Source organism: Streptomyces sp. NPDC057682, from assembly GCF_042799575.1.
In the GTDB taxonomy this organism is placed as follows: domain Bacteria; phylum Actinomycetota; class Actinomycetes; order Streptomycetales; family Streptomycetaceae; genus Streptomyces.
This window is the reverse complement of record NZ_JBHVIN010000027.1, coordinates 1-57,671: the sequence shown is the minus strand read 5'-3', so window position 1 is coordinate 57,671 and position 57,671 is coordinate 1. Positions and strand designations below refer to the sequence as shown.

General features: G+C 73.0%; 33 protein-coding genes and 1 pseudogene (1 of these 34 running past the window's edge). 23 read left to right on the top strand and 11 right to left on the bottom strand.

From position 1 onward, the window contains the following. A protein-coding gene (locus ACFVDM_RS36190; protein ID WP_383650903.1) for a hypothetical protein crosses the window boundary here: on the bottom strand, window positions 1-69 show its start. Its footprint begins 156 nt before the window's first position; only the first 69 of its 225 coding nucleotides appear in the window; the start codon lies at window positions 67-69; its stop codon lies off the left edge, out of view. Window positions 70-371: 302 nt separating this feature from the next. Here ACFVDM_RS36190 and ACFVDM_RS36185 point away from each other — a divergent pair, with 302 nt between their 5' ends. Together ACFVDM_RS36185 and ACFVDM_RS36180 are read left to right on the top strand one after the other, a co-directional pair. Next, window positions 372-956: a hypothetical protein gene (locus tag ACFVDM_RS36185; RefSeq protein WP_383650901.1), complete on the top strand. Its 585-nt coding sequence runs from the start codon at window positions 372-374 to the stop codon at window positions 954-956. 170 nt (window positions 957-1,126) lie between these two features. Beyond that, a complete protein-coding gene (locus ACFVDM_RS36180) occupies window positions 1,127-5,242 on the top strand; it encodes a S8 family serine peptidase (protein ID WP_383650899.1) in 4,116 nt (1,371 codons plus the stop codon). Window positions 5,243-5,266: 24 nt separating this feature from the next. Here ACFVDM_RS36180 and ACFVDM_RS36175 read toward each other — a convergent pair whose 3' ends face one another. Beyond that, on the bottom strand, window positions 5,267-6,118 hold the full coding sequence (locus ACFVDM_RS36175; RefSeq protein WP_383650897.1) for a helix-turn-helix transcriptional regulator: 852 nt from the start codon (window positions 6,116-6,118) through the stop codon (window positions 5,267-5,269). A gap of 182 nt (window positions 6,119-6,300) precedes the next feature. Here ACFVDM_RS36175 and ACFVDM_RS36170 point away from each other — a divergent pair, with 182 nt between their 5' ends. The 5 genes from ACFVDM_RS36170 to ACFVDM_RS36150 all read left to right on the top strand — a co-directional run bounded on the left by ACFVDM_RS36170 (window position 6,301) and on the right by ACFVDM_RS36150 (window position 22,079). After that, window positions 6,301-10,053, top strand: coding sequence for a S8 family peptidase (locus ACFVDM_RS36170; protein ID WP_383650894.1), 3,753 nt, complete (start codon window positions 6,301-6,303; stop codon window positions 10,051-10,053). A gap of 185 nt (window positions 10,054-10,238) precedes the next feature. Then, the gene (locus tag ACFVDM_RS36165; RefSeq protein WP_383650890.1) at window positions 10,239-13,538 is read left to right on the top strand and encodes a S8 family serine peptidase; all 3,300 of its coding nucleotides are present in this window, start codon (window positions 10,239-10,241) and stop codon (window positions 13,536-13,538) included. 221 nt (window positions 13,539-13,759) lie between these two features. Beyond that, the gene (locus ACFVDM_RS36160; protein ID WP_383650886.1) at window positions 13,760-14,617 is read left to right on the top strand and encodes a sigma factor-like helix-turn-helix DNA-binding protein; all 858 of its coding nucleotides are present in this window, start codon (window positions 13,760-13,762) and stop codon (window positions 14,615-14,617) included. A 321-nt stretch (window positions 14,618-14,938) separates the two neighbouring features. Next, window positions 14,939-18,469 carry a S8 family serine peptidase gene (locus ACFVDM_RS36155; protein WP_383650882.1) on the top strand — a complete coding sequence of 1,177 codons (3,531 nt, stop codon included), beginning with the start codon at window positions 14,939-14,941 and terminating at the stop codon, window positions 18,467-18,469. 19 nt (window positions 18,470-18,488) lie between these two features. Further along, complete coding sequence (locus tag ACFVDM_RS36150; RefSeq protein WP_383650878.1) at window positions 18,489-22,079, top strand: S8 family serine peptidase; 3,591 nt, start codon at window positions 18,489-18,491, stop codon at window positions 22,077-22,079. A 63-nt stretch (window positions 22,080-22,142) separates the two neighbouring features. Here ACFVDM_RS36150 and ACFVDM_RS36145 read toward each other — a convergent pair whose 3' ends face one another. Beyond that, a complete protein-coding gene (locus tag ACFVDM_RS36145; protein ID WP_383650875.1) occupies window positions 22,143-23,207 on the bottom strand; it encodes a DUF917 family protein in 1,065 nt (354 codons plus the stop codon). A gap of 58 nt (window positions 23,208-23,265) precedes the next feature. After that, on the bottom strand, window positions 23,266-24,897 hold the full coding sequence (locus tag ACFVDM_RS36140) for an OPT/YSL family transporter (RefSeq protein WP_383650872.1): 1,632 nt from the start codon (window positions 24,895-24,897) through the stop codon (window positions 23,266-23,268). A gap of 262 nt (window positions 24,898-25,159) precedes the next feature. On the opposite strand from ACFVDM_RS36140, the gene ACFVDM_RS36135 reads away from it, so the two are divergent. Together ACFVDM_RS36135 and ACFVDM_RS36130 are read left to right on the top strand one after the other, a co-directional pair. Continuing rightward, on the top strand, window positions 25,160-25,942 hold the full coding sequence (locus ACFVDM_RS36135) for an IclR family transcriptional regulator (protein WP_383650869.1): 783 nt from the start codon (window positions 25,160-25,162) through the stop codon (window positions 25,940-25,942). Window positions 25,943-26,078: 136 nt separating this feature from the next. Next, window positions 26,079-26,627 carry a GNAT family N-acetyltransferase gene (locus tag ACFVDM_RS36130; protein ID WP_383650866.1) on the top strand — a complete coding sequence of 183 codons (549 nt, stop codon included), beginning with the start codon at window positions 26,079-26,081 and terminating at the stop codon, window positions 26,625-26,627. Window positions 26,628-26,677: 50 nt separating this feature from the next. Here ACFVDM_RS36130 and ACFVDM_RS36125 read toward each other — a convergent pair whose 3' ends face one another. Further along, window positions 26,678-27,361, bottom strand: coding sequence for an alpha/beta fold hydrolase (locus tag ACFVDM_RS36125; RefSeq protein WP_383650864.1), 684 nt, complete (start codon window positions 27,359-27,361; stop codon window positions 26,678-26,680). A 185-nt stretch (window positions 27,362-27,546) separates the two neighbouring features. Here ACFVDM_RS36125 and ACFVDM_RS36120 point away from each other — a divergent pair, with 185 nt between their 5' ends. After that, on the top strand, window positions 27,547-28,059 hold the full coding sequence (locus ACFVDM_RS36120) for a SigE family RNA polymerase sigma factor (protein WP_383650861.1): 513 nt from the start codon (window positions 27,547-27,549) through the stop codon (window positions 28,057-28,059). Window positions 28,060-28,098: 39 nt separating this feature from the next. Further along, window positions 28,099-29,367 (top strand): hypothetical protein, encoded by a 1,269-nt coding sequence (locus tag ACFVDM_RS36115; protein ID WP_383650858.1) that lies wholly within the window; start codon window positions 28,099-28,101, stop codon window positions 29,365-29,367. 13 nt (window positions 29,368-29,380) lie between these two features. Here the strand turns inward: ACFVDM_RS36115 and ACFVDM_RS36110 are convergent, their stop codons facing one another. Then, complete coding sequence (locus ACFVDM_RS36110) at window positions 29,381-31,111, bottom strand: PP2C family protein-serine/threonine phosphatase (RefSeq protein WP_383650855.1); 1,731 nt, start codon at window positions 31,109-31,111, stop codon at window positions 29,381-29,383. A 522-nt stretch (window positions 31,112-31,633) separates the two neighbouring features. Here ACFVDM_RS36110 and ACFVDM_RS36105 point away from each other — a divergent pair. From ACFVDM_RS36105 to ACFVDM_RS36080, 6 genes are all read left to right on the top strand, one after another. Then, a complete protein-coding gene (locus tag ACFVDM_RS36105) occupies window positions 31,634-32,572 on the top strand; it encodes a sterol desaturase family protein (RefSeq protein WP_383650850.1) in 939 nt (312 codons plus the stop codon). A 65-nt stretch (window positions 32,573-32,637) separates the two neighbouring features. Next, window positions 32,638-42,060, top strand: a complete 9,423-nt coding sequence (locus tag ACFVDM_RS36100; RefSeq protein ID WP_383650846.1) for an amino acid adenylation domain-containing protein — start codon at window positions 32,638-32,640, stop codon at window positions 42,058-42,060. Then, a complete protein-coding gene (locus ACFVDM_RS36095) occupies window positions 42,050-43,732 on the top strand; it encodes a phytoene desaturase family protein (protein WP_383650843.1) in 1,683 nt (560 codons plus the stop codon). The genes ACFVDM_RS36100 and ACFVDM_RS36095 overlap by 11 nt, the downstream gene beginning before the upstream one ends. Further along, window positions 43,729-45,429 carry a phytoene desaturase family protein gene (locus ACFVDM_RS36090; RefSeq protein WP_383650840.1) on the top strand — a complete coding sequence of 567 codons (1,701 nt, stop codon included), beginning with the start codon at window positions 43,729-43,731 and terminating at the stop codon, window positions 45,427-45,429. Before ACFVDM_RS36095 ends, ACFVDM_RS36090 begins: the two co-directional genes overlap by 4 nt. After that, window positions 45,426-46,481 carry an MDR family NADP-dependent oxidoreductase gene (locus ACFVDM_RS36085; RefSeq protein WP_383650837.1) on the top strand — a complete coding sequence of 352 codons (1,056 nt, stop codon included), beginning with the start codon at window positions 45,426-45,428 and terminating at the stop codon, window positions 46,479-46,481. The genes ACFVDM_RS36090 and ACFVDM_RS36085 overlap by 4 nt, the downstream gene beginning before the upstream one ends. A 40-nt stretch (window positions 46,482-46,521) precedes the next feature. Further along, window positions 46,522-47,709, top strand: coding sequence for a cytochrome P450 (locus ACFVDM_RS36080; RefSeq protein WP_383650833.1), 1,188 nt, complete (start codon window positions 46,522-46,524; stop codon window positions 47,707-47,709). Window positions 47,710-47,736: 27 nt separating this feature from the next. Here ACFVDM_RS36080 and pyrB read toward each other — a convergent pair whose 3' ends face one another. From pyrB to ACFVDM_RS36065, 3 genes are all read right to left on the bottom strand, one after another. Then, a complete protein-coding gene (pyrB, locus tag ACFVDM_RS36075; protein WP_383650829.1) occupies window positions 47,737-48,813 on the bottom strand; it encodes an aspartate carbamoyltransferase in 1,077 nt (358 codons plus the stop codon). A gap of 123 nt (window positions 48,814-48,936) precedes the next feature. Next, a complete protein-coding gene (locus ACFVDM_RS36070) occupies window positions 48,937-49,611 on the bottom strand; it encodes an SDR family NAD(P)-dependent oxidoreductase (protein ID WP_383650827.1) in 675 nt (224 codons plus the stop codon). Window positions 49,612-49,697: 86 nt separating this feature from the next. Further along, window positions 49,698-50,168, bottom strand: coding sequence for a cupin domain-containing protein (locus ACFVDM_RS36065; protein ID WP_383650824.1), 471 nt, complete (start codon window positions 50,166-50,168; stop codon window positions 49,698-49,700). A gap of 114 nt (window positions 50,169-50,282) precedes the next feature. Between ACFVDM_RS36065 and ACFVDM_RS36060 the strand changes: the two genes are divergently transcribed. Beyond that, window positions 50,283-51,197, top strand: coding sequence for a DUF5937 family protein (locus tag ACFVDM_RS36060; protein WP_383650821.1), 915 nt, complete (start codon window positions 50,283-50,285; stop codon window positions 51,195-51,197). Between the two features lie 50 nt (window positions 51,198-51,247). Here the strand turns inward: ACFVDM_RS36060 and ACFVDM_RS36055 are convergent, their stop codons facing one another. Both ACFVDM_RS36055 and ACFVDM_RS36050 read right to left on the bottom strand, forming a co-directional pair. Then, window positions 51,248-51,565, bottom strand: a complete 318-nt coding sequence (locus ACFVDM_RS36055) for a hypothetical protein (protein ID WP_383650818.1) — start codon at window positions 51,563-51,565, stop codon at window positions 51,248-51,250. Further along, complete coding sequence (locus ACFVDM_RS36050) at window positions 51,531-52,205, bottom strand: alpha/beta fold hydrolase (RefSeq protein ID WP_383650816.1); 675 nt, start codon at window positions 52,203-52,205, stop codon at window positions 51,531-51,533. Before ACFVDM_RS36050 ends, ACFVDM_RS36055 begins: the two co-directional genes overlap by 35 nt. A 181-nt stretch (window positions 52,206-52,386) precedes the next feature. Between ACFVDM_RS36050 and ACFVDM_RS36045 the strand changes: the two genes are divergently transcribed. The 5 genes and pseudogenes from ACFVDM_RS36045 to ACFVDM_RS36025 form a co-directional block, all read left to right on the top strand. Continuing rightward, the gene (locus ACFVDM_RS36045; RefSeq protein WP_383650811.1) at window positions 52,387-53,292 is read left to right on the top strand and encodes a LysR family transcriptional regulator; all 906 of its coding nucleotides are present in this window, start codon (window positions 52,387-52,389) and stop codon (window positions 53,290-53,292) included. Between the two features lie 171 nt (window positions 53,293-53,463). Further along, window positions 53,464-55,614 carry a protein kinase gene (locus ACFVDM_RS36040; RefSeq protein ID WP_383650809.1) on the top strand — a complete coding sequence of 717 codons (2,151 nt, stop codon included), beginning with the start codon at window positions 53,464-53,466 and terminating at the stop codon, window positions 55,612-55,614. 328 nt (window positions 55,615-55,942) lie between these two features. After that, window positions 55,943-56,548: a TlpA family protein disulfide reductase gene (locus ACFVDM_RS36035; protein ID WP_383650807.1), complete on the top strand. Its 606-nt coding sequence runs from the start codon at window positions 55,943-55,945 to the stop codon at window positions 56,546-56,548. Window positions 56,549-56,724: 176 nt separating this feature from the next. Further along, window positions 56,725-57,165 (top strand): hypothetical protein, encoded by a 441-nt coding sequence (locus tag ACFVDM_RS36030; RefSeq protein ID WP_383650805.1) that lies wholly within the window; start codon window positions 56,725-56,727, stop codon window positions 57,163-57,165. Between the two features lie 417 nt (window positions 57,166-57,582). Further along, window positions 57,583-57,671 (top strand): annotated as a pseudogene (locus ACFVDM_RS36025) (IS5/IS1182 family transposase); the annotation flags it as partial.

The following is a 57,671-nucleotide window of genomic DNA, read 5'->3' as shown; positions in this document are numbered from 1 at the left end:
GATGTGCACGGTGACGAGCCGGGCCCCGGACGGGGTCGGCCGGTGGATCACGATCGGAGGAGTAGCCATACCTCCAGCGTGGCCCGGAGCGCCCGCGCGCGCATCCGGTCCCGCCACAACCGCCCGCCCGGCGCCGGAATCCGGTACGTTGCCGCCCCCGCACCGCCCGGCCCGGTTTCGCTCATGCCGGAGCCGGAGCCGGAGCCGGAGCCGGAGCCGGAGCCGGACCGCCGGCGTCCCGGCCGCGGCTTTCGGACCTCGGCCTTCCGGCTCCGGCGTGCGCGGCGCCCCCGGGAGGGCCACCCTGGGACGGAGGCAGGGGCCCCCGGGGCCGTCCCGCCCCTTTCCGGCCGGGCACGGAGGCGAGCGCCATGGACAGCGACGATCTCCCGGACCTCGGCCCCGGTGCGTTCGGACGGCGCCGCCCCGTGCACCGCTGGCTCGTCGTCGCCGCGCTCTTCGCCCTGCTCTGCGGTCTGCTCGGCGCGGCGGCCGCCTGGCGCGCCGACGCCCGGGACGACGCCGTGGCCGCCGCCCACCGCCACCGGGTCGTGGCCACCACCACCGACCGGTCCGTGATCGTCCCCGAGACCCGGTACGCCGCCGCGCCCACCGCCACCGCGCCCGCCCGCTGGGAGTACCCCGCGCACACCCCGAGGACCGGCACCGTCCATGTGCGGCCGGACACCGCGAAGGGGACCCCGGTGGAGATCTGGGTCGACGACGCGGGCGCCTACCGGGCCCGGCCCGCGTTCGGCCTCGCCCAGCGCGCGCTGACCTCCGCGGCCTTCGGGATCGTCGTCACCGGCCTCGTCGTCCTCGCCGAGGGCGGCGGCTTCCTCCTCGTCCGCAGACGCGCCCTGAACCGACGGCTCGACGCCTGGGAACGCGAATGGGAGGCGCTCGAACCCGTCTGGACGGGCCGGCGGCCACGCGACCACGGCCACGACGACTGACCCGGCGCGGCGACCCCGTGTCCCCGGCGCGCCCCCGCGCCGCGACGCCCCGATGGCGGTTTGACGACACGTCGTGATCCCGCCAGCGACCGGCCTTCCGCCCTGCTCCGCCCCGCACCGATGATCGTGCGACGATCCCCGGTCCCTCCCGAGCGGAAGCAAGGCAACCCATGACGCACGTCCCGGAACAACGACGCCTGTCCCTGGTGGTGGCGGCCACTCTGCTGGCCGCCGCCGCGGGTGCGGCGCCGGCGGCGGCCGCCGCGCCGAAACCGACCGCCCCGCCGAGCGCCGCCTCCGTGCTGGCCTCCCTCGACGGGCAGGAACGCCAGGCGCTGCACCGGATGGCGGGCCTGGAGCTGGGCGGGGTGCACCTCTCCGACCGGGCGCTCGCCTCCTCCGACCCCGTCGACGTCATCGTGCAGCTGCGCACCCCGCCCGCCCGCACCGCCCGGCTGCTGGCCGCCGCGCAGGGCCGCGAGCTGAGCGAGAGCGACGCGCGCGCCGCCGTGACCGAGGCCCAGGACTCCTTCCGCGACGCGCTGGCGACGATGTTCCCCGCGCCGGAAGCCGGGGCGAAGGGCACAGCCAGGGGCACGGCCAGGGGCGCGGTCGCGGTGCCGAAGCCGCGCCGCAGCTTCACCCGGAGCTTCGACGGGGTGAGCCTGCGGCTGCCCGGCGACCGTGTCGCCGAACTCCTCCGCCACGACGGGGTCGCCTCCGTCTGGCCCGACGCCGAGGTGAAGGCGCTCTCGGACCCGGAGGCCACCGGCTCCGGGGCGGACGGGCGGACCGGCGCGGAAGCCGGCGACGACGCGCTCACCCGGCTGCACGCCGAGGGCGTCACCGGCAAGGGCGTCAAGGTCGGGATCATCGACACCGGCATCGACTACCACCACCCCGACCTCAAGGACGTGTACGCGGGCGGCCACGACTTCGTCGACAACGACGAGGACCCGATGGAGACCACGTACGAGGACTGGAAGGCCTCCGGCCGCGCCGAGACCAACCAGGGCTCCACCTACTACACCGAGCACGGCACCCATGTCGCCGGCATCGTCGCCGGACGCGGGCCGGCCGGCCGGGAGCGGGCCGCGCACGGCGTGGCCCCCGACGCCTTCGTGTACGCGTACCGGGTCCTCGGTCCCTACGGCAGCGGCCGCACCAGCGACATCGTCGCCGCCATGGACCGGGCAGCGGCGGACGGCATGGACGTCGTCAACATGTCGCTGGGCGCCGCGATCAACGACCCGCTCAGCCCGCAGTCCATCGCCGCCGACAACCTCGTCCTGGCCGGCGTCACCACCGTCATAGCCGCCGGCAACAGCGGACCGAGGACGGGCACGGTGGCCACTCCGGCCGCCGCCGCGCTGCCAATGACCGTCGGCGCCCACTCCGCGCCGCTGACCCTGCCTTCGTACACCCTGACCGCCGGATCCGCCGCGGCCGAGGGGCGGCTGCTCGCCCAGCCCTACGGCGACGCCCTCGACCGGCTGACCGGCGGCCCGCTCGGCGTCGTCGACGTCTCCACCGGCACCGCGGCCGGATACACCGGCAAGGACGTCACCGGCCGGGCCGTCCTCGTCCGGCGCGGCGGCATCCCGCTCGACGAGAAGGTGCGGCGCGCCCACGACCAGGGCGCCGCCGCCGTGCTGCTCGTCAACGACAACGCCGCCGAGGGGCACATCCCGGTCTACCTCGGCGAGAACCCGCGCTACGTCCCCGCGTTCTCGGTGACGGCCGCCGACGGCGCGGCGCTCGGCACGGCGGGCGCCGAGGTCTCCTTCGCCGCCCGGGGCACCTTCCGGCTCGGCGACGGCGCGCTGGCCGACTTCAGCTCGCGCGGCCCGGTCTACGGCACCTCCGCCATCAAGCCCGAGGTCACCGCGCCCGGCGTCAGCGTCCTCTCGTCCGTGCCCGCCGACATCGTCGACCCCGAGGGCGACGACTACACCTACGCCTACGCCCGGCTCAGCGGCACCTCCATGGCCGCGCCGTACGTCGCGGGCACCGCGGCCCTGCTGCTCCAGCACGACCGCTCGCTGAGCCCCGACGCCGTGAAGGCGCGGCTGATGAACACGGCGACCGCGCTGCCCGGCGACGTCAGCGTCTTCGAGGCCGGCGCCGGCGCCGTCGACCCGTACGCGGCGGTCCACGCCACCACCTCCGTCCAGGTGCCCGAGACCACCCCGTACGTCACCGTCGAGGGCGAGCGGACCGAGATCGCCGCCGACACCGGCGCGCTGGACCTCGGCGTGCTGCCGGTGGGCCGCGCCACCGACATCCGGCGGACCCTGCGGGTGCGCAACGACAGCGGCCGGCCCGCCACGTACACCGTGCGGACGTCCTTCGGCACCGGCTCCGGCGTCTCCGCCGACGGCGACGCCGCCGGCCTCGCCCTGACCACCCCCGGCACGGTCACGCTCGGGGCCCACGGCCGGCGGAACCTCACCGCGGCCCTGCGCGTGCCCGCCGGCGCCCCGGCCGGCTACTACGAGGGCACGGTCACGCTGACCCCGGGCCGGGGGAGCGGACTGCCCGTCCTGCACGTGCCGTTCGGCCTGCGCGTCGCACCGTCCGGGTTCGAGAGGATCGAGATGACCAAGCCCGTCATGTCGACCGGCCTGGGCTCCGACCAGGGCGCGGTGGGCAAGGGCGCCGCGACCTTCAACCTGATGATGGCCGGTCAGCTGCGCAGCGTCGACGTCTTCCTGACCGACGCCGACGGCAAGGACATCGGTTACGTCGGCGGCATCAACACCACCGGACTCAGCGAGGGCGTGCTCTACGGTCCGGCGACCGTCGGCACCTGGTACTTCCCGCTGACCGGCGACGACGCCACCCCGGTGGACCCGCGCGGCCGGTACATGACCGACGGCCACTACAAGCTGCGCATCGTCGGCACGGACGCGGCGGGCGGCACGGACAGTGAACTGCGCGACGTCTACGTCGACACGAAGCTGCCCGACTACCAGGACGCCTACGGCGCCTGGGACCCCGCCCACCCCACCGTCGTCGAACGCCCCGCCGACGCCACGGCGTTCACCGTCGGCGGCACCCTGCGCGACGCCCAGACCGACGCCATCCGCGCGGCCGGTCTCGACATCGGCCAGGACGACAACCTCCTCTACTACTCCCAGTACAGCCCGAACGCCCCCGAGGGCCGGCTCACCGTCGGAGCCGACGGCACCGTGAACGGGCAGGTCAAGCTCTCCGCCGGTCCGCCCATCTCCATGCTCAAGCTGTGGCCCACGGACGCCGCGGGCAACATCGGCGACATCCGCATCCTGAACCTGATCAAGAAGGGCACTCCGTACGTGGTCGGCGACGCGAGCACGTCGACCGCCCGCGCCGGGGACCGCGTCACCTACACGCTGACCGCGCACCACCTGAAGGACTGGAAGACGTTCACCTCGCAGATCCGCTACGACGACCGGAACGTGCGGCTCGTCTCCGTCGACGCGACCGACGCGCTCACCGCGCACGGCCCGTCGGAGATCCGCCGCACCGACGTCTCCGCCGGCTCCTCCTCGTACAGCACCCTGTCGTTCGACGTCTCCGACCCCGAGGGGCTGACCGATGACGCGATGCCGCTGCTGAAGCTGACGTACGAGGTGACCGGCGGCACGATGACGAGCGTGGCGGGGTTCAGCACGGGCAGCACCTCCGCCGTCGACACCGCCGGTGCCAAGACCAATCTGAACGTCCAGTTCTACGGCGCGGTGCGGATGCTCAACCCGACGTCGACGTTCGGTTCCCGCCCCGCGGTCCAGGGCCTGCTCAACCGCGACGGCGGCTTCGACAGCGTCCGCGACCACACCGCCGACGGCATCGGGACGACGCTCACCGCACCCGACGGCACCCGCCGCACCCTCCCCGTGGACCGGGCGGGCAAGCTCTCCGTCGGCGGACTGGCCCCGTCCGACACGCCCTACCGCTTCGAGGTGAAGGTCCCCGGACACTTCACCTGGACCGAGGACATCGACCTCGGCCTGGACGGCCCGTGGGGGATCGCCGGCACCAACGGCACCTCGGGCGCCGCCCTCGTCGCCGGTGACGTCAACGGTGACGACGTCATCGACGTCCGGGACGCCGCCGCCGTGTACGCCGCGCGGGGCACCGCCGACCGGGCCGCCGACATCGACCACGACGGGACCGTCGGCCCCAAGGACCTGGACTGGGTGCGCCAGAACTACCTCGCGCACAACAGCATGAGCGACCGCGTGACCGACCCGGTCAGGACGCTGCGCGGCAGGACCCTGGAGGACTACCTGTCCCTGATGTAGACGGACGGCCGCCGCGGCCCCGGTTCACACCCAGTTGTTCCGGATCGCGTACCAGCCCAGCTGGACGCGCGAGGTCACGGCGGCCAGATCCATCAGCGCCCGCACCCGGCGCTGCACCGTACGCGGCGACGTGCCCAGCTGATGGGCCGTCGCCGCGTCCGTGAGGCCCGACAGCATCAGCTGGAGGATGCGGCGGTCGGTGGGGCTCAGATCGCCGTCCTCGCGCAGATACGGGCGCGAGCGGCGCCACACGGACTCGAACAGCTCCACCGCCAGCACCACCAGCGGCGGCCGCAGTTCCAGCGACCGCCCCGGCTCGACCTGCACCATGGCCGTCTCCTCGTCCGCGATCAGCAGCTTGATCAGCGGCTGGTCCACCACCCGCACCTGATGACCCCGCTCCACCCGCAGGTCCAGGGCGCGCAGCGCGGCCGGCTCCGACAGGAAGTCCCGGTCCACCACGATCCGGTACGAGGCGTCCGGGTTGCCGTCCTTGCGCATCGACGTTCCGCCCTCGTCCGGCCCCTCCGCCTCCGGACCACCCGGCGCACCGGGCCCGTCGGGGCCGCCGGGGATCGTCGTCGGCACCGGGGCCACGGTGTTCGCCCCCGACTGGAAGCCCCACAGCGAGGTCCGGGCCGCGTACTCCATCTCGTAGATGCGGCGCGCCTGTTCCTCCACGCGCTCCCAGACCCGCACCACGTGCTCGTCGGCCGCCCCGCCGCCCTCCGGCCCCCACTGCCCGAGCAGCCGGGCCAGCGCGGCGTCCGCGCCCCGCAGGTGCCCCCGCAGCTCGTCGAGGGAGGCGCGCAGGGCCGGACCGGACGGCGCGGCGCCTTCGGGCCGCTGCGAGGGTGTTCCTGGAACGGGCGACATGCCCCTAGTGTCGCCGCCCCCGCCGCCGCGCCCGCAGGGACCCCCTCGACGACCCGCGGCGGCCCGGCCCCCAGGGTGTCGTGAATACGTCATGGCGGTCACTCGCCAGCCCGAACCCGCCCACCGGGGGCGCGCATTGGCCACCCTTCTGGTCCATCACCCCTTCGATCAGGAGTTCCCCCGTGAGACGCAGCAGACCGTGGCGGACCACCGCCGCCGGGCTCGCGGCCGTGGCGCTGCTCGCCGTCGGCGTACCCGCCGCCCAGGCAGGACCCACCGCCACCACCACCCCGGTGACCGGCACCGGCACCGACACCGCCCGCACCGTGACCGTCACCCTGGTCACCGGTGACGTGGTCGACGCCCGGGTCGCCCACGACGGGCGGATCCTCTCGGCCTCGCCGCGCCCCGTGGACGGCACCGACCACCCCGCCGCCGTCTGGCAGGACGGCACCCGCACCTATGTGTTCCCGCAGGGCGTCGAGAAGCTGGTGGACGCCGGACTCGTGGACGCGCGCCTCTTCGACATCGGCCGGCTCGTCGCGGACGGCTACGACGACGCGCACTCCGCCACCGTGCCCGTGATCGTGCAGTACGCCGGGGGGCGCACCCCGCGCACCGCCCGGCCCGGCACCCGCACCACCGCCGCGCTCGCCTCCATCGGCGGCGCCGGACTGGCCGTCACCAAGAAGTCCGCCGCCGAGGCCTGGCGGCAGCTCGCCCCCGCCGAGAAGACCGCCCGCACCGCCGGAGCCGTCACCCGCGTCTGGCTCGACGCCAAGGTGCGGGGCACCGCCGCGCCCGTGCCCGACACCCCGACCGTGCCGCTCACCGGAGCCGGCGCCGCCCACCGCGCCGGCCTCGACGGCAGCGGCGTCAAGGTCGCCGTCCTGGACACCGGAATCGACGCGGACCACCCCGACCTCGCCGGCCGGATCACCGCCACCAAGGTCTTCGTCAACGGCCAGGACGACCACGACCGCACCGGCCACGGCACCCACACCGCGTCCACCGTCGCCGGCACCGGCGCGGCCTCCGGCGGCCGGTACGCCGGCATGGCCCCCGGCGCGGACCTCCTCGTCGGCAAGGTGCTCGGCGACGACGGATCCGGCTCGATCAGCGGCATCGTCCAGGGCATGGAATGGGCCGTCGCCCAGGGCGCCCGGGTCGTCTCCATGTCGCTCGGCGCCGACGGCGCCACCAGCTGCGCGGGACCGGACGTCGAAGCCGTCCAGCGCCTCGCGGACAAGGCCCTGTTCGTCATCGCGGCCGGCAACGCCTCGCTGCGCGGCACCGTCTCCACCCCGGGCTGTGCGCCCGGCGCGCTCACCGTCGGCGCCGTCGACCGCTCGAACGAGACGGCCTCCTTCTCCAGCCGCGGCCCCTCCGCCGACGGCGTCAACGCCAAGCCCGACATCGCCTCCCAGGGCGTCGGCGTCGTTGCCGCACGGGCCGGCGGCCGGGGTGATCTCGCCTACCGGGCGATGTCCGGGACCTCCATGGCCACCCCGCACGTCGCCGGCGGCGCCGCGCTCCTGCTCCAGCAGCACCCCGACCTGACCCCCGCCCGCCTCAAGGCGCTGCTCACCTCCTCCGCGAAGGACACCGGCGCCCCCGTCCTGGACCAGGGCGCCGGACCCATGGACGTCGCCCGCGCGCTCACCCAGCCGGTCGTCGCCGCGCCCAACACGCTCCTCGGCGACTTCGCCTACCCGCAGGCCGGACTCGACCCGGTCGACCGGGCGATCAGCCTGACCAACGTCACCGACCGGGACGTCACCCTGGACCTCGCCGTCCGCGAGGTGCGCGGCGACGACGGCAGCCGGGTGAAGGGGCTGGCCGCGCCCGCCCGCACCCGCGTCACCGTGCCCGCGAACGGCACCGCCGACGTGCCGGTCCGCATCGACCCGGCGGTGGAGCTCGCCGCCGGGGCGTACGGTACGCTCACCGGCCGCCTCCTGGGCACCGGCGCGCACGGGGTGCGGCTCGACGTGCCGTTCGCCGTGCACCTGGAGGTGCCGTCCGCCGATCTGACCGTCAAGGGCCTGGACCGGCACGGCGAGCCCGCGACGTCCCCCTCGGCCTTCCAACTGTTCGACGACCACCGCGACACCGCGCGGCGCTACACCATCGGCTACCCGGCCGCGGGCAGCACCACGATCCGGGTCCCGCTCGGCACCTACGACCTCAGCGGCATGATCATGACCCGGGACGAGCCCGGTGACCTCGGCAGCGTCGCGTCGGTCTCCCAGCTCTACCGGCCCGAACTCACCGTCTCCGGTGACACCACCGTCACCCTGGACGCCCGCGCCGCCGAACCGGTCACCTGGGACACCGACCGGCCGAGCCGTCCCAACGGATTCGCCATCGGGCTGACCCACGGCCTGGACGACACCGGCCGGCTGCTCGCCGGATACGCCACCTCCGTGCCCTCGTACACCAAGGCGATCTACGCCCAGCCGGTCCGCCGCGCCGAGCGGGTCACCTTCCTCGCGTCCGTGCGGCAGACCGCGCCGCTCGCCCGGTTCACCACCGGCGGCGGGCGGGTCCTGGACTCCCTTCCGGTGCAGAAGGCCACCGAGTTCGACGGGCGGGGCTCCGCCGAGGTAGTCGCGATCGGCAAGGGGACCGAGGAGAACTTCGTCGCGCACGACCTGAAGGGCAGGATCGCCCTGGTCGACGCCGGGACCGGGGGCGGCAACGCCTACATCTGGGCCTCCGCCGCGGCGAAGGCCGGTGCCGCCGGGGTGCTGGCCGCCGTCCCCGACAGCAGGGGCCGCATCCAGACCACCGGGCCCGAAGGCGTCCCGCAGGCCACCATCACCTGGGACGACGCGCTCGCCCTGAAGGCGGAGGCCGCGTCGTCCGGATCGGCGGACCTGAGCTGGTCGGGGACCGCGACCGCGAACAGCCCGTACGTGTACAACCTGGCGTACACCTCGAAGAACGCGATCCGCCCCGGCACCCACCGGGTCCGCGACCGCGAACTCGCCGTCACCGACGCCCGCTACCACGTGCAGCAGGCCACCGGCGACACCACCTACTGGTCCGACGTCAAGGTCGGCCTGCCCGGCATGGCCGCCGTCTGGGCGGGCGGCACGACGCTGCCCCTGCACGCCCCGCAGCGCCGCACCGAGTACTTCACCCCGTCCGGCACCGAGGGGCTGACCTGGACGACGCTGATGCGCCGCGACCTCGGCCCCAACAGCGGTACCGCCTACGACGGCCCCCGCGCGGTCCGGCAGGGCGCGTCCACGGCGTACTGGTACAAGTCGCCCTACGGCCCGGTCCGCAACACCTACAGCCCCGCGCTGATGAACCGGGACAGCGACCGGCTCACCTTCACCATCGCCCCGTTCGGCGACGCCGGCGGTCATGACTCCACCCTCGCCCGCTCCGACTACGGCACCCGCCAACTCCTCGTGAACGGCGCACCCGAGGCCCTGGTCTCCGGGATGTACGAGCTGCCCGGCGAACCGGCGGACCTCACGTTCCGCCAGACCTGGCAGCGGCCCGCCTCCGCCGCCGACCGTACGGGCCTGGCCTACGCCACGGAGTGGAACTTCCGCTCGGGCCCGGCCGACCAGGGCGCCCAGCGCCTGCTCGTCCCCGTCCTCGGCCTCCCCTCCGATCTGCGCAACACCCGCCCAGCGGGCGAGGCCACCACGATCGGCGTCGGCGCGGCCGTGGACGGCAGCGAGACTCCCGTCTCCCTGGAGACCGCCCGTGTCGAGTACGCCTACGGTGACCAGACCACCGCGGACGCCGTCACCGACTGGCGGCCCGCCGCGACGAAGCGGACGCACGGGACCTGGGAGGCGTCCGTCCCGGGCGACGCCCCCGCCGGAACCTTCGTCCATCTGCGCGTCACCCTGACCGACGGACAGGGCGCCCGTGTCGCCCAGACGATGGTCCGCGCGTACGAGGTGCGCTGAGCACGCCTCACAGCCGAGACACGCCTTACAGGGGCCGCCCGGAGACGGGCGGCCCCTTCGTCCGTCCGCGCGGTGGCGGAACTACGACGCGTCGTCAAGTCGCCACCTCAGTACCTCCGTTGAACCCCCTTCGCGCTGCGAGGATGCGTCGCGTCCTCGCTCCGTGAACCTTGGGGGTTCCCTTCATGCAGGTCAGATCCATAGCCGCGGCCGCCGGTCTGGTGGCGGCGGCTCTCGTCCCCGTCACCGCCGCACAGGCGGCCGGTCCGGGCACCGTGGGCACCACCGCCACCCGGCCCGCGGTGCCCACGACCTTCACCGTGCCGCTGCCCACCGGCGACACGGTCACCGTCGAGCGGACCGGTACCGCCGTCCGCGCGGCGACGGTCACCCCGGCCCCCGGCCGCGGTGACATCGCCTTCACCACCAGTTCCATCGGGTCCGACGACGTCAGCGTCGTGCCCGCGGACGCCGAACCGCTGCTGGCGGCGGGCCGGCTGGACCCGCGGCTCTTCGACGTGAAGGCCCTCCTGGACGCCGGCTACGGCACGAAGGGGACCCGGTCCTCCGCGGCCGTGGGCCTGATCGTCCAGCACGGCAAGGGCGCCGGGGCCGCGAAGAAGGCCCGTGCGGCGGCCGGCGGGGCGGCCCGGCCGGCGCGCGCGATCCCGCGTCTGGGACTGACCGCGCTCGACCCGCACGGCGGCGCGGACGCCGCCGCCACCTGGAAGCGCCTCACCTCCGGGAACGGCCGCGCGCTCGCCGGAGGGGCGAACAAGCTCTGGCTGGACGGCCGGATGCGCATCGCCCTGGACAGGAGCGTTCCGCAGATCAACGCCCCGCAGGCCTGGTCCGACGGGTACACCGGCAAGGGCGTGACCGTCGCCGTCCTGGACAGCGGCTACGACTCCGACCATCCGGACCTGGCCGGCCGGGTGACCACCTCCGCCACCTTCCTCGGCGGGGACAGCGCCGAGGACGACAACGGCCACGGCACCCATGTCGCCTCCACCATCGCCGGTGTCGACAGCACCTACCGGGGCGTCGCCCCCGAGGCCTCCCTGGCCGTCGGCAAGGTCTGCGACAACACCGGCCTCTGCCCCACCTCCGCGCTCCTCGCCGGGATCGACTGGGCCGTCAACACCGTCCACGCCAAGGTCGTCAACATGAGCCTGGGCGGACCCGCGGACGAGACGGACCCCGCCATCGCCGTCATCAACGACCTGTCGGCGCGCACCGGCACGCTCTTCGTGGTCGCCGCGGGCAACGACGGGGAGTTCGGCACGGGTACGGTCGGCGCCCCCGCCATCGCGAACGCCGCCCTGGCCGTGGGCGCGGTGAACGCCGACGACGAACTCGCCCCGTTCTCCAGCCGGGGCCCCCGCCCCAGCGACAACGCCGTCAAGCCCGACCTCACCGCCCCCGGAGTCTCCATCGTCGCCGCCAGGATGGGCGGCGGCCACACTTCCAAGAGCGGGACGTCGATGGCGACCCCGCACGTGGCCGGGGCCGCCGCGCTCGTCGCCCAGGCGCACCCCGACTGGACCGGCGAGCAGATCAAGACCGCACTGATGAACAGCGCCGAGCCGAACGCCAAGCGCTCCGCCTACCAGCAGGGCACCGGCCGCACGGACGCCGGCCGCGCCGTCCGGCAGACGGTCCTCGCCTCCCCGGCCAACCTGACGACCGTGGCCGGCTGGTCGGACGGCGCGGGCAAGGACACCACGCACACGGTCACCTTCACCAACACCGGGAACAGCGACACGACGCTCGACCTGGCCGTCGAGAAGCCGCTCTCGCCCACCGCGCAGCCCGGCAACCCCGAGCAGTTCTCCGTCGACCGCGACCGGGTCACCGTCCCCGCGCACGGCACCGCCACCGCGACCGTCACCACCCGCGCCGCCCTGCTGCCGCACGGCCCGTGGTCCGCGGTCCTCACCGCCTCGCAGGGCGGCACGCCCGTCACCCGGACGATCCTCGGCGTGGACAGCCCCGTGCCCAGCCACACCGTCACGCTCCACGCCGAGCAGCGCGACGGCTCCCCGGCGACCGGCTCCGCGATGATGGTCAACCGCTGGACCGGCGACCGCTACCCGGTCCGCATCACCGCCGGCACCGGCACGGTGACCGTTCCCGAGGCCCAGTACTGGGTCGGCATGACCATCACCAGCGGTGCCGGGACGGACCGCACCACCACGATGGCCGTCACCTCCGTCACCCCGCTGGACGACACCGGCGTCGACCTCGACGCCCGCACCGCCGCACCGGTCGGCGCCGACGTCCACGACCCGGCCGCCCGCGCCACCGCCGTACAGGCGGCCCTCGCCCTGCCCGCCGGCACCGGAACGTACACCCTGAGCGTCGTCACCACCGGCGAGCGCGCCGGGCAGTCGCTGTTCGCGACCCCGTTCGCGGACGAGGACGCCCGCTACCGCACCTTCGCCGTGTTCGCGGCCGAGGGCGCCTCCTCGCAGGCGCCCAGCCCGTTCTTCTACCACGTGGCCCGTTCCTGGGACGGAGAGGTGCCGGCCCGCCCGGCCTTCTCGGTCCAGCGCCGTGAACTGACGGACGTCCGCGTGCACTTCAACGCCCAGGGGACCCCGGCGGCCGGAACGAGCGCGGCGACCCCGGACGACGGGACGCTGCTGCCGCTCTTCATCGACCAGTCGGTCCGCTTCCCGTCGACCGTGACCGACTACCGCACGCCCGGCGAGTGGCTCGACCGCGCCACGATCGCCGGTCGGCAGTCCCTCGCGACGCAGACCGAGACCGTCCGCCCGCACGCCACGACCCGGCTGGACTTCGCCGCCGCGGTGATCGGCCCGGCCCTCCCGGCCGCGCCCGCCTACCGCCTGAAGGACTCCGTCGTCTGGGCCGGAACGCCGTGGTTCGCCGACGGCGACGGCACGCGGGGCGGCTCCGACTGGGGCGCGACCGGCACGCTCACGCTGGCCGAGGACGGGCAGAAGCTCGGTGAGTGGAACGCCGTCGGCAGCGGGAAGACCGTCCCGGCCCCCGCCGGGCCCGGCCGCTACACCCTGGACGCCGACCTCACCCGCGACCAGGCCTACACGGCCCTGTCCACCCGGGTGACCGCCCACTGGGCGTTCGACTCGGACACCGACGACGGATCGGGCACCATCCTCCCGCTCATGGCCGTCCGCTTCACCCCGCACGGTCTCGACGCCTCGGGCGGCGCCCCGCGCGGGGCGTCCACCCGGGTGGACGTCAAGGTCCAGCGGGCACCGGGCGCCGTCGCGGCCGGGACCGGACCGGTGCGGCTGGAGGTCAGCTGGGACGACGGCGCCACCTGGCACTCCGTCGGGCTCACCAACGGCGGGAACGGAACACCGCCGCACGCCGGTCTGACCGCCCCCGCCGGTGCCTCGTACGCGACCCTGCGCGCCACGGTCTCCGCGAGTGACGGCAGCTCGGTCGAGCAGACCGTCACCCGGGCCTTCGAGGTCAACAAGTCTCGCGGCTAGCCGTCCCGTTGTACGGTCCGGCCACCCGTCGCGGCGGCCGGACCGTACGCCCTGCCGGGGGTGGCGAGGACACGACATGACGTACTTTCGCCACACCCCCGTCCGGGAGGGGCCGATCCGCCCGCAGACCAGTAACCGCACGGCGAAACGGCCCTCCGGAACCCGCCGGGACCCCCTTCGGGGAGCGGGGGAGCGGCGCGGCCGTCGGTGAGACTGGGGCCATGTCAGTGCCCGCGCCCACACCCGACTCCGGACGCCCCGCGAGGACCGCCGACCGGGCGGACCCCACGGCGGTCCGGCCCGCCCCCGCTCCGGCCGCCGGCGGCGGACCGGCAGACCGGGAGGAGCGGCTGCACGCCGCGTTCCGGCGGCTGGGCGAGGACCTGCGGCGCGCCGAGGCCGCCGTGGCCGAGCTCGTCCGCGAACGGCCCGCCGACGACGGGCTGGTCCATGTGGAGACCGTCGAGGGACCGGCCGCGCAGGCGCGCCGGATCCTGGAGCTGGAGACCGGGGCCCGCCACACCTTCCAGGCCTTCCTCACCGGCCTCAACACCGTCACACCGGTCCCGAAGACCCTGGCCGCCGCATCCGACGGACCGCCCGACGGGATCGGCGCGCCCCCCGGGGTGACGTACCAGCTCCTGGTCGACCGGGAGTTCCTGGCCGAGCCGGCGGCGGTCGCCGCGCTGGAGGAGCGGGTGCGGCGCGGGGAGCAGGTCCGGGTGGTCGACAGTCCGCTGCTGAAGCTCGCCGTCGCCGACGGGGAGACCGCCATGGTGCAACTCGGTCCGGACCGCGCGGTGCTGCTGCGGCAGCCGCTGACCGTCCTGGTCACCGAACTGTTCGCCGCCGTGTGGCGCCACTCCCGCCCCTACCTGCGCGAGGTCGCCGAACTCGCCCCGATCGACCGCCAGATCCTCCAGCTGATGCTCTCCGGCCTGACGGACGCCGCCACGGCCAAGCAGCTCGGCACCTCGCCCCGCACCGTCCAGCGCAGGCTGCGGGCGCTCATGGACCTCGCCTCGGTGACCTCCCGGCTCCAACTGGGCTGGTACGCCATGCGGAACAACTGGATGTGATCCGCCGCCACCTGGAGCGCGGCCGGGGTGTCCGGCGGCACGGACGGCCGCTTCACCGTCGCCGTGCGCCGTCCGAGGGCACCCGGCGTACCGCGCGGTCTCCGGACCCCGTCCGGACGGTCGGTTGGCGAATGGGCGCCATGTCGCCAACTCGCCACTCCTGAGCCTCCGGTGACGCCGCGTGGCGCTCCCATACTGCGGTGTGGTCATCGCTCGCGATCACCTGCTGCCCCTGGGCGGGCTTCCTGTGAAGGAGAGTGTGTGTTGAGGCATGTCCCCGTACGACGGCGCGCCGCCGTCGCCTCCTTGCTCGTGACTGTCATGAGCCTGCCATTCCTCGGGGTGGTGCAGGCCTCGGCCGCCGCACCGCCCCAACCCGACCCGTACGCACGGAAGGCCGACGGCACGGTCCGCGAACGGCTCGACACCGCGGACCGGACCACCTTCTGGGTCCAGCTCGCCGAGCAGGCCGACACCTCGGCCGCGCGCAAGGAGCGGAAGAAGGCGGACCGGGGCCGCGCCGTCATCGCGGCCAAGAAGGCCGGGGCCCGCCGGAGCCAGGCCGCCGTCGCCGCCCTGATCAGCGAGGCCGGCGCGACCTCCACCTCGTACTGGATCAGCAACACGCTCAAGGTCACCGGTGACAAGGCCCTCGCGCGGAAGATCGCCGCCCGCCCCGAGGTCACCGCCCTCGCGGCCGACACGATGCTCGACCTCCCCGGCGAACTTCCCGCCGAGCAGGAGCCGAAGGTCGACGGCGTCGAGTGGAACCTCGACAGCATCGGCGCCCCCGAGGTCTGGAACGAGCTGGGCGTCCGGGGCGAGGGCACCGTCATCGGCTCCATCGACACCGGCGTCGACTACCAGCACCCGACGCTGATGGGCAGTTACCGTGGTCTGAAGGCCGACGGCACCTACGCCCACGACCACAACTGGTTCGACGCCACCCGGACCTGCGCGGGCGACGCGCCCTGCGACGACCACGGGCACGGCACCCACACCATGGGCACCATGGTCGGCGACGACCACGCCGGCAACGCGATCGGCGTCGCGCCCGGCGCCCGCTGGATCTCCGCCAAGGCCTGCACCCCGCTCGGCTGTCCGCAGGACGCGCTGCTGGCCGCCGGCCAGTGGATCCTGGCCCCCACCGACCGCAACGGCGGCGATCCGCGACCGGACCTCGCCCCCGACGTCGTCAACAACTCGTGGGGCGCCGACATCATCGACACCTGGTACAAGGACATGGTCCGGGCCTGGCGGGACGCGGGCATCTTCCCGGCGTTCTCCAACGGCAACGCCGGCCCCGACTGCGCCACCGCCGGATCCCCGGGCGCCTACACCAACAGCTACGCCACCGGCGCCTACGACAGCTCCGGCGACATCGCGTACTTCTCCTCCCGGGGCAGCGGTGAGGACGGTGCGGTCAAGCCGGACATCTCCGCCCCCGGCGTCGACATCAGGTCCGCCGCGCCCGGCGGCGGCTACGCCCTCATGTCCGGTACGTCGATGGCCTCGCCGCACACCGCGGCCACCGTCGCCCTGATGTGGGCGGCCTCCCCGGCGATCCGCGGTGACGTCGCGGCCACCGAACGCCTCCTGGACCGCTCGGCCCACGACGTGGACGACACCACGTGCGGCGGCACCGCCGAGAACAACAACGTCTACGGAGAGGGCCGGCTCGACGCCTACGCGGCCGTCGCCTCCGTACCGCGCGGCCCCCTCGGCGGCCTCACCGGCACCGTCACCACCGGCGGCGCACCGCTGGCCGGCGCCACCGTGGAACTCGACGGACCGATGTACGCCACCGCCACCACCTCGGACGCGGGCACCTACACCCTGCCCCGGCTGATGGTCGGCGACTACCGGATCACGGTCACCAAGTACGGCTACCGCACCGCCGAGGCCACCGCCACCGTCACCGAGGACACCACCGCCACCCGCGACCTGGGCCTCGCCGTCGCCCCCGTGGGCACGGTCACCGGTACCGTGCGCACCCTGTCCGGACCCGAGGCCGGCGCGACGGTCGTGGTGGCGGGCGCTCCCACGGACACCACCACGAAGACCGCGGCCGACGGCAGTTACACGCTCAGCCTTCCCGAAGGCGCGTACCGGCTGACCGTCACCCCGGTCTCCCGGTGCGCGACGCTCGGTACGTTCGCCGTCCAGGTGTCCGGGGACGCGAGCGGCAAGGACCTCGCGCTGCCCAGCCGCACCGACCGCTTCGGCACCGTCTGCACCACCACGCGGGACAGCGCGTTCCCCACGGGCACCACCCGGCTCAGCCTGTCCAGCGACTATCAGGGCTCGGCCACGGTCAAGTTCCCCTTCCCGGTCGCCCTCTACGGAAAGACGTACCGCCAGGCCGCCGCGAACGTTGAGGGATACCTCAGCTTCGAGACCTCGGTCAACTCCGGTACCAACCGCACCCTGCCGTACACCGGCTACCCCAACGGCTCGCTCTACCCCTTCTGGGACGATCTCCAGCTGTCCAACGCCGACGGAGACATCCTCTGGACCGTCCGAGGCGCCGCCCCGCACCGCGAAGTCGTCGTGGAATGGCGCAACATGGTGACGTCCGCCGCCCGCACCCAGAAGCTCGGCTTCTCCGTGGTGATCGGTGAGGACGGCACGTACTCCTTCCACTACCGCAACCCGACCGGTGGCTCCTACGCCCTCGGCTCCGGCGCCACCATCGGCGCCGAGAACGCGGACGGCACGGACGCCCTGACGTACGCGTACAACGAGGCGTCCGTGAGCGACGGCCTGGCGGTGACCTTCCGGCCCACCCGCAGCGCCGCCCTGACCGGTACCGTCACCGACGGCAACGACGGGAAGGCACTCGCCGGCGCCACCGTCACCGTGTCCCGGGACGGCGAACCCGTCGCCACCGGCACCACCGCGTCCGACGGCACCTACCTCGTGCAGACGCCGGTGACCGAAGACACGGCCGACTACGACGTGGCCGTCACCGCCGCGCACTACACGGCCGCCTCCCGCACCGTCGCGCTGGCGACCGGGGCCACCGAGCAGTACTCCACCGCCCTGGCCACCGGAAAGGTCACCGCCACCCCCGCCACCGCGACCACCGTCGTCGTCCCCGCGGGGGAGAGCCGGCAGCGCACCCTCACCCTCGCCGACTCCGGCGCGGACACCGGCTACACGGTCACGGAGGCCGACGGCGCCGACTGGTTCAGCGCCACGCCCGCGCAGGGACGGATGACCACGGGCGGTGAGCAGAAGGTCGTCCTGACCTTCGACACGCACGGCGTCGCACCCGGCACCGCCCTCAAGGGCACCGTCGTCGTCGCCTCGGACAGCGGCCGGGCCCCCGAGATCAGGATCCCGGTCACGGTGTCCGTCCCCGCCTACCGCACGGCGATCGACGCGGGAAGCGCCAAGGCGTACACCGACACCGCCACCGACGTCTGGTCACCGGACCGGAAGTACACCGCGGGCTCGTACGGCTATCTCGGCCAGTCCACGAAGGTGAGCACCACCAGGGCCATCGAGGACACCGCCGACGACAGGCTGCTGCGCACCGCCCGCGAAGGCGCCCTGGAGTACCGCTTCGACCAGGTGCCGGACGGCACGTACGAAGTGGAGCTGGACCTCGCCGAACTCGGCGGAGCGACGGCCGGACAGCGGCTCACCGACGTCCTCGCCGAGGGCTCCCTGCACCTGGCCGACGTCGACATCGCGGGCGAGACCGGCGGCAGCTACCGCGCACTGGCCAGGTCCTTCACGGTCACCGTCACGGACGGGCAGCTGAACCTCCGGCTGGTCGCCACCGGCGCCGCGAAGACGCTCGTCAACGCCGTCCGCGTCACCCAGCGTCCCGACCTGAGCAGCTGACCCCATGAGGAGGACGGACATGAACAGACACAGACTCCGGTGGCGGGGACTGCTCGCCACCGCACTGGCCACGACGCTCGGCGCACCCTTCCTGGGCGCGCTCCCGGCCGTCGCCGCCGACACCGAACCGGTCCCGCCGACCACTCTGCGGAGCAAGGCGGACGGCGCCCTGCTCCAGGGCTTCGCCCGGCACGACAAGGTCTCCTTCTGGGTGCAGCTCGACTCCCAGGCCGACACCTCGGCGGCGAAGAGGGCCATCACCAAGACCGATCGGGGCCGTGCCGTCCTGAAGGCCAAGACCGCGTACGCCGCGAAGTCCCAACAGGGACTCACCACGCTGCTGCGGCAGGCCGGTGCCCCCTACGAGACGTTCTGGATCAGCAACACCGTCAAGGTCACCGGCAGCAAGGCCCTCGCCACGAAGATCGCCGCCCGATCCGACGTCTTGTCGGTCGAGGCCGACGACACGATCCCGCTCCCGCCCGCGGCCAACGGCACCGACGAGGCCACGGTCCACGGCATCGAGTGGAACGTCGACCGGATCAACGCGCCCAAGGTGTGGAACGAGTACGGCGACCGGGGCGAGGGCACCGTCATCGGCAGCATCGACACCGGCGTCGACTACCAGCACCCCGCCCTCGCCGCCTCCTACCGGGGGCTGAAGGCCGACGGCACGTACGCCCACGCGTACAACTGGTTCGACGCGACGCGCACCTGCGGCACCGCGAAGCCCTGCGACGACCAGGGACACGGCACCCACACCATGGGCACGATGGTCGGCGAGGACGGCACGGCCAACGCCATCGGCGTCGCCCCCGGCGCCCGCTGGATCGCGGCCAAGGGCTGCACCACGCAGAACTGCACGCGCGAGGCGCTGCTGGCCGCCGGGCAGTGGATGCTCGCGCCGACCGACGCCGACGGCGAGAACCCGCGCCCCGACCTCGCCCCCGACGTCATCAACAACTCCTGGGGCTCCGACAGCCTGGACACCTGGTACCAGGCGATGGTGCAGTCGTGGCGCGACGCCGGGATCTTCCCCGCGTTCTCCAACGGCAACAACGGGCCGTACTGCGACACGGCCGGCTCCCCGGGCGCCTACACGAACACCTACGCCTCGGGCGCCTTCGACAACAACAACCGGATCGCCTCGTTCTCCTCGCGCGGCCCCGGCGTGGACGGCACCGTCAAGCCGAACATCTCGGCTCCCGGTGTGAACGTCCGGTCGGCGGTTCCCGGCGGCGGCTACGCGGCCAAGTCCGGTACGTCGATGGCTTCTCCGCACACGGCGGCGACCGTCGCCCTGCTCTGGTCGGCCGCCCCGGCCCTGCGCGGTGACATCACCGCCACCGAGGCCGTGCTGAACACGTCCGCGACCGATGTGGACGACACCAGCTGCGGCGGCACCGTGGACTTCAACAACGTGTACGGCGAAGGCCGGCTCGACGCCTACGCCGCCGTGAACGCGGCCCCGCGCGACCACATCGGCGCCCTCACCGGCACCGTGACCGCCGCAGGCGCACCGGCCGCCGACGCCGAGGTCTCCGTGGCCGGACCGACGCACGCCACCCTGACCACGCGGAGGGACGGCACGTACGCCTTCCCGCGTCTGGTCTCCGGCACGTACGAGGTCACCGTCACCGCCTTCGGCTACGTCACCGACACCGCCGAACTCACCGTCACCGACGGCGGATCCGCCACGCACGACGCCGCGCTCGCCACCGCCCCCACCGGCACCCTGACCGGCACCGTGCGCAGCGACTCCGGCGCCGAGGCCGATGTCGCGATCAAGGTGCAGGGCACCCCGGTCCGCACCACCACGGCCGCCGACGGCACCTACCGGCTGACGCTGCCCGTGGGCAGCTACCGGATCGGTCTGACCCCGCTCAACCACTGTGCCGCCGCCCTCGGCATCGTGGCGGACGTCGCCACCGGCTCCGCCACCCGGGACCTCTCGCTCGCCACCCGCACCGACGCCTTCGGCACCACATGCCGCCAGGCGTCCGAGGAGTACCCGACGGGCGAAACCAGGCTCGGCATCGCGGCGCCGTCCCCGGCGTACACCGCGATCACCCCGCCGTTCCCGATCGCCCTGTACGGTCACACGTACGACAAGGGCTGGGTCTCCCGGGACGGGCAGGTGATCTTCGGCTACCTCGCCCTGGCCGACAACAGCGCGCTGCCGGCCAAGGCCGCGCCCAACGGCGCGCTCTCGCCGTTCTGGGACCAGCTCGCCATGGACGCGTCGTCCGGCGTCTACACCTCGGTACGCGGTACCGCCCCGCACCGCGAGTACGTCGTCGAATGGCGCGACATGCTCATCGCCCGGGACACCGCACAGCGCATCGGTTTCGCCGCCGTGATCGGCGAGGACGGCACCTACTCCTTCCACTACAAGGGCATCGACCCGAGCGAGAAGGGCTTCGAGCAGGGCACCGGCGCCACCATCGGCGCGGAGAACCACCACGGCACGGACGCGTTCGCCTACGCGTACAACCAGCTCTCCGTACGCGACGGCATGGCGATCCGGTTCCGGCCCGAGGGCCACGCCGTCGTCTCCGGAACGGTCACCGACGCCAACGACGGCAAGCCCGTCGCAGGGGCCACCGTGACGGTCACCCGCGACGGCACGGCCGTGGGGACGGCCACCACCCGCACCGACGGGGCGTATCTGGCGCAGGTCCCGGTGGGCGCGGCGGCAGACCACCGGATCACCGTCACCGCACCGCACTACGCCACGGCGGCCCGCACGGCCGAACTGGGCAGCCTGTCCGCGCTGCGCACCGAATCCGCCCTCACCACGGGCGCCGTCCGGGCCGACAGCACGGCGGGCTACCAGCTGGTCGTCCCGGCGGGCGAGCAGCGCCGACGCACCCTGACGCTCATCAACGAGGGCTCCCCGGCCGCGTTCACGGTCGCGGAGAAGTCCGGGGCCGGCTGGCTGAAGGCCGCCCCGGCCTCCGGCACGCTCGGTGCGGGCGACGGGCAGCAGATCACGCTGACCTTCGACACCACGGCCGCCAAGCCGGGCACCGTCTACAACGGCACCCTGGTGATCACCTCGGAGAGCGCACGCACCCCGGTGATCCCGATTCCGCTGAAGCTCGTCGTCCCCGCCTATCAGCAGGGCGTCGACACCGGGGCGGACACCGCGTCCACGGACGCGGCCGGTGACGCCTGGAGCGCGGACCGGCCGTACGCGGACGGCTCCTTCGGCTACACCGGTGCGAGCACCGTGCCCACGTACACCCGCAAGGACATCGCGGGAACGAGCGGCTCCGCCGAACAGCAGCTGCTGCGCTCGGGGCGCGAGGGCATGGAGGGCTACCGCTTCGACGCGGTGCCCAACGGCGTCTACCAGGTGGAGCTGGGCTTCGCCGAACCGGCGGGCGTCAAGCCGGGCGCCCGCGTCTTCGACGTGCTGGCCGAGGGCGTCGAGAAGATCGCGGACGTGGACATCCGTCTGGAGTCGGGCGGTGCCCGCACGGCCCTGACCAAGGTGTTCACGGTGAAGGTCGCCGACGGCCGGCTGGACCTCACGTTCCGCGCGGTCACCGGCACCCCGCTGGTCGCCTCGGTGCGCGTCACCCAGCGCCCGGACCTGACCGCCTGAGAGGGCCGCACGGGCCCGCCCCCGTCCGGAGGACGTGGGAGCGGGCCCGTGCGGCCGTCCGGCTCAGACGCGGGAGAGGGCCTTCGCCTGCGGGGCGAAGCGGACGCCCAGCAGCTCCTCAACCGGGGCGTACACCTCGGGCATGTACATCGTCGTGGAGAGCAGCAGGTTCTCGGCCGGGGCGACCAGGACGCTCAGCCGCGTGCCCACGGCGACATCGGCGGAGGCGAGCGGCTGCCCGTCCTCGTCGAAGGTCGTGATCAGGTCCGGGAAGGAGGCCCGGCGCTCCCCGTCGACGTCCAGCGCCATGTACTCGTTGACGAAGTGCAGCGTGGTGCCGGCCGCGTCGTCCAGGACGGCGACGCCCACGTCCAGGCCCTCGCGCTGCGCGCAGCGGTACGTGCGCACCGTGCCGGTCACCGCGATCTCGCCGCCGAGATGCTGGGCCGCGCCGAGCACACCGCCCGCCAGGAAGCGCCGGCCCAGCTCGATCGCGAAGCCGATGGCGCCCGGGGCCCCGTTGCGCACCGCGTAGCCGACCTCGACCGGGTTGCGGGCCACGCCCACCCAGCCGCCCGCCTCGACGGAGGCGCGGCGCACCACGTTCGACGTGGCCTCCAGACCGCCGGAGACGGCCCCCTCCACATAGGTGTGCGGTTTGCCGCCCGCGTAGCCCTGGCTGGAGCGGTAGTCGTCCTCGTGGTGCAGACCCATCGCCCCCATCACGCTGGAGGGGTGGGCGCGTCCGTTGCAGGCCAGGTCGATGACGGGCAGACCGGTCATCGCCGAGTGGAACCAGCCGTTGACGGTGGTCTCGGCGCCGTTCTCGTTGGTGTGGACGGCGACCAGGTCGCGCGGCAGTTCGCGGCGGAGCAGCTCCAGGGCGCGCAGCAGGTGCGTGGGCAGGACCTGAGGGTCGGGTGCGGCGGGGGCGCCGACCAGGGCCACGGTCGCGGTCAGGTCGTCGGCCGCGAACTCGTCGGCGGTCCACAGTTCGGGCGTGCCCACCTGGAGGGCCAGTTCGGCGGTGCGCAGGCCCCGCTCGACGAACCCGCCGCCGCCACCGCCCAGTACGGCACCGCCGTACACGGCCGCGCGGAGGTCGTCATGGGTCAGCTGTCGCTTCATCGGAGGGGTCTCCCAGGGTGTTTCGATGCGGGGGGTCGTGACATGCGGTGGAGAGGGGCTATCTGACGGCCTTGAACACGCCGTTGCCGAAGGAGTAGAGGGCGTCGCCGGCGATCGCGCCCCCGGCGAAGACCTCCAGATCGTCCTTGGCCTTCGGGCCGAGCAGACGCGGGGCCAGGACGCGGACGGCGAGTCCGGCGGCGACCATCCAGCCCGCCATCGGGGTCGTGATCAGCAGTCCGGTCGCCAGCAGGATGCCGAGCTGGCGCCGCGGTCCGCCGAGCAGTTGCACCAGCGCCCCGGGGACCGCCCACAGCGCCAGGTGCCGGGCGGTCTCGGCCGAGGGACCCGCCTTGATCGCGGCCACGTACGCGGCGTCGATCGGCGCGGTCCGGCCGCTGTCGAAGAAGATCCGGTACGAGACGAGGACGACGGCGATGGCGACGACGAAGCCGATCATCGCGGCGACGAGCTGCTGGCGCCGGCCCTCCAGCTCGAAGGCGGGGTCGGCGTTCTCGCCGCGCAGCAGATGGCCGGCCTTGAGGTCGTAGCCCATGTCGGCGAAGGCCGGGCCGGTGGCGGCCGTGAAGCCGGACAGCACGACCAGGGCCTCCGGCGGGAAGCCGATGAGGATGCCCAGGAGCAGGGTGATCAGGGCGATCGCGAAGGCCGGGAACCAGCCGGAGTGCATGGAGGCGATGCCGACCAGCAGTTCGTGGAGGAAGGCGGAGACGGAGGCGTACAGCAGGAAGCCGATCAGCATGCCGGGGGACATGTGGGTGGCCGCGCCGGTGCCGAAGGCCAGCAGGACGGAGATGACGAGGTAGGCGCCGAAGCCCAGCCGCAGGGAGCGGCCCAGCCGGCGTGCGCCGTCCCCGGTGTCCTCGGCCGCGGCACCGGCGGCGCGGGGCGTGTGCGTGCGCCGGGCCGCGAGGACCGTGCGGCCGACCTGGACCAGGGCGACGAGACCGGCGCCCATCATCATGCCGTGCGGCAGGTACATGCTGTTCAGGTCGAGGCCGAACAGCGGGTCCGCGTACTGCGTGAACAGCAGCCCGGTCCCGAACGCGGCCATGGCGCCGAGTCCGCCGATCAGGGCCACGCCGAACGCCGACATCGGCAGTGCGAACACGGCACCGGCCAGACCGGTCAGCAGCCCCAGGCCCAGCACCTTCGCGCGCCGGCCGCCCTCGTCGCCCGCCTTGATGGCCTCGGCGGCGGCGAGCCCCGGCGGCCACGGGTTCGCCGCCGGGAAGGCCGGGGTGTCGAACATGCGGTACAGCAGCCAGGCGTCGACGAGCATCGCGGCGGAGACCCCGATGAGCATCGGGACGATCATGTCGTCCATCCCGAAGAGGAACGGGATGCCGATCGGCAGGAAGAGGCTGTTGGCCGCCCCGAACGTGGCCGAGGAGATGCTCGTCTGCGCCAGGTTCTGCGCGTGGACCGAGCGGAAGCCGCGGAACACCACGAACGGCAGCCGGGCCAGGGTCATCGCCGCCAGCGCGCCGATCAGCGAGGTGCTCGGGGTGACGCCGAGCGTGGCCAGCAGCTGCACGCCCACGACGGCGCCGAACACGCTGAGCACCACGGTGAGGATCAGATTGCCGGGGGCCAGGGCGCGGGGATGGCGCCGTTCGCCGTGCTCGGCGGACGAGGTCCCGGCCCGGGGCGGGGCGTCAGTGGTCATGGTTCCCGGTGCTTCCGTGTGGGGCGGAGTCCTGCGGCCTGTTGTCGGACTCCGCCGAGCAGTTCTAAAATATGGAACAGGGTGTGAATATCTGGATCTCCTGGATCATGCCTACGGCGGACTGCGCCGTCAAGGCCGCTCCCGGGCTTCTCGGCATGTGGGCAGCCCCGCGGTGCGACGAGGGCCGGTCGGGGCCGGGGCACCGGGGCGCTTACGATCGGACGACACGACTCGGGGAGCACCCGGGGGAGGCGGGAGAACGGTGAGCACACTCGCCAACGCGCGCGACGTCCTGAAGCTGATGGCGCGGCTGCAGCGCGATCTGACCGTGACGGACGTGTCGGCGGCGCTGGAGCAGCCGAAGAGCTCGGTGTCGCGGACGCTGAGCATGATGGCCGATCACGGCTTCCTCGACCGCGACCCGGTGAGCCGCGCCTACCGCCCCGGCCCCCTCGTCATGGAGGCCTCGTACCATCTGCGCGCCTCGCGCAGCACCGCCTCGCTCCTGGAGGAGGAGCTGGCCCGGCTCGTCGCCGACATCGGATACACCGGATACGTGGACGTGCTCGACGGCGCCGAGTCGCTGGTGCTCCACATGCGCATCGGCACGACGGGCGCCCTCCAGGCCTACACCCCGGCCGGCACCCGGGCCCCCGCCTACGCCAGCTCCATGGGCCGCGCCCTGCTCGCCCGCCTCGACGACGCCCAGGTGCTGCGGCTCGTCGACGCCCGCCTGGAACAGAGCACCGGATCCGCCCCGCGCACCCCCGGTGAGCTGACCGCGTGCCTGGCCCGGGTCCGCGCCGACGGCTGGGACTCCTCGCGCGGCGAGTACGTGCCCGGTGTCGCCGGGATCTCCGCCGCCGTCCTCGACGGCGACACCGGCCAGGTCTTCGGCATCGGGATCGCCCTGCCCGCCCGCGAGGTCCACGACGAGAACGCGGCGCGCTTCGGCCGGGCCGTCCGGGACGCCGCCCTGCGCGTCGGCAAGCGCATCGGCGATCCCTACTGGCTGCGCTACGTGGACACCGCGACGGCCCGCTGACCGCGTCGGTGCCGCAGCCGGTGGCGAGTTCCGGATCCTGGAACCCGGTCGCGGAATCCGGGAGTACGGGGCGAGCGGGGGAGCGGTACGGGTGACCGCCCGTCACCCCCGCCCGGCCTGGGATAGGTTGCCCGCCATGACCGCACCCGGACAGGACCGCACGGCCGCCCACGAGGCATGGCCCCCCGCCCCGATCCGCACCGGACGCCTGGTGCTGCGCCCCTCCGAGGCCCGCGACCGCGCCGTGTTCGTGGACCTGTTCTCCTCGCCCGAGGTGGCCGCGCACACCGGTGGCGCGCAGCCGCGCGACGCGCTGGAACGCGCGATGCCGGAGGTGCCCGGCCGCCGCCCCGGCCTCTTCGTGGCCGCCCGCGACGGCGCGATGATCGGCATTGTCACCCTGGACCGCCGCGCCCCCGAACGCCGTGGCCGGGTGCGTCCCGAGGGCGGCGAGACCGAACTCGGCTGTCTGCTCCTGCCGGAGGCCTGGGGGAGCGGCTACGCCACCGAGGCCTGCGAGGCGGCCCTCGGCTGGTGCGCCGGCGCGCGGGCCGGAGAGCCGGTCGTCCTCACCACCCGGACCGACAACGCCCCGGCGATGCGCCTCGCGGCGCAGCTGGGGTTCACGGAGGTGGAGCGGTTCGAGGAGTACGGCGCCGAGCAGTGGTTCGGCGTGCGCCGCTGACCGGCGCTCAGCCGGTGCCGGGGGAGCCTTCCGCGGCACCGGGACCCCCCTTAGCCCTCCGCGACCGCCGCCAGCACCTCCGCCAGGGCCCGGGGGCGGGTGAACATCGGCCAGTGCCCCGAGTCGATGTCCACGTACGTGACGTCGGCGGCACGGGCCAGCTCGGGACTGTCGCCCGCGGCGATCCACTCCTTCGCCTCGGCGGGCGTGAACTCCGGGCAGACCAGGGCGACGGGCACGGCGAAGCGGCGTTCGTCCGTCAGGCGCACCACGCCCCGGGCCACGCCCTCGGGAACGGGGAGCGCGGCGGCCTCGAAGGCCTTCCGGGCGGGCCCGTCCAGATCGGCCGCGTCCGGACCCTCGAACGGCTCCCACCCCGGGAACCTCAGCTGCCCGTCCCCGATCGGCAGGAAATCGGCGTACGCGCGCCCGTCGGGGGCGGGGAAGCCACCGATCAGCGCGGTCCTCGCGACCTTCGCGGGCCGTGCGTCGGCGGCCAGCCAGGCCAGCGTCGCCGCCGCCGAATGCCCGACCACCAGAGGTCTGCCCGGGGAGGCGTCCACGGCCGCGACCACGGCCGCCACCTGGTCCTCCAGCGTCGCGGCGGTGGCGCCGTCGCCCTGCCCCGGAAGCGTGAGGGCGACCGGCTGGTGGCCCAGCGCGGTCAGTTCGGGCACGACCTCGTCCCAGGCCGAGCCGTCGAGCCAGAGACCGGCGATGAGCAGAATGTCCATGGTGTCTCCCGGGCGGGTGGAGGAAGTTCGGGCGTGCCCGCACGCTACCCGCCGGCACTGACAACGCCCCCGCCGCCGGATCCGACGACCCGGCGCGCACATCCACGGGATCGGCATGAAACATTTCCTCACCCCTGCCGCATCTGTAGGGATGTAAGCGGTCGGGCCAGGGGAACGGGTGGCGGATGAGGCGGTCCCAGGAGGGAGCCTTCCGGGAGTTCGCGCAGGCGCGCACGGGGCATTTGTTCCGTTCCGCGTGCCTGTTGACCAGCGGCGACACCCATCTCGCCGAGGACCTGGTGCAGGAGACGCTGGGACGGATGTACATGGTGTGGGGCCGGAGCGCCACGCTCGGCAACCCCGCCGCGTACGCGCAGACCGTGCTCGTACGGGTCTTCCTCGCCCACCGGCGGCGGCGCTCGGCGGGCGAACGGCCCAGCGACGCGATACCGGAGACCGCGGGGACGACGGCGTCCGCCGACACCTCGCTGCGGATCACCCTCCTGGACGCGCTGCGGCAGCTGCCGCCGAAGGACCGGGCGGTGGTCGTGCTGCGGTACTGGGAGGACCGGTCCGTCGCCGAGACCGCGGACGCCCTCTCCGTCAGCTCCGCGGCCGTACGCACCCGCAGCACCCGGGCACTCGCCCGGCTGCGGACGCTCCTCGGCGGCAGCCTCGCCGAGTACGCCGACCGCTGATCAGCGGTAATCAACGAAGACGACACAGGGTGGTTGGGCATGTCTGGAACACGGAAGGACCGCGACCCGTTCGAGACGGGACTCGGAGACGCGCTGCGCCGCACGGGGGAGACCTTCTCCGCCGACGGCGTCCCGCTGGTGGACGGCGGTGTCGCTCGCGGGAGGCGCGGGGTGCGGCGGCGCCGGGCCGCGGCCGTCACCGGCAGCGTCGCGGCGCTGGCCGTCGTGGGCCTCGGCGCCTCGTACGCGGCGGGTGCCTTCGGCCACGAGCCGGGCGGCGCACCCGTGGCCGCGCGGCCGGCGGCGAGCGGTGCCGCCGCCTCCTCCGCCGCGTCGGCGGCCGGCACCGGGCCCCAGCTCTCGGCGCGGCAGGTCGGTGCCGTACTGGAGGGACTGCTGCCGAAGGGGAAGATCACCGAACGCTCGGCACGCGGCACCGGTGACCCGGGCGGGCCCATGGCCGCGCTCGTCCACGACGACGGCCGGGGCAAGGCGGCCATCAGCGTCGGCATCGGCGCCGTCGACCCGTCCGGCAGCGAGGCGGAGGAACAAGTCGCCTGCCCCGACAAGGTCTACGTCCCGTACGACTCCTGCCGCAGCGAGAAACTGCCCGACGGCTCCCGCCTGATGGTGCTGCGGGGCTACGAGTACCCCGACAAGCGCGTGGACACCAAGTGGTGGCACGCCTACCTCGTGACCCGCGACGGCTACACCGTCGACGCCAGTGAGTGGAACGCCCCCGCGGAGAAGGACGCCGCCACCACGCGTGACGAACCCCCGCTCAGCGCGGCGCAGTTGAAGGCGCTCGTCACGTCGAAGGCCTGGCGGCCCGTGATGGAGGCCCTGGAGAAGGCCCCCCGCGAGCCCGTGCGACAGCCCCCGGCACAGGGCCAGGACGGCAAGGCGATCCTCCGCAAGCTCACCGCGCTGCTGCCCGCCTCCGTGAAGGTGACCGCCCGCAACGGGGAAGAGGGCTTCGCGTACGTCGTCGTGGACGACGGGAAGGGCGCCTCCCTCGTCCAGATCAATGTGCAGCCCCGTATGTCCGACGTCGAGAGCGACCTGTTCGGCGGTGCGGACGTCCTGCCCGACGGGATGAAGGTCGTCTCCCACCAGGGCCCGGGGGAGAAGGGCGGCGAAGGCGTGAACATGTGGACCGTGGACACCCTGCGCACGGACGGTCTGCGGGTCGTGGTCTCCGCGTTCAACTCCGGCGCGCAGAACACGAAGGCCACCCGGGAGGAGCCCGCCCTGACGATGGCGCAGCTGCGGTCCATCGCCACGAACCCGGTCTGGGCGGGGAAGTAGCGACCGCCGTCCCCTACGCGGTCCCGATCCGCCGCAGGGCGAGGAGGGTCGCGTCATCGGTCCGGTGCGGGCCGTCCAGCCGGGCCACGAGGCGTTCGACGTAGTCCTGGAGCCCGGTGTGGCCGGGCCCCGGGGCCGCTTCCTCGAAGCACCGGTCCGCCGCTTCGAGGAAGCGCAGCGTGTCCCGGTCGGGATCGGCCGGGCGGAGTTCGGTGAGGCCGTCCGAGTACATCAGGACGATGTCACCGACCTCTAGCGGAGATTCCGTGGCGTCGTACGTCACCCCGGACAGCACGCCGAGCGGCGGCCCGGGTCCCGTGCCGGTCATCGGCAGCGGGACCGCGCGGCCGCCGCGCACGAGGACCGGGCGCGGGTGCCCGGCACAGGTCCAGCGCAGCAGCGCGCGTTCGGGATGGAACCGGGCGATGATCGTGGTGGCGGTGGACTCGGTGCCGTCGGCGCAGGCCACCTCGTTGAGCCACTGCGTCAGCCGCTCGACCGGCTCCTCCGTGTAGGCCAGCCCCGCGAGCGCGTACCGGAGCTTCGCCATCAGCGTGGCCGCCGCGAGGCCGTGCCCCCGGGCGTCGCCCAGCGCGATCAGGAGCCGGCCGTCGGGCAGCCGGCGGGCCTTGTACCAGTCACCGCCGACCCCGGCCTCGCGGGCGTCGGGGCGGTAGACGGCCGCCGCCTGAAGACCGTAGGCGTCCAGTTCGTCCTGGAAGTGGGGCAGCACCGCCTCGCGCAGCACATCGGCGATCTCCGCGACCGCCTCGGCGCGCTCGTGCTCCCGCCGGGCCTCGCGCTCCGCGCGCCGCGCCACCTCGCGGCGCCGCAGATCCGCCGTCACGTCGACGAGCACGGCCCGCACCGCCCACGTCAGGCTCCCCGGGGCGATCCGCACGGGCTCGGCGACCATGCGGAACACCTTCCGGCCCCGGCCGCGCAGGCGCAGCTCGCACGCGGTGGTGCGCTTGCGCAGGATGACGTCGTACAGCGTCTGGTACAGCGCGGGCAGGCTGGCGGGCTGGGCCGTGGCGGCCAGTTCGTACAGATCGGGTACGGGGTCGCCCTCCGCCAGTCCGAGTACCTGCCGGAATCCCCGTGAGGGCAGGATCCCGGGATCGCCGAGATTCCACTCCGCCCAGCAGCTGCGCACCAGCCGCTGCGCGGCGGCGGCCATCCGGAGGCGGCTGCCCCGCTCCCAGGTGAGCAGGAAGTGGCGGCCACAGGGGGCGATCCGCGCCTCCCCGTTGCCCCGCACCGGCCCCGTGCGGGTGTTCGCCAGCCATTCCACGCCTTCCGGCCCCTGCGGTGCGCCCTCGCGGTACGCCTCGGTCAGCATCCGGGGGACGGCCGTGCCGGCCAGGGCCGGGTAGCGGGCGAAGAGCCAATGCGGTCCGCCCGGGGGCGCGGCCGCGCCCACCGGCGTGCGCGCGGTTCCGTAGGCGTTGGCCAGGGCGTTGCGGCCCAGGATCAGGGCGTCGCGCAGTTCCCCGTCCGCGTCGAAAACGGGTTCCAGCAGCAGCGCTGCCATCGGCAGCGCGTCCAGCACCTCCTGGCCCCCGGGGGGCGTCACGAGGACTCCCTCCGGCGACACACAGGGGGCGCGGGCCTCGCCCTCGGCAGGGTGCAGCGCCGCGTAGGCGGTGATCCTCCGGCGTTGCGCGTCCAGCAGCGCACGGATCGCCCGCAGTTCCAGACGGGCGCGCGCGCCGTCCGCCGGAGCGGGGTCGTCCATGGGCATAGCGGGCCCTCTCGGTGCCGTGTGTGAACAGCATCGAGGCGCACGGCGGGGCGCGCCAGCCGGGGGCGGCGCCCTCGCGCGATCCGGGGCGCGTCGCGAGGGCCGGAGTTTTGTTTCACGCCCGGAGGCGCGCCCCGGCGCGACGAGCACGGACCGGCGCACCGAAATGCGCTGTCCCCCAGTGCATCGATGATCCTACGAAGTAATTCCTCACATAAATGCGTGCGGAGCTTCCGCGGGACTCCTCTCGTATTGCCGATCGCATCCGATAAGGCTGGATAATTTCTCGGAGCCGGGCATGGTTAAAGCCGTGGGATCGGGAAATAAATGATCTGGGCCGATGGGGGTAGAGGCATCGGTTCACGCCACGGCCGAATTCTGTCGGGGCCGGGCGTCTGAAATCTTTCCGTTCGGGTCCGGGGTCGCTCCCCGGGTTCACCGATGCGCCCAGGGCTGATCTGACCTGCCTCGATGGGATGCATCGTTCCTTCTTTCGGTTACCGTCTCCTGTGGGGGTCACGGATGGACGAGCGTGAGCGTGCCGCCGATGGCGAAATCTATTCGGCCGGTCATTCGGTTTCCCGCTGCGGTGCGGCCGGTAATTCCATGGCTCGATTTCTCTGTGCGACCGCTTATCCGGTCCTGCTCCTCGCGGTCATTCTCGTGGGTGTGTTCGCGGTGCGGGAGCGATGGGACCCGGCCTGGGTCAGCCCGCTTTTCCTCATCGGGGTCATCGCCTATCTCGTCGTGCTGGAACGGCTGATTCCCTACGAGCCGACCTGGCACCCGGGAAAGCAGGAGTGGCGCCTCTACGGTCTCTACTTCCTGCTCACCATGGCCGGAAGCGGACTGGCGCAACTGCTCGTCTCGCTGGCCGTCGGCCTCATCTCGCCGGCGGAGCCGACCCACCATCTGGGGGTCGAGATCCCGGGCGCCCTTCTCACCGGATCGCTCGCCAGCTACCTCGTCCACCGGCTGGGCCACCGCAACCCGCTGCTCTGGCGGCTGCACGGTGTGCACCATGTGCCGGAGAAGGTCAATGTCGCCAACAACGGCGTCAACCACGTCCTGGACATCGTCCTGGCGCAGGGGCTGGTCCAGCTGGCCCTGGCCCTCGTCGGGTTCTCCCGTCCGGCCGTGCTGGTGACCGGACTCTTCGTCGCCGCCCAGGGCTACTTCGTCCACGCCAACATCGACGTCCGCATCGGACCGCTCAACCATCTGCTGGCCAGTCCCGAACAGCACCGTCTGCACCACAGCACCGATCTGGCCGAAGCCGGCCACTACGGCTCCGACCTCTCTTGCTGGGACCACCTCTTCGGCAGCTTCACCTGGCGGCCGGGCCGCGCACCGGCCGCCGTCGGCCTCCAGGACCCCGCCGCCTTCCCCGGTACCGGCGAGGTCCTGGCGGCCCTCCTGCACCCCTGGCGACGCGGGCCCGCGCAGGGCCCCCGGCCCTGACCGGCGGGACACCCGCCCGCGACCGCACCGCCCCCGACGTTCCATCACCACGTGAGGAGTTCGACATGTCCGACGCCAACAACCGGACGTTACGGTCCAAGGTGGCCATCGTCGGGATGGGCTGCCGCCTGCCCGGCAGGGCCTCGGACCACCGCACGTTCTGGCGGAACCTGGTGGCGGGCAAGGACTGCATCACGCCCACCCCGCCCGACCGCTACGACGTGGCGACCCTCGGCAGCCGGTACCGCGACAAACCCGGGCGCCTCGTGGGCGGGCGCGGCGGATACATCGACGGCTTCGACGCGTTCGACCCGGCGTTCTTCGGCATCAGCCCCCGCGAGGCCCACCACATGGACCCGCAGCAGCGCAAACTGCTCGAAGTGGCCTGGGAGGCCCTGGAGGACGGCGGCCAGCGGCCCGACGCGCTCGCCGGCACCAACGTCGGCGTCTACGTCGGGGCGTTCACCCTGGACTACAAGATCCTGCAGTTCGCCGACCTGGACTTCACCACCCTGGCCGCCCACACCGCGACCGGCACCATGATGACGATGGTGTCGAACCGCATCTCGTACTGCTTCGACTTCCGCGGCCCCAGCCTCTCCGTCGACACCGCGTGCAGTTCCTCCCTGGTCGCCGTCCATCTCGCGTGCCAGGCACTGGACAACGGCGAGAGCGATCTCGCCCTGGCCGGCGGCACCCTGCTCCACATGGCCCCGCAGTACACCGTCGCCGAGACGAAGGGCGGCTTCCTGTCGCCCGGGGGCCGCTCCCGTACGTTCGACGCCGCCGCCGACGGCTACGTACGCGCCGAAGGCGTCGGCCTGGTCGCGCTGAAGCGGCTGGACGACGCGGTGCGGGACGGGGACCGGATCCACGCGGTGATCCTCGGCAGCGGGGTCAACCAGGACGGCCGCACCCAGGGCATCACCGTGCCCAGCCCCGACGCCCAGGTCGACCTGATCCTCCGGGTCTGCGCCGAGGCGGGCATCACCCCAGGAGACCTCCAGTACATGGAGGCGCACGGCACCTCGACCCCGGTCGGCGACCCGATCGAGGCCAACGCCCTGGCCCGCGCCCTGGCCGTCGGACGGGCCCCGGGCGCCCGCGCGTACGTCGGCTCGGTCAAGGCGAACATCGGCCACACCGAATCCGCCGCCGGAATCGCCGGCCTGATCAAGACCGTCCTCAGCCTCAAGCACCGGGTGATCCCGCCCCACATCAACCTGGAGACCCTCAACCCCGCCATCGACCCGGCGGCCCTCCCCTACGAGATCCCGACCCGGGCCACCGACTGGCCCGACCACGAAGGACCCGCCCGCGCGGGGGTGAACTCCTTCGGATTCGGCGGCACCAACGCCCATGTCGTCCTGGAGGAGGCCCCGCCGGTCCCGCACCCCGCCCCGCCCGCCCGCAGATCGTGGAGCATCCTGCCGCTCAGCGCCCGCCACCCCGACGCGCTGACCGAGGCCGCCGCCGGGATCCGGGGCGAACTCGCCGGTGACAACGGCCCGGCCCCGGCCCTCGACGACCTCGGCCACACCCTCGCCCACCGCCGCCAGCACCTGCCCGAACGGCTCTCCGTCGTCTACTCCTCGGCCGACTCCCTGGACGAGGCGCTCGCCGCCCACGGACGCGGCGAACCGCACCCCCGGATCGTGCGGGGCCGGGCCCGGGGGAGCGACGACCGGAAACTCGTCTGGGTCTTCACCGGAATGGGCCCCCAGTGGTGGGGCATGGGCCGTCAGCTGTTCGAGAACGAACCGGTCTTCCGCGACGCCGTCACCGCCTGCGACCGGGCGATGCGGGAATTCGCCGACTGGTCCCTCGTCGAGGAACTGACCGCCGACGAGTCCGCCTCCCGGATGAGCGGGACCTGGCTCGCCCAGCCCGCCAACTTCGCCGTACAGGCCGGCCTGGCCGCGCTCTGGCGGTCCTACGGGGTGCGCCCGGACGCCGTCGTCGGCCACAGCACCGGCGAGATCGCCGCCTTCCACGCCGCGGGGGTCTACTCCCTGCGGGACGCGGCCAGGATCGCCGTCCACCGCAGCCGCCTCCAGCAGACCCTGGCGGGCACCGGCACCATGCTCGCCGTCGCCCTGACCGAGGACGAGGCGGAGCGCCGCGTACGCCCCTACCGCGACCGGGTCTCCGTCGCCGCGGTCAACAGCCCCACCGCGGTCACCCTCGCCGGGGACGAGGCGGCCCTCACCCGGCTGGCCGAGGAACTGCGCGACGAACAGCGTTTCGTGAAGTTCCTCAGCGTCGAAGTCCCGTACCACAGCGTCGTCATGGAACGGATCAAGAACGAACTCCTTCGAGAACTGGCCCCGTTGGAGGCGCGCGCTGCCCGCGTGCCGGTGTACCTGACGGGAACGGAGGGGACGGCGCGGGGCGAGGAGCTGGACGCCTCCTACTGGTGGCGGAACGTCCGCGACCGGGTGCGCTTCCGCTCGGCGGTCGACCGGCTCGCCGGCGACGGCCACCACGTGTTCCTGGAGATCGGCCCCCACCCCGTCCTCGGCCACGCGATCCGCGAATGCCTCGACACCACCGGCACCACCGGTCTCACCCTGCCCTCGATCCGCCGCGGCGAGGACGAGTGCGAGCGCTTCGCCGCCTCGCTCGGCGCGCTCCACACCCTGGGCGTCCCCGTCGACTGGTCGCTGCTCCAGCCCGCAGGACGGCCGGTCACCCTGCCCCGCCACCCCTTCCGCCGCGACCGCTACTGGACCGAACCCGCCCCCGTCGCCCGCGTCCGCCTCGGCCGGCGCGACCACGTCCTGCTCGGCCGCCGCACCGACTCCGCGGAACCCACCTGGCAGGCACGGCTGGACACCGAGGAACTGCCCTACCTCGCCGACCACCGCATCCAGGACACCGTCGTCTTCCCCGCCGCCGGCTACATCGAGATGGCGGCCCAGGCGGTCCTGCGGCTCACCGGCGGCACCACGGCCGTCCTCGCCGGAATCGAACTGCGCAAGGCGCTCTTCCTGCCCGACGGCGAGGACCGGACCGTCGAGGTGGCGATCTCCCCGGAGAACGCCACCTTCACCATCGCCTCGCCGACCGGAGCGGACGGCGAGCGGACCGTCCACGCCGCCGGCACCGTCCGCACCGGACAACGCCGCCGCACCACCCCGCCGCTCGACGCCCCCGCGATCCGGGCCCGCAGCCTGCGCCATCTGAAGGGCCCCGACTGCTACACCGCGCTGGCCGGCCTCGGCTACCACTACGGACCCGCCTTCCAGGCCGTCGAAGAGGTGTGGATCGGCGCGGGCGAGGTCCTGGCCCGCATCCGGCCGCCGCGCGCGATCGGCGACGACGCACGGGCCCACCACCTCCACCCCGTCCTGCTCGACGCCTGCTTCCAGACCCTGCTGACCCCCCTCGTCCTCGAAGGCCCCGCCCCGGACGCCGGGATCAGACTGCCGCTCTCGCTGGACGAGATCGCCCTCGAACCCATCGGCGACCAGCCGTTCTGGGCCCACGCCACCCTGCTCCCCGCCGACGCCGACACCACCCTCGGCAACATCGCCCTGTACGCCGACGACGGCACCCCGCTGGGCCGCGTGGAGGGCTTCCGCGCCGCCGACGTGGAGAAGGCCGCCACCGCCGTCGCCCGCACCACCATCGACTCCTGGCTCGTCGAACCCGTCTGGACCGACTGCCCGCCCCTGCCCGCCGCCCGGCTCCACGCCGCCGGACCCGGCACCGCGCTCCACGAACCGCCCGCGCCCGACGCCGTCCCGCACGAGGCCCCGCAGGACCACGACTGGCTGCTCCTCGCGGACGGCGGCGGCCTCGCCGACGCCTTCGCCGCCCTCGCGGCCGCCCGGGGCGAACGCTGCCGCACCGTACGCCGGGGCACGGCCTACACCGCCTCCGCCGACGGCTCCACGTACACCGTCGACCCCGCCTCCGACCACGACCTGCGCCGCCTGTTCGCCGACCTCGACCGCGACGGCGCGCCCTTCCGGGGCACCGTCCTCCATCTGTGGAACCTCGACGCCCCCGCCCTCGCCGCGTGCGACCGGAGCGCCCTGCGGGACCACACCGGCGCGGGCGCCTACTCCCTGATCGTCCTCGCCCGGCTCCTGGCGGCCCGGGACGGCGCGGGCCGGCTGCACATCGTCACCCGGGGCGCCCAGCCCGCCCTGCCCGGCGAAGGACCCGAACCGCTCGGAGCGCCCGCCTGGGGCATCGGCCGCGTCCTGCGGCACCAGGAACTCATCGGACACCCCGGCAAGCTCATCGACCTCGACCCCCGGCGGCGGCCCGGCCCCGACGGCGACCGGGCCGAGGCCGAAGCACTCCTCGCCGAGGCCCTGAGCGACGACGAGGCGGAGATCGCCCTGCGCGACGGCGTCCGCCGCACCGGTCGGCTGCGCCCCGCCGAGTCCCTGACCCGGCCGCTGCCGCCCCGGCTGCGCGCCGACGGCAGCTACCTGGTCACCGGCGCCTTCGGCGCGCTCGGCCGGCTGCTCTGCCGCACCCTCGTCCGCCGCGGGGCCCGCAGGCTCGTCCTGGTCGGCCGCACCCCCGTGCCGCCCCGGGACACCTGGGCCGGCCTCGACCCCGCCACCCCCGAGGGCCGGGCCACGGGCCTGCTGCGCGAGCTGGAGGCGCTCGGAGCCCAGCCCGTCCTCGCGACCCTGGACATCACCGACGAGGACGCCCTGACCGGCTGGCTCGACGCCCACCGCGCGAGCGGGGCACCGCCGGTCCGCGGGGTGTTCCACCTCGCCGGACAGGTCCGCGACACCCTCGTCGCCGATCTCGACCGGGCCGCCTTCGACGCCGTCCACGACCCCAAGACCGTCGGCGCCCACCTCCTGCACCGGCACCTGAGGGACGAACCCCTCGAACACTTCGTGCTCTTCGCCTCGGTCGCCTCCCTACTCACCACGGCCGGTCAGACCAACTACGCCGCGGGGAACGCCTTCCTGGACGCCCTCGCCCACCACCGCCGCGCCGAGGGACTGCCCGCGCTGAGCCTCGACTGGGGCCCCTGGGCCACGGGCATGATCGAGGAACTCGGCCTGGTCGACCACTATCTGCACAGCCGGGGCATGAGTTCGCTGTCCCCCGAGGCCGGCATGGCCGTCCTGGAGCGCGTCATCGGGCAGGACCACGCCCAGCTCGTCGTCGCCACCGTCGTCGACTGGCCCGTCTTCCTCGCCTGGTACCCGTCCCCGCCCCCGCTCGTCGCCGACCTCGCGGCCGCCGCCGCCCCGCCCCGCGACGCCGCCTCCGGCCACGGATTCCTCGACACCTTCCGGGCCGCCGAACCGGAGGCCCGCCGGGCCCTGGTCGCCGAACGGTTCGCCGCGCTCGCCGCCACCGTGCTGCGCACCGGCCCCGACCGCGTCGACCCCGCCACCGACCTCGGCGCCCTCGGTCTCGACTCGCTCCTCGCCATGGAGCTGCGGGCCCGCGTCCACGCCGACCTCGGCGTCGCCCTGCCCGTGGTCGCCCTGCTCAGCGGCACCCCGGCCGGCGAACTCGCCGACCAGCTCCACGACGGCCTCACCGCCCTGGCCTCGGCCGGCGGACCGGACGGCACCACCGCGGCCGTCGCCCTCCACGAGGACGAGCGGAGCTACCCGCTGACGCAGAACCAGAAGGCGCTCTGGTTCCTCAAGCACCTCAACCCCGACGGGTACGCGTACAACATCGGCGGAGCCGTCGAGGTCCACGCCGCCCTCGAACCGGACCTGATGTTCGAGGCGGTCCGCCGCCTCGTCGCCCGCCACCCGGCCCTGCGCACCAACTTCCTCCTGGTGGACGGGCAGGCCGTGCAGCAGGTCTCCGAGGACGCCCCCGCCGACGTCGCGCTCTTCGACGTCCGGGGCGAGGACTGGGAGTCCATCCACGCGACGATCGTCCAGGAGTACCGCAAGCCCTACGACCTCGCCCACGACCCCCTGGTCCGCTTCCGCCTCTTCAAGCGGGGCCCGGACCGCTGGATCATCATGAAGGCCGTCCACCACATCGTCTCCGACGCCATCTCCACCTTCACCTTCATCGAGGAACTCCTCGCGGTGTACGAGGCGCTGCGCCGGGGCCAGGAGCCCGAGCTGCCGCCGGTGACGGCCCGCTACCTCGACTTCCTCAACCAGCAGAACGCCTTCCTGGCCGGGCCCGATTCGGCCGGCATGCTCGACTACTGGCGCTCCCACCTGCCGGCCGAGGTCCCGCTCCTGGACCTGCCCGTCGACAAGCCCCGTCCGGCGGTCCAGACCCACAACGGCGCCTCGGAGTTCTTCGTCCTCGACGAAGCCCTCAGCGCCCGCGTCCACGCCCTGGCCCAGGCCCACGGCGTCACCCCGTTCATGGTGCTGCTCAGCGCCTACTACCTCCTGCTGCACCGCTACTCCGGACAGGACCACCTCGTCGTCGGCAGCCCCGTGACCGGCCGCACCCGGCAGGACTTCGCCTCCGTCTACGGCTACTTCGTCAACCCGCTCCCGCTCCACGCCGACCTGACCGGCGACCCCACGGTCACCGCACTGCTGCGGCAGGTCCGCGAGACCGTGCTCGGCGGCCTGGACAACCAGGAGTACCCCTTCGTCCTCCTCGTCGAGGAACTGGGCCTCCAGCACGACCCCAGCCGCTCCGCCGTGTTCCAGGCGATGTTCATCCTGCTCACCCACAAGGTGGCGACCGAGCAGTACGGATACCGCCTGGAGTACATCGAACTCCCCGAGGAGGAAGGACAGTTCGACATCACCCTGTCCGCCTACGAGGACGAGGCGGAGGGCCGCTTCCACTGCGTGTTCAAGTACAACACCGACCTCTTCCTCCCCGAGACCGTGCGCCGCATGGCCGGCCACTACCTCCGGCTCCTGGACGGGATGACCCGCGCGCCCGGCGACCGGCCGGTGTCCCGGCTGGGGATGCTCGGCGACCGGGAGCGGGAACGGCTCCTGGACGAGTGGAGCCGCCCGGCCCTGCCGCTCCCCGCACCGGCCGGGGACACCGGCTTCGTACCGGTGCAGGACCTGATCGCCCGCAGGGCCGCCGAACGCCCCGACGCCGTCGCCGTGACCCTGCCGGTCCCGGGCGGCGAGCCGCGCCGGCTGACCTACGCCGAACTGGTCCGCCGGGCCGACGAGACCGCCGCACGGCTGCGCACGCTCGGCGTGGGCGAGGGCTCGGTGGTCGTGCTCTGCCTGGACAAGTCGCCCGAACTGGTCGTCGCCCTGCTCGCCGTGCTGCGGGCGGGCGCCGCCTACCTCCCGGTGCGGCCCGGCCAGCCCGTCGACCGGCTCGCCCACCTCGTCTCGGCCACCGGCGCCGCGCTCGTCGTCGTCGCCGACGACACCGCGCCGGAGCACAAGGGGGCCTGGGCCGTTGCGACGCCGACCCTCGCCGACCTGGCCCGCACGGCCCCGCACCCGGACGGGCCCGGAGACGCCGCCGGTCCCGAATCGGCCGCGTACGTCATCACCACCTCCGGCTCCACCGGACGCCCCAAGGCCGTCCGCGTCAGCCACCGCAACCTCGCCTCCGCCTACGAGGCCTGGCGCCTGGAGTACCGGCTGGAGACCGAGGTCCGGACGCACCTCCAGATGGCCGAACCGTCCTTCGACGTGTTCACCGGCGACCTGGTGCGCGCCCTGTGCTCGGGCGGCACCCTCGTCCTCGCCGACCGGGACCTGCTCTTCGACACCACCCGGCTCTACCGCACGATGCGTCAGGAACGGGTGGACTGCGCGGAGTTCGTTCCCGCCGTCGTGCGCGGGGTGATGGACCACTGCGCACGCGAAGGGCTGCGGCTGGACTTCCTGCGGTTGCTGGTGGTCGGCTCGGACGCCTGGAGCGTGGGGGAGTACCGCCGGCTGGCCGGGCTGTGCGGACCCGGCACCCGGCTCGTCAACTCCTACGGCCTCACCGAGGCCACCATCGACAGCGCCTGCTTCGAAGGGCCCGTCGACGACCTGGAGGACGGGGCCATGGTCCCCATCGGCCGGCCCCTGCCCCACAGCACCCTCCACGTCCTCGACCCCCACGGCGAACCGGTCCCGCCAGGCGTCCCCGGCGAACTCTGGATCGGCGGCCCCGGCGTCGCCCTCGGCTACGCGGGCGACCCCGCCCAGACCGACGAACGCTTCGTCACCCGGACCCTCGGCCACGGCACCGGCGCCCGCCCCGAACGCCTCTACCGCACCGGCGACCTCGCCCGCTGGGACGCCCGCGGCCGGGTCCATCTGCTCGGCCGCACCGACGGCCAGGTGAAACTGCGCGGCCACCGCATCGAGATCGGCGAGATCGAGGCCCACCTCGCCCAGTGGCCCGCGCTCGTCCGGGCCGTCGTCACCGTACGCACCGACACGGGCGGGGACGCTGCACTCTGCGCGTACTGCGTGACCGCGCCCGGCGCCGCCCTGGACGTCCGGGGCCTGCGCCGCCATCTGGCCCGCTCCCTGCCCTCGTACATGATCCCGTCCCACTACACCGAACTGCCCGCCCTGCCGCTGACGGCCAACGGCAAGGTCGACACGTCCGCCCTGCCCGCCCCCCGGGCAGGGGAGGGCGACCGGCCCCACGAGGAACCGGTGACCCTCTACGAGATCAGCGTCGCCCGGCACTGGAAGGCCCTCCTGGGACGCGACAGGGTGGGACTGGAGGACGACTTCTTCGAACTCGGCGGCAGCTCGATCAAGCTCATCGAACTGCTCCACCGTCTGCGCACCGAGTTCGGCGTCGGCGTCCCCGTCAGCAGGCTCTACCAGGTCACCACCCTGCACGGCATGGCCGCCACCGTCGAGGACGTGCTGCTCGGCACGGACACCGACGAACTGCCCTTCCTCACCTTCAACGCCGGACAGGGCCCCGCCCTGTTCTGCTTCCCGCCCGCCGGCGGCCACGGGCTCGACTACCGGGGCCTCGCCGCCCATCTCCCCGACCACACCGTCATCGGCTTCAACTACCTGCCCGGCGACGGCAAGACGGCCCGCTACGCCGACCTCGTCGAGGCCGCCCAGCCCGACGGCCCCTGCCTGCTGCTGGGCTACTCCCTCGGCGGGAACCTCGCCTTCGAGACCGCCAAGGAGCTGGAGCGCCGGGGCCGCCGCGTCGGCCACGTCGTCATCCTCGACTCCCGCCGCATCCTCACCCCGTACGAACCGGACGCCACCGGCATCGCCGCCTTCGAGCGCGAACTCGCCGAGCACCTGCGCAAACACACCGGCTCCGAGGCCGTGGCCCACGAGACCCTCGCCCACGCCGCCGAGTACCTCGCCTTCTGCGGGCGCACCCCCAACACCGGCACGGTCGCCGCGGCCGTCAGCGTGATCACCGACGAGGACAAGGCCGCCCTCTACGCCGCCGGGCAGCAGGGCACCTGGCACGGCAGCTCCACCACCGCCACCGCCGTCCTGCGCGGCTCCGGCACCCATGCCGACCTGCTCGACGCCAAGCACCTGCCCCGCAACGCCGCACTCGTGCGGTCCGCCCTGACGGGAGACGCGGCCCATGGCGGATGAGTACCCGGACGACTGGACCAGCAGGCGGCGCGCCCCGGGCACCCCGCCCCGCGTCATCGTCCTCGGCGCGGGCGTGGCCGGCCTCTCCACCGGCTGCTACGGCCAGATGAGCGGGGCCAGGACCCGCGTCTTCGAGAAGCACGTACTGCCCGGCGGCTGCTGCACCGCCTGGTCGCGCGAGGGCTATCTCTTCGACTACTGCATCGAATGGCTCATCGGCACCGCCCCGGGCAACGACGCCCACCGGGTGTGGCGCGAACTCGGGGCCCTGGACGGCAAATCGGTGACCAACTTCGATCTGTTCAACAAGGTCGAGGCCGCGGACGGCCGGTCGGTCACCTTCTACAACGACCCCGACCGGCTGGAGGCGCACCTCCTGGAGCTGTCACCCGCCGACGCCCCCCTCATCCGCGCGTTCACCCGGGATCTGCGGCGCTTCATCCGCATCGAGCTGTACCCGTTCCTGACCGCACCCGCCCTGCGCACCGTGGGGGAGAGGGCCCGGACCCTGCGCACGGTCCTCCCCGCCTTCCGGCTGTTCTGGCGGACCGCAGCCACCCCGATGCACGTCTTCGCCGACCGCTTCCAGGACCCGCTGCTGCGCACCGCGTTCCGCAACATCTTCTTCCAGGACCCGGAGGGCTTCCCGCTGCTGCCGTACCTCTTCAACATGGCGGCCGCCCACCACGGCAACGCCGGTTTCCCGCAGGGCGGTTCGCTGGGCCTGGCCCGGTCCGTCGAGGAGCGGTACCGGGGGCTGGGCGGCACGGTCACCTACCGGGCCCGCGCCGAACGGATCCTGGTCGAGAACGACCGGGCGGTCGGCGTCGAACTGCGCAACGGACGCCGGTACTTCGCCGAGCACGTCGTCTCCGCCTGCGACGGTCACACCACCGTCTACGACCTGCTCGGCGGCCGGTACACCGGCCCCCGCATCGAGAAGCTGTACACCGATCTGCTGCACCGCCCCGGCACCCTCTTCCCCGCCGTCGTCTCCGCCTTCGTCGGACTGCGCGGCGACCTGGAGCCGGACGAGGCGCACAGCACCACCCATCTCCTCGGCCCGGACGACGCCGGCCGGCTGCCCGGGGCGCTCCAGGACAGCCTCGTGGTGCAGGCCCGCTCCCGCTACTCCGGGGGCTTCGCCCCACCGGGCCACTCCGTCCTGCACTGCACCTACTTCAGCGACTACGCCTCCTGGAAGGAGCTGCGCACCGAGAGCCGCACGGAGTACCGCCGGCGCAAACGCCAGGTCGCCGACTTCGTCCGGGACTTCCTGGAACGGCGCACCCCCGGCATCGCCGACCGCATCGACGTCCTGGAGGTCGCCACCCCCGCCACCACCCACCGCTACACCGGCAATCTGCGCGGCTCCATCCTCGCCTGGAAGGCGTTCTCGGACGCCGACGACATCGCGTCGCGGCTCGTCGGCCGGGACCGCATGCGGCTGCCGGGCCTGAGCGGCTTCTCCATGGCCGGCCAGTGGGCGGGCATGGGCGGGCTGATCCGGGCCGCCTCCACCGGACGCTTCGCCGTCCAGTACCTCTGCCGCGAACTCGGCCTGGAGTTCCGGGCCTGGGAGAGCGAGGGAACCGAGCCGTGGCACCCCCGGATGCTGGGACATCTGCCGCAGCTCGACCGGTGGTCGGCACGGGAGGGCGAGGACGCATGAGCCGCGGCACGGGACGTCCCCGCGAGACGATGATCATCATCGGGGCCGGGCTCGGCGGCCTCTCCACCGGCGTCTACGCCCGGATGAACGGCTACCGCACCCGGATCCTGGAGATGCACGAGCTGCCCGGCGGCTGCTGCACCGCCTGGGAACGCGGCGACTTCACCCTGGACGGATGCGTCAGCTGGCTGCTCGGCAGCGGCCCCGGCAACGAGATGCACCAGATCTGGCTGGAGCTCGGAGCCCTCCAGGGCAAGGAGATCCGCCACTTCGACGTCTTCAACATCGTGCGCGGCACGGACGGCCGGGCCGTCCACTTCTACTCCGACCCGGACCGGCTCGAAGCCCATCTGACCGCACTCTCGCCCGCCGACGCCCGGCTGGTGCGGAAGTTCTGCGCGCAACTGCGCAGCTTCCGCAAGGCGCTCGCCGTCTATCCGTTCCTCAAGCCCGTCGGGCTGATGGGACGCCGCGAGCGCTGGCGGATGCTCGCCTCGTTCCTGCCCTACTTCAACGCCGTCCGCACCACGATCACCGTGCTGATGAAGGACTTCTCGGCGCGGTTCCAGGATCCGCTGCTGCGGGAGGCGTTCAACTTCATCCTGTACGAGAAGCACCCGGCCTTCCCGGTCCTGCCCTTCCACTTCCAGCTCGCCTCGCACGCCAACCTCTCCGCCGGCGTTCCCGAGGGCGGCTCCCTCGGACTCGCCCGGTCGATCGAGGCCCGCTATCTGCGGCTCGGCGGCGAGGTCTCGTACAACACCAAGGTCGAGTCGGTGATCGTCGAGGACGACCGGGCGGTCGGCGTCCGGCTCAGCGACGGCGGTGAACTGCGGGCCGACATCGTCGTCTCCGCCTGCGACGGCTACACGACGGCCATGAAGTTCCTGGAGGGCCGGTACCTCGGCGAGGACTACCACCGGCTCTACACCGAGACCATCCACCGGCCCGGCATGGTCTTCCCCGGCTACTTCACCCTCTTCCTCGGCCTCGACCGCCCCTTCCCCGAGGGCGACCCCTGCACGACGCACCTCATCGACGAGACCCTGGCCGCCGAACTGACCGGCATCCGCCACCGGAGCATCAACGTCCAGTTCCGCAGCAGCCACTACCCCGAGCTGTCCCCGGAGGGCACCACCGTCGTCTACGCCACCTACTTCTGCGACATCGCCCCCTGGCGGGCCCTGGACGAGGGCCCCGAACAGGTCACCCGGGTCCGCGGCGGCCAGGAGCTGCACACCCTGCCCGTACGGCACGGACGCGGCTACTACGCGGCGAAACGCCGGGCCAGGGAAGCCCTCGTCGACTTCCTGGACCGGCGCCACCCCGGCCTGCGCGACGCGATCGTGGTCCGGGACGTCTCCAGCCCCCTCACCCAGGTCCGCTACACCGCCAACCACGACGGAACCGTCCTCGGCTGGCAGCCCTTCGTCGAGAGCGGCGAGACGCTCGAAGAGCTGATCAAGAAGCACGGCCCCGGCTTTCCCGGACTGCGCGACTTCTACCAGTCCGGGGTCTGGGCCACCACCGGCGGCCTCATCCGCGCCGCCGCCGCCGGCCGCCACGTCATGCAGTTCGTCTGCCGCGACGACGGCAGACCCTTCACCGCCTCGGTCGACCTCACGGCACCCCCGCCGACCCATCGCGTCATCCCCGTGCCCGTCCGTCCCGCCGCACCGCCGGAGAGGAAGCCATGAAGACCGAGAAGTGGGTGCTCCGCGAACACGTCGAGGGCGTCCCCGACGTGGACCGCGTCTACGAGAAGGTCGTCGAGCACATCGACGTCGACCTCGCCCCCGACGAGATGCTCCTGCGGACCCGGTACGTCTCCGTCGATCCGTACCTCCAGGGCATCGCCCTCGACACCCCCCTCGGCGGGCACATGGGCGCCGACTCCGTCATGGAGGTGGTGGAGGCCGGACCCGAGGCCGCCCACCGCGTCGGCGACCTCGTCCAGGGCTTCGGCGGCTGGCGCACCCATCTGATCTCCACCGGGGCGCCCGAACCGTGGGCGACCGGCACCTTCCCCATGGTCTTCCCGGCCTACCGCAGGCTCGACCCCGCCTGGTACGACGACGCCCTGCCGCTGGAGACGGCGCTCGGCGTGATGGGCGGGCCCGGGATGACCGCCTGGGGGACCCTCACCAAGTACATGACGATCAGCCCCGGCGACACCCTCGTGATCAGCGGGGCCTCCGGTGCCGTCGGCAGCCTCGTCGGCCAGCTCGCCGCGCTCGAAGGGGCCCGGGTGATCGGCACCACCTCCTCCCCGGAGAAGGCCGCACACCTCGCCGGGCTCGGCTTCGACGAGGTGATCGTCTACCGGCACGGGGACGACGCGGACAGCGTCCGCGACGCGCTGGAACGGGCCGCGCCCGACGGCATCGACCGGTACTTCGACAACCTCGGCGGCGCGGTCACCGACGCGGTGTTCCCGCTGCTCACCATCGGGGCCCAGGTGGCGGTCTGCTGGCAGTGGGCGACCCAGGTGGGCAACGAGCACACCGGCCCCCGGCTCCTGCCGTACCTGATGTTCCCGCGCGCCACCGTCCGCGGCATCTTCTCCCTGGAATGGTTCACGGACGAGAACTGGCGGGCCCTGCACACCGATCTCGGCGGCCGGGTCCGGCGCGGCGAGATCGTCTGCGACCACACCGTCTACCACGGCTTCGACGCCATCCCCACCGCCTACGCCGGCCTCTACGCCGGGCCGGCCGCCCACCGGGGCAAGGTCCTCGTCGAACTGTGAACACCCCCGACCGCCCCGACCGCCCACGCCAGGAGGTACGTTGACCGCCGAGTCCGCGCCCCCCGCCCCGGTGCCCCTGCACCGCCTGCACTTCGACGCACCGGGCCCGCCCCGCCTCGCCGAACCTCCCGACGGCGCCCCCGTCTGGCTGGTCAGCCGCTACGCCGACGTCCGGCAGGTGCTCTCCGACCCGAGGTTCGGCCGGGCCCGGCTCTTCACCCCCGAGGCCCCGCCCCTCTCCGACGTCCCGGACCTCGTGAGCAGCCCCGACCTCATGTTCAACCAGGACGGCGCCGCCCATCTGCGGCTGCGCCGCACCCTGCGCCGGGCGTTCACCCCGCGGTCCGTCGCCCGCTGGCGGCCGTGGATCGCGGAGATGGTGGACGACCTCCTCGGCCGGCTGGAGACCCTGCCGAGGCCCGCGGACGCGGTCGGGGCGTTCACTCTCCCGCTGCCGGTGGCCGTGATCAGCCGGCTGATGGGGCTCGACGAGCCGGTCTGGGACCGGATGCGGTACTGGAGCGAGCACGCCTTCTCCGACGGCACCCACGACCGCGAACAGGTGGCGTCCGCCCTGGAGGAGTTCCGCGCGTTCGGCGCCGACCTCGTCGCCGAACGGCGGCGGACCCCCGGCGAAGACCTGGTCAGCGGGCTGGTCGCGGCGGCGGACCGGGAGGGCGGCGTACCGGATGCCCATCTCGTCACCCTGGTGTGCGGGCTGGCCGTCGGCGGCCACGACAGCACCTCGACCATGCTCGGCAACGCGCTGCTCTACCTCCTGGGCGAACGCCCCGCGAGCTGGCCGCGCCTGGGCGCCGACGAGGAGGCCGCCGGACGTGTCGCGGACCGGATCCTCCACCTCGTCCCGCTGGGCGACGACCGGGGCAGCGCCCGGCACACGGCCACGGACGTCGAGGTCGGCGGGGTGACGATCCCGGCCGGCGCGACCGTCCTCGCCGACTGCGGCCGGGCCAACCGCGACCCGGCCGTCTTCCCGCCCGCCACCCTCCACGACCTCTTCGCCCCCCTGGAGGCCCCCACCCTCTCCTTCGGCGCGGGCCCCCACTACTGCCTCGGCGCCTGGCTCGCCCGCTGCGAACTCCAGCTCGCCCTGCACCGCCTGGCGGCCCGCTTCCCCGGTCTGCGCCTGGCGGACCCCGCGGAACCGGTCTCCTGGCGGCTCGGCGCGACCTCGCGCAGCCCGCTGCGGCTGGACGTGGACTGGTAGGTCCCGGGCGCCCGGCGACGTTCCCCCTCAGCGCACCGCCGCCTCCGGGCCGGCGCCGTCGAGGTCGCGGACGCGGTGGAACGGGGCGTCCTGGACGCCGATCTGCTCGGGCCGGTACCAGCCGGCCGGGCGCAGCGCCGCCACGGCCTCCTCCGCCACGCCGAGAACCGAGGCGAACAGCGCCATGCGCACGGCGACGCCCCCGTCCGTCTGGCGGAAGACCGCGAGCCGGGGGTCGGCGTCCAGGTCCGGATCGAGGTCGATCGCCCCCGGGCGGGTGTCGCGGGGCAGCGGGTGCATCAGAACGGTCCCCTCGTGGCAGCAGGCGTCCACCAGCGCCCCGGTGATACGGAACTCCTCGCCGTACTCCGGGCTCTCGCCGCCGAGCCGCTCCCGCTGCAGCCGGGTGGCGTACACGACGTCGGCGTTCCTGAGCCCGGTGTCGGGCCGGTCCGTCTCCTCCACCCGGTGGCCGCGCGCCGCGCACAGCGCGAGCAGGTCCGCGGGCATCCGCAGGGCGGCGGGCGACACGCACACCAGCGTGAGGTCCCGGTACAACGACAACAGCCGCACCAGCGAGTGCACGGTCCGGCCGTGCCGGAGATCGCCGACCAGCGCGATCCGCCGCCCGTCCAGGGGCGTGCCCAGCCGGGCGCACTCCCGCTCCAGCGTGTAGAGGTCGAGCAGCGCCTGGGTCGGATGCTCACCGGCCCCGTTGCCCCCGTTGATCACCGGGACCCGCGTGGCTCCGGCGAACTCGCGCAGCGCCGGCTCCGCGGGGTGGCGCACCACCAGCACATCGCTGTACCCGCTGACGACACGGCTGGTGTCGGCCAGCGACTCGCCCTTCGACACCGAGGTGGCATCGCCGGACGAGGTGCTGATCACGGAGCCGCCGAGCTTCGCGAACGCCGATTCGAAGCTGAGCCGGGTTCTGGTGCTCGGCTCGAAGAACAGACTGGCCAGAACCGCGCCTTCGAGGACACGGCAGGAGGCCAGGCCGCGGGCGGCGGGCCGGAGCCGGTCCGCGAGGGCGAAGAGCTGGTCGAGATCTCCGCGTTCGAACTGTTCACTGGACAGGATGTGCCGGCCGAGCAGGGGCATGTCAGTACTCCGGGTGTACCACGGGACAGGTCACGTGAGGGTAGTTCCCCACCGCTCCCCACCGCTCCGCGCCGTCGCCCGGCGGGCCCGCCCCGTGCCCGGGTCGTAGAGGCCGGGGCCGTCTCAGAGGGTGAAGACCCTCTCGTGGTCGTCGCGCTGCGTGTACAAGTCCCAGTAGAGCGGCGCGACTTCGTCGGCCGAGGCCGACGGGGTCCCGGGCGGGGCGCCGGCGCCGATCCATACGCCGATGGCGACATGGGCGGCCTGCACCCCGGTACCGGCCAGTTCCTTGTGCAGGCCGATCGCCCAGTTGCGCAGCGCGGACTGGGCGGCGTTGATGTTGCCGAGCATCGGAAGAGGGTCGAGCGAGCCTGCCCCGTTGGTGTAGAGCAGGGTGCCCGCGCCGGCCGCGCGCATCGCGGGCAGTACGGCCCGGGTGGCCGCGATGGCCCCGTAGAGCAGGAAGTCCATCGCCCACCGCACATCGGACGGATCGGTTGCGGAAGGGACGGTGGGAGTCGTGGATGCGATGCTCACAGCGGGGGAGTACTCCAGGACGTCGATGCCTCCGAAACGCGTGGCGGCGTCCTGGAGCGCCCGGGTGAGCGCGGCATGGTCGAGCACGTCCGCGGGGAACGCGGCAGCGGTGATGCCTTCGGCGCCGAGCCGGCCGACCAAGGCGTCGAGCGTTGCGCGGTTGCGGGCGACGAGGGCGACATCGAAGCCACGGGATCCGAAGGCGCGGGCGATGGCCAGGCCCATACCGGGGCCGGCTCCGACGATGGCGATGCTGGGCACAGTGCCTCCTGAGGCGGGAAATCCTTGTGGGAACAGTGGGGTCCGGCGTGACGGCGCGTCCGTCGCCGGAAGCGGTGGCGGCACCCTCAGCTCTCGGGCGCCTCGACGAAATGGTTGTCGTGGGCTTCGTGAAGCCGGGTCAGGTCTCGCTCGTCGATCGTGGCGAGCCGCGCGAAGTACTCCTCGCGCGGGACGCCCGGCGTGAGGAGCATGAGCACGGTGGCGGGCTCGGCGCGCTCCTTGCGCAGCGCGTGGACGCCGCCCGCCGCGGCGTGTGCGGTGTCGCCGGGCCGCAGGGTGCGCCAGTCCCGTCCGTCGAAGAAGTCGACCTCGCCCTCCTCGACGACGAAGGTCTCGGCGAAGGTCGTGTGGAAGTGCGGGCCGGGGCCCCGGCTTGCGGGCGCCAGGCGCCAACGGTAGAGGCTCAGCGTCCCGCCGGTCTCCGCCGAGGAGGCGACGACTTCGATGCGGGAACCGTGGGCGCCGAGCGGGATCGTTCGGGTCCGAGGATGGTCGGGTCGCGTGGAGGGCCGGGCGACCGGGTCCGTGTCAGTCATGAGCAGAGTCTCGGAGCCCGCCCGTTCCGTTCGCGCTCACTTCGGCGGTGGCCTCACAATGGTGCGGTGATCCGCTACCGATTGGGCGCCGGTGCCGCGAGCGTACGGTGGGCGATGTCGCCGATCCATGAAGTGGGCAGCCTCGCCCGGCTGTTGACCGAACCCCAGCGCCATCCCGTGTTCCACCCGTGGCTGCGCCGCCGCCAACACCTGATTGCGCGACTGGACTTGAGGGCACTCACCGTTTTCATGGCCGACGGCGCGTATCGGCCCGACTTCCTCGATCCGTCACCGAGGTCCAGCGAGCCGACGTTCGAGGAAGGCATGCGGGACCTCCTTGCCGCACCCCTTGACCGGGCATCCGCGGAGCTGGCCGACGCCGCGGCGGGGCGCGGGGCGGACGTGGCCCGCCGGCTGCTCGACGACCCGGACCGGGTCAGGTCCGAGGCCGCCGACGCTCTGCGCCGCCTGTGGGAGGCCGTGGTGGAACCGGAGTGGCCGTCCATGCGGCAGGCGCTGCGGGCCGAGATGCTGGACCGGGCCCTGCAGGTCAACCGCGAAGGTCTGCGCGCGATCCTCCCACGCCTCCACCCGTCCGCCGGGTACGGAGGCGACACCGTCGACGTCGCGAAGGCCGTCGACATCGACGTGGACTGCCCCCACGGCCTCGTCCTCGTGCCGTCCCTGTTCATCACCGACCGGGTCCAGTGCACCACCTCGGACCACTGGACCCCGGCGATCTACTACCCGGCGTCCGGACGCTACCTGTGGTCGACGCCGGTCACGCCGAGGTCGCTCGACCGCCTCCTGGGCGCGACGCGCTCACGGATCCTCGCCGCGCTCACCACGCCGCTGCGGACGACCGCGGTGGCCGGGCTGGTGGGCGTCACCCTTCCGACGGCGAGCGAGCACCTGACGATCCTGCGGGACGCCGGCCTGATCGACAGCAGCCGGACCGGCCGCACCGTCACCCACGAGCTCACCCCGGCCGGCCACGCCCTCCTGGACGCGGCCGCCCCACGCCTCTGACCTGGTCGTACGGCTGCCGGGGTGGCGGGATGCGAACCCGCTCGTCGTCTTCACGACGAATCCTCCCGGCCGAGGACGGCCGCACCTTCGCGTACGGCCTTGGCGACGGCCGGGGCATCCTTCTTCGGAATCGCACCGTGGTTGCTGGGGACCTTCGCGCTGAGCTGAATGTTCGGCTTGCGCTCGAATACCTGGTCGAGGCTTGCGCGCATGCGTTCCTGCTCATCCCCCTTGCTGCCGAGAGACGTTCCCGAAGCAAGCACGTACCGCACGGGGACGGCGATGTTGTCCAGCACGGGGCCCAGTTCGCCCGCGCGGGCGAGCCGGCCGAGTTCAATGTTGCAGTCCGCCATCTGTGCGGCGGTCATCCGCGGGATCAGCCCCGTCGGGCGCAGCAGGGGCATGAACCAGTTCATTCGCCGGAACACCCTGCGAATCCGCTGCTCCATGGCCGTCGAGCCAGTCGTGAGGTTGCGCGCCGTCCACCAGGACCGCGCCCAGGGTGCGGTCGGGATTGCGGCCGGCCCAGTGTGCCCCGACGAATGCTCCGTAGGACCAGCCCACCACCAGCACCCGGGTCACACCCCGGGCCGCGAGAACGGCATCGAGATCATGGACAGCGGCCTCGAAGGAATAGTCCGCCGACTGCTTCGATCTCCTGCCGCGGGCCCGCTCGTCGTAGGTGATGTGCCGCCATCCCGTGCCGAGTTCGGCGATGACGTGCCGCCAGTACCCCTGGGTCGCGAACTGGCCGTTGAGATGGACCACGGGGACACCGGGGCCGCCGGTGTCGGTGACGGCCAGGGCCGTGTCGTCGACCGGCACCATCCCGGTCCACTGCGATTCGGTTGGGGAAGCGCTGCGTTTCGGCATGGGCAACTCTCGGTTGAGTGTGCTGTTTTGGGTGACTTCAGGGGATCTGTCAGGCGGCGTCGAGGGCGGTGGGACGGCGCCGTACGCCGCGGTCCGCAAGGCGGTCCTGCCCTGCTCGGACAGGGTGATGGGCATGGTCGTGTGCTCCCTTGAACCCTGTTCGGTTCGTCGCCCGTTCGACGCGCCTGGTAGCAGCCTGATCCGGTGCTCACCGGTGTACAACGGCGATGTCGGCAAGGCTGCGTCGCCCAACAGGTCATCCATGCGTGTTGTGTCAGTACAGCGATGACCGCAAGGTTCATGGCCGGGAGGGATCATGGAACTGCGGGACATCGAGATCTTCCTGACGCCGGCCGAGGAACTGCACTTCGGGCGCACCGCCGAGCGGCTGCACATCACTTCCTCCCGGGTCAGCCACGCCATCAAGAAGCAGGAACGGCGCATCGGCGCCCGGCTGTTCGCGCGCACCTCACGCACGGTCCGCCTCACCCCGCTCGGGGAGCGGCTCCGCGACGATCTGCTCCCCGCCCACCTGCAGATCCAGCAGGCCGTCGACCGGGCCGCCGCGGAGGCACGGGGGATCACCGGCACGCTCCGCGTCGGCTACTCCACGCCGTGGTGCGCAGACCTGGTCCTCCGCGCCGCCGAGAGCTTCCGCAGCCGCCACCGCGAAAGCTCCGTGCGGGTCCAGGAGATCCAGTTCGACGAGCCGATCGGCCCGCTGTGCCGAGGCGAACCGGAGGCGCAGGGCAGCGAGCTTCCCGTGCAGGAGCCCGGAATCACCACCGGACCGGTGCTGTTCCGCGAGCGCCGGGCGCTCCTTGTCGCGGACGGCCACCCTCTGGCGGGTCGCGACAGCCTGTCGCTGGAGGATCTGGCGGATGTGCCGCTGGTCGTACCCAAAGGGAAGATCCCCGAAGGCTCTGCTGGACGTCCACGTGCCCCCACGCACCCCGATGGGCCGCCCCATCCCCCGCAGCCCCTGCTACACCTTCTGGCAGGAGATTCCCGCCCTCGTCGCGGCCGGGCTCGGTGCCTCGATCGTGGCCGTGCACGCCGCCCGCCACCACGACCTGCCCGGGGTTGCCTTCGTGCCGTTCCGGGACGGGCCGACCGTCGACTACGGCGTGCTGTGGCCACCGCGAAGCCGGCCCCGTCCGTCCTGGCGTTCGTCGGCCTGCTCCACACCCTCGCCGTCACCGCCGCCCCGGACAACGCCTGACCACATGCCACAGGCGGCGCCGCAGCTCGGCGGTGGCCGCGCACGACCGCGACCTTGGCCCCGTTTCTCGGAGCGAGAACCACTCTTCACAACACGTCCTAAGGCCGAGAACGCTCTGACGACGGGCGTCCCGGATCGGTATCGTCGTCGGCCGGTGAGAGCGGGGCCGGAATGATGGATGCGTACGGGGAGCGGTTGGGGCCGGGGGCGACGGTCGGCCCCTACGTGGTCGAGCGGCTCCTGGGGTCGGGAGGCATGGGCCGCGTCTTCGTGGCAGCCTCCCCCACCGGCCGGCGCGTCGCGATGAAGGTGATCCGCGAGGAGTACGCCGCCGATCCGCGCTTCCGGGCGCGATTCGCCCGCGAGGTGGAGGCGGCCCGGCGGGTCAGCGGGGCGTACACGGCCTCGGTGATCGACGCCTCCACCGACGGCCCGCTGCTCTGGATGGCCACGCTGTTCGTACCGGGGCCCTCGCTCGCCGACCGGGTGAGGGACCGCGGTCCGTTGCCGGAGCACGAGGTGCGCGTCCTCGCGTACGAACTGGCCGAGGCCCTGCGGGACATCCACCGGGTGGGGCTGGTCCATCGCGACCTCAAACCCGGCAACATCCTGCTGACCGACGACGGTCCACGCGTCATCGATTTCGGCATCGCGCGTGTCAACGGCACCGACCGCCTGACCCGGACCGACGCCCTGGTGGGCACGCCGGCGTTCATGGCCCCGGAACAGTTCGTCTCGGGGGCCGGTGCGGGGCCGACCGCCGATGTCTTCGCGCTGGGCGGGGTGCTCACGTACGCGCTCACCGGCGCGGCTCCGTTCGAGGGCGACAACCCCTACGCGATCGCCTGGCACGTCGTGCACGGCGAGCCCGCGCCCCTCGCCGGTACGGGCCCTCTGCACGCGCTGATCGGCCGGTGCCTGGCCAAGGACCCCGCCGCCCGGCCGACCCCCACGGAGATCCTGGAACTGCTTCGGGAGAGCGCAATCCGGCCACCGGCGACCGCATCCGCCGAGGACGCGCCCCCGGTGCCGGAACGGGAACGGAAGGAGGAGGACCAGACCGGGCAGCACCATGCCGTGCCCGGCCGCCGCCCACGGCGGCGGGTGGCCCTGGGGGCCGGGGCACTCCTGGTCTCCCTGGCTCTCGGCCTCGTCGCCTGGCAGCAGCCGTGGACCGGTCGTGGGGACAAGGGACAAGGCGCGGCCGACGCCGCCCCCTCGTCGACGGTGCCTGCGGCCGCGGCGCGCTGGACGACGAAACTGCCGTCGGACGTCGGCCACTGCACCGCCACCGATGACCTGGTGCTCTGCGAGTCGCAGAAGGAGGCGGTCACCGCCTACGACGCCCGCACGGGAAGAAGACGGTGGGGAACCCCGCGTACGCGGGACAACAGCGTCATGCTCACCGTCTCGCCCAAGCGGTCCCTGGTGATCGTTGCCGAGGGGAACAACCTCATCGGCACCGGTGCGTGGGAACGGCAGGTGCTGCGCGCCGTGGATCTGACCACCGGAAGCGACCGGTGGAACGTCAAGGCTCCCATGGGTAGGTCGGCGGTACTGAGCGGTTCCGACCTCGTGGTGGGAAGCGCCTTCGGCATCAGCGGCAGGAACGTCGAGACGGGTGCCGAGACATGGGACCGGACCACGTCGAGCAGCGCGCCCGCCTACCCGAGAATGGTGGCGGGAGCCGTCGTCACCCTTAGCCCCGGCCGCGGCGCGAAACGCCTCCGGGCGGTGGTGGAGCGAATCGATCCGCGTACGGGCGAGGTGCGCTGGAGCCGCGACCTGCCGTCCCCCGATGTGTCCTGGGCGCACCAGTCCGACAAGGACTCCCTCGGCATCGAGGTCTGGAACAGCGAGATGACCCGCATGACGGAGTACACGCGTTTCGACACCTCCGGTACCCGCCGGGCGAGCCACGAGATCGATCCGCCGCAGACCGCGGGCGAAGAACCCGGGACCATCGTCTTCGGCCCCACGTGGAAGGTGGTGCGAGACCGGGTGAAGGGTCGCCTGGTCGCCACCGGCCTTGACGACGGCACGGTGCGATGGCAGCTGCCGATCGCCGGGTCGGACGCCGATCCGTACATCGACGCCAAGGGCCGCATCTACGTGCTCAGGGCGAACCGCACGCTTGTCTGTCTGGATGGCGCCGGCGGGCGGGAGCTGTGGCGGTCCGAACCCGTCCGGACATCGGAGCCCCGACCGTCCGGCGGCGGGTCGCACCTGACGGTCCGGGCCGACGGCGTCGTCTTCGCGGCCGTCGGCAAACGCACCCTGGCCGCGTTCGAACCACCGGGCCGTGCGGGCGCGTCCGGGTAGCCGCTCCGCCACCGATCGTCACCGGTTCCAGGTCACGGCGGTCCAGGCGCGAGCGCGGACGGCAGAGCATGCCGCGTCAAGGCCACCCGTGCACCCCGAGATGCCCATCGTCCATCGATGAGGGCACCGGCGGTGCTCCACGAGCCGAGCCGCGGACGCATCGGGCGGCCGGCTTCCCCCGGCTGTGTGAGATTTCGTGAGACGTGAGAGGGTGCGACAGGCATGAAACGGGTCTTCCGTACCTGGAGTTGGCACACTCCCAACGGCAGAGGGCCTCTGACGTACGCCACCCCAGTGGCCCGGGACCGTACATGCGAGACTCTTCGATATGAGCCTCAGCCGCGCCTTTCGTCGTGCCCTGTTCACCGCTGGAACGCTGTCTGCCGCACTCGTCATATCGGCCTGCAGTTCCGGAGATTCCACCAAGTCCAATGGATCTGGCACGAACTTCGTGACCAGCAGTGAGACCGGAATTTCCACCGTCGCCAAGGACGATCGGGTGATGGCCGGGAAGTTGGCCGGGAAGACTCTGGACGGCACGCAGTTTGATGTCGCCAGCCTCAAGGGCAAGGTTGTCGTACTGAACGTCTGGGGCTCCTGGTGCCCGCCGTGCCGGGCGGAGGCACCGCACTTCGTCAAGGTTTCGAAAGACCTCAAGGCGAGAGGCGTGGAGTTCGTCGGGATCAATACCCGGGACTTCAATAAGCAGCCCGCAGAGGCTTTCGAGGAAAACTTCGGGGTGCCGTACCCAAGCCTGTACGACCCGCGCGGCACGCTGATCCTCAAGGGGTTCCCCAAGGGGACCCTGGCCCCCAACGGCATCCCCTCGACAGTTGTACTGGACCGTGAAGGCCGCATTGCCGCCCGGACACTTCAGGCGCTTGACGAGGAAAGGCTTCGCTCCATGATTGAGCCAGTGACGGCCGAAAAGTGATTCCGCTGACGCAATTACCCGGTATTTATGGCTAGTTATTAGCCCTGAAGTCGTGCGAAGAATCACAAGCGTTGCGTGGCCATGACATGTTCCTGGTTTCTCCCCCTAAGGTCTGTGGCGACTCATCACTCACCCCTGGGGGGGACATGAAGAAGATGCGTGCAATCCTGACGACCATGGCCGTCGCTGCCGGTCTGCTCGTCCTGACGCCGGCGGCTCCCGCGTCGGCCTCGGCCATGGTCGCCGGCTCGTCCGTGTGCAGCGGAACCCTGGTCGACTACCAGCAGATGGGCACCTACCACAAGGTCGAGGTCTACTGGAACAGCTCGACCCAGAAGAACTGCGCCGTCCTGCTGACGAGTTACGGCACGAAGCACTCGATGACCGTGTCCGTTCAGCGCTGTACTGAGACCAGCCCGTCGGACTACTGCACGCCCGACTCCGGTTCGGGCGCCTACGCGCAGGACACCGGTAACTACGGGGAGTACGCGGGCCCCGCCACCGTGTACGCCGGGAACAAGTGCATCCGGGTCTTCGCCTACGCCACCATCGGCAGCCAGAGCTGGGGAGCGGACTCTGGCAGCATGCGCGGAGGCAAGCAGGCTGCATTCTGCTAGTCGGAGCGGAGCACGGCTTGAGCGAAGGGTGACCCGGCAAACCCCTTCGGTGCGGCGAGAGCCGCCCCGGCAGGTGCGTCGGACCGACGGACCGATTTCCTGAGGTTCGAGCCTGCATCGCGGCCGCAGGGGAGGGCGGGTCGCCCGTTGCGAGGCAAATCGGAGAGGGCCCGGTACCTGTGTGCCGGGTCCTCTGCTGATCCCTCGCGAGCGCCGGACCTGCTGGCCGAAGGCGTCGCACGGGTAGTCCGTCGACCTGTGGTCCGGTACGCATACTGGGAATTCGGCCGGACCGGGTGAGGCGGAGCCCGGCCGCGTCGCGCCATGACGGAGGGGCCTGGCACCTGGTGCCGGGCCCCTCTGTCGGTTGCTACTAAAGGTTGTTGCAGAACGTCTGGGTTAGGGCATTCATCTTGTATGGGTGGGGTGTTGCGGGCTGAGCCGTTGTGGGTGGAGACGTTCACCGGGTTGCGTATGGGCCGGTTCGAGAAGTTGGTGAAGGTGGT

What these genes read in the sequence shown, in the direction of transcription:
- ACFVDM_RS36100 (WP_383650846.1), top strand. Translation starts at nt 32,638, where the DNA reads ATGTCCGACGCCAACAACCGGACGTTACGGTCCAAGGTGGCCATCGTC.
- ACFVDM_RS36130 (WP_383650866.1), top strand. Translation starts at nt 26,079, where the DNA reads ATGACCGCACCCGGACAGGACCGCACGGCCGCCCACGAGGCATGGCCC.
- ACFVDM_RS36175 (WP_383650897.1), bottom strand. Translation starts at nt 6,118, where the DNA reads ATGTCGCCCGTTCCAGGAACACCCTCGCAGCGGCCCGAAGGCGCCGCG.
- ACFVDM_RS36065 (WP_383650824.1), bottom strand. Translation starts at nt 50,168, where the DNA reads ATGACTGACACGGACCCGGTCGCCCGGCCCTCCACGCGACCCGACCAT.
- ACFVDM_RS36055 (WP_383650818.1), bottom strand. Translation starts at nt 51,565, where the DNA reads ATGACCGCCGCACAGATGGCGGACTGCAACATTGAACTCGGCCGGCTC.
- ACFVDM_RS36145 (WP_383650875.1), bottom strand. Translation starts at nt 23,207, where the DNA reads ATGAAGCGACAGCTGACCCATGACGACCTCCGCGCGGCCGTGTACGGC.
- ACFVDM_RS36045 (WP_383650811.1), top strand. Translation starts at nt 52,387, where the DNA reads ATGGAACTGCGGGACATCGAGATCTTCCTGACGCCGGCCGAGGAACTG.
- ACFVDM_RS36105 (WP_383650850.1), top strand. Translation starts at nt 31,634, where the DNA reads ATGGACGAGCGTGAGCGTGCCGCCGATGGCGAAATCTATTCGGCCGGT.
- ACFVDM_RS36110 (WP_383650855.1), bottom strand. Translation starts at nt 31,111, where the DNA reads ATGCCCATGGACGACCCCGCTCCGGCGGACGGCGCGCGCGCCCGTCTG.
- ACFVDM_RS36165 (WP_383650890.1), top strand. Translation starts at nt 10,239, where the DNA reads ATGCAGGTCAGATCCATAGCCGCGGCCGCCGGTCTGGTGGCGGCGGCT.
- ACFVDM_RS36060 (WP_383650821.1), top strand. Translation starts at nt 50,283, where the DNA reads ATGTCGCCGATCCATGAAGTGGGCAGCCTCGCCCGGCTGTTGACCGAA.
- ACFVDM_RS36120 (WP_383650861.1), top strand. Translation starts at nt 27,547, where the DNA reads ATGAGGCGGTCCCAGGAGGGAGCCTTCCGGGAGTTCGCGCAGGCGCGC.
- ACFVDM_RS36030 (WP_383650805.1), top strand. Translation starts at nt 56,725, where the DNA reads ATGGCCGTCGCTGCCGGTCTGCTCGTCCTGACGCCGGCGGCTCCCGCG.
- ACFVDM_RS36185 (WP_383650901.1), top strand. Translation starts at nt 372, where the DNA reads ATGGACAGCGACGATCTCCCGGACCTCGGCCCCGGTGCGTTCGGACGG.
- ACFVDM_RS36035 (WP_383650807.1), top strand. Translation starts at nt 55,943, where the DNA reads ATGAGCCTCAGCCGCGCCTTTCGTCGTGCCCTGTTCACCGCTGGAACG.
- ACFVDM_RS36095 (WP_383650843.1), top strand. Translation starts at nt 42,050, where the DNA reads ATGGCGGATGAGTACCCGGACGACTGGACCAGCAGGCGGCGCGCCCCG.
- ACFVDM_RS36040 (WP_383650809.1), top strand. Translation starts at nt 53,464, where the DNA reads ATGATGGATGCGTACGGGGAGCGGTTGGGGCCGGGGGCGACGGTCGGC.
- ACFVDM_RS36150 (WP_383650878.1), top strand. Translation starts at nt 18,489, where the DNA reads ATGAACAGACACAGACTCCGGTGGCGGGGACTGCTCGCCACCGCACTG.
- ACFVDM_RS36180 (WP_383650899.1), top strand. Translation starts at nt 1,127, where the DNA reads ATGACGCACGTCCCGGAACAACGACGCCTGTCCCTGGTGGTGGCGGCC.
- ACFVDM_RS36090 (WP_383650840.1), top strand. Translation starts at nt 43,729, where the DNA reads ATGAGCCGCGGCACGGGACGTCCCCGCGAGACGATGATCATCATCGGG.
- ACFVDM_RS36115 (WP_383650858.1), top strand. Translation starts at nt 28,099, where the DNA reads ATGTCTGGAACACGGAAGGACCGCGACCCGTTCGAGACGGGACTCGGA.
- pyrB (WP_383650829.1), bottom strand. Translation starts at nt 48,813, where the DNA reads ATGCCCCTGCTCGGCCGGCACATCCTGTCCAGTGAACAGTTCGAACGC.
- ACFVDM_RS36085 (WP_383650837.1), top strand. Translation starts at nt 45,426, where the DNA reads ATGAAGACCGAGAAGTGGGTGCTCCGCGAACACGTCGAGGGCGTCCCC.
- ACFVDM_RS36050 (WP_383650816.1), bottom strand. Translation starts at nt 52,205, where the DNA reads ATGCCCATCACCCTGTCCGAGCAGGGCAGGACCGCCTTGCGGACCGCG.
- ACFVDM_RS36125 (WP_383650864.1), bottom strand. Translation starts at nt 27,361, where the DNA reads ATGGACATTCTGCTCATCGCCGGTCTCTGGCTCGACGGCTCGGCCTGG.
- ACFVDM_RS36140 (WP_383650872.1), bottom strand. Translation starts at nt 24,897, where the DNA reads ATGACCACTGACGCCCCGCCCCGGGCCGGGACCTCGTCCGCCGAGCAC.
- ACFVDM_RS36160 (WP_383650886.1), top strand. Translation starts at nt 13,760, where the DNA reads ATGTCAGTGCCCGCGCCCACACCCGACTCCGGACGCCCCGCGAGGACC.
- ACFVDM_RS36155 (WP_383650882.1), top strand. Translation starts at nt 14,939, where the DNA reads ATGAGCCTGCCATTCCTCGGGGTGGTGCAGGCCTCGGCCGCCGCACCG.